This window comes from Falsihalocynthiibacter sp. S25ZX9 (assembly GCF_041205405.1).
Taxonomy (GTDB): Bacteria; Pseudomonadota; Alphaproteobacteria; order Rhodobacterales; family Rhodobacteraceae; genus Falsihalocynthiibacter; species Falsihalocynthiibacter arcticus.
Window position 1 is genome coordinate 1 of record NZ_JBGFCD010000015.1, and the last position, 57671, is coordinate 57671.

Genomic DNA, 57671 nt, shown 5'->3' on the forward strand with positions numbered 1-57671 from the left:
CACGAGACCGGTGCAGCACAAGAACACCCTGCTGCTCCTCGGTCTTCACTGGCACGAAGCGCATGTTCGGTCGCGTGACAGCCTCGCAGATGGCTTCCGCATCCGCTGCATCGTTCTTTTGCCGTTTGACGTACGGCTTTACATAAGCGGGAGGAATCATCCGCACGTCGTGACCAAGCGCCGCGATTTCCCGCGCCCAGTAATGCGATGTGGCACAGGCCTCCATGCCAATCAGGCAGGGTTCCAGTTTCGATAGGAAATTCAGAACAGCGCCACGGCGCAACTTCTTTTGCAAAACCACGACGCCATTCGTGTCAATGCCGTGAAGTTGAAAAACAGACTTGGTGAACCTCTCAGCGATTGCTATGCAATCACCTGCCGGTCAACGGATCAATTCCGAGTGTTGTAATATCCATTGTGGATGGCTCCTTCTCTCTGTTGGGTCGTAACAGCACCAGCATGACACATTGCGATGCCGTTCGGGTGGAGCCGTCCACACCATCAGACAAATTCGAACTCGTCTCTACTAGGACTGTGATTTACCACGCCAAGCAGGCGTTATTCTCTAAGAGCGGCGGTGACGTAGCTTTCTAAAACCTCAGCCTCGTAATCAACGGCGCGCCAAAGATAGGGCCGCGCGCCGATTACCCTTAAAAAAATTCCTTCATGTGCCACTGCCAATTGGAAAAAGCACTTAGTTGTGGTCCGTGCCGTCGGCGGATTTCTGAAGCAAACAATGGGCCAAACTGGTTCCACCAAAAACGCTCAGGTCAGTCTCCTCTGACTCCGCCGTTTTCCCCTATGCCGCGCCGGGAATTTGTACTTGGCGTCCGCCCTCTTGAAAATGGTCAAAGCTTTGTGCCCACGTCGTACCCGGCCAGCGAATTTGCATTTCACCCAATCGAGGTCGATAGACCGCCGTGTAGATTGTGCCAAAACCTGCATCAAATGCGGTAGAATAAAGGGGGGGTCGCAAAAAAGCGCCGACGAATTTTTCTTCGGGGTCGCGGTGCAAGGTGAGACGTTGCAGCAAGTAACGTTCCCTCTCAACCGTCGCCGTAAACCGCGCATGGCTGACCCATTCAACATTCTGCTGATGGTTCGTCGCAACGGCGGCATGTGTGATTATTGCAGGCCGATCAGGGGCCATCATGGCCGTCAAATAGTGGCGTTTGGCATCCAATACCGTAACATTATAACTCATATGGGTCGGAACGCGGGACAACACCGCTCCAGCCTCTTCCGCCGTGGTGCAGGTTTGCAGGACATAGCGCAGGATCAGCGGTACGCCGAAGCCGTTGCCAACGACACGGCGACCGCCAAATGTCAACGAAATGGCAAGACCGGCATCGTTCATCCCGTCAACCAGCCCCCACAACCCGTCTGACGTACCGATCACCTGCCGCCCCTGCCAACCTGTACGCAGAATCAGGCTATCAAAGGCGTTGGGGTCATAGTCGTAGTTGCGCACCAGCACAGGCTCTTCTCCTGGCCAGATCGCTTGACTGCATCCAGACAAATACGGAGGGGGACAGTAGAAACTTAAGAAGCGTGCGGCCTGATCGCCACCGCCTGCCAGATCACACAAATCATCGTAGAGCGGTATAAGCTCTGGCATGTATTCCTTCAGGGCACGCCGACTTTCTAAATAAGTCGCCCGCGCAGAGTCGCCTTCCTTCAGCCACCAGCGTTTATAGCTGGGCCAATATTCGGCGAAAAGCCCGGCCCATTTAGGGCCGGGCAAATCTTCACTAATAGCACGCCAAATCATGGCTGTTCCTTACATGATCTTGAATGCGGGCTCCGCCAACACAGGTCCAGCACTCGCAACTGGGAGCGGCGTTCCCTCAACGGATTTTTTGATGCCGTGAATCCACTTTTTCGCGCGCTCATTCAACTGAAAGCTTTTCGTCATTGAGCGTCCTCGAGTCACAAGGATGCCAATGTCCGCGCCTTCATAGCGATAATCGCCCGGTTGTAGAATTCGCAGGAAAAACGCTTCGTTTTCGCTTTCAACTGCCCGCCTGTGATAGTCGAACCGATCATAAACGACACTCCCATCTTCCAGCATTTTGTAGATACCAGTTTCCGGACTTGCCGTACAGATATCAACACTATCATCCGTGTGCTTAATCACCATCTGAGACCAGCTATCAATCATGTTGGGATTGGCCCAACGATCATTGAGTTCCGTTGTGTCCAGATCGAATTTCTTTTTGGAGAACTCGAGTAAGTGGAACAGGAACAAGGGCGCGTCGGCATGTGCAAACGCCGCATGGTTGGTCATCGAAGACGCCCCCGTGATGCGTGGGTTCAATTCTCCCAGCCAGATATCGCCCGTCTTTTTGTCGATCAAGAAATCAAGCTCGAAGTAGCCGCGATAGCCTTCTTTACGCAACTGTTCGCCGAATTTGAACGTCAACTCGCGCGCTTTCTGGCGGACTTTTGGTGGGAAAGCTGTGGACAGGATTTCGTTGCCACACCAACCACCACGATACGGCGTCAATTCACCAAAGCCGACAAGTTCCGTCATCAACGGGCCAACAATCGTCCCTTCCTTGGTCGCGCAGGCCTCGATCGCCGATCCACGGCAATCAATCCGCTTCATGATTTTGATTTCACCTTCACCGATGATTTCATGTTCATGACGGCGGAAATCGGCCTCGGTCTTGATAAAGAACGTGGTGTGGCCGCTGTCGCCAAAGGCGGATTGCAGCACCAGATCGTGCCCGATCCCGCCTTTTTCACAAACCTCCCGTAACTGTTCGTAGCTGGTGACCTCGGACAGGATATTCGGAACGGACGGAACCCCCGCCTTGTTGCCAATGCGGACGGTTTCGATCTTGTTGTCCATCGCCGTGCGCAGTTTTGCCTTGGGGAACCAGACGTCCGCCCCCAACTCTTTTGACAACCGCTCGGTTTCCTCGTCAAACATCAGGAACACAAACTTGGGCTTGCCACCGCGCCGCTTGATAAAGTCGATGACCTCTTTGTGCTGGAGCAGATAGTTGTTGATATCCTCAATGGATTGGAATTCCGCGTGTGGCTGCTCAGAAGGGCAAAACACATTGGGATGCTTGCCGCCATAACAGTCGATATAGCAGATATACTTGAAGTTTTTTACCCATTCGTCGAGGCCGAGCAGATTGAAATTCGTCGCCGAAATAAAGTAGATTGGGTCTTCGTTACGGTGAAAGAAGCGTCGAATTTCTGAGATATTCTTAAGCACAGTAGGCATAGTGTCGTCCCTTCATTAATTCGGTTATTTCTTGATTTTTTTGGCTTGGGGCAAGGCGGCCAAGGCCTCGGGTGTGAAGACGCGCAGACCGAGATCGGCGCGATACCCGTGTATTTCATTGACATCGAGCGCCAGCATAAACGCGAGGATTTCCTTGCTGATGACCTGCCCCGGCACAAGGATTGGAAACCCTGGGGGATAGGGAATGATGAAACTGGCGGAGACAACCTCTTTCCCTGCCTGAAGCGCATCATTCAGGGAGCCCTCCAGTTCCAGATAGTCACAATTTTTTTCATCGTAGCTGAGGTAATATGCCGTACGAATATCCCCCTCTGGCGTCACATTGTCAGGACGGAAAGAATCGTGGAACCGGCTGAAATCGGGCAATGGCGGATAGTTTTCCGTCAGATTTTTAACACGCCGATCGAACGACAACCGTTCCATTTTCGACGCATCATCCAGCAAGTCATCAAGTTCGTTGGCAATCTCAACCAGCACTTCGATCAGATAGGCAACAGAAGAGCGCGTTGTGCCGATATTGGTCATGAACAACACAGTATTGCGGGAAGTTTTGTTGATTTGGATGCCGTATTTATCCATAAGAACATCGTTCTTGAACGTATCCCCATCCCATCCTGTGCCGCCAACGGCCAAGGTCACACGAGTGGCATCCAGAACAAAATCGTCCTGCTGCCAGCAGTCCCACATGTCGGTCCAGCCTTGCTCATTGTCAAAATAGCTGACCACTCCACTTTGGCGATGGTGCTCGGGGATCATGTCGCCCGCCGTCAGAACCTTGAAGTATTTCTGCAAACGCGGATGCGTGCTGATCGCGCGCCGCATAGACATAGCGGCCTCGATCTGGCGTTGCACAAATTCAAAGCCTTCCAACTCAACCTGACGACGTCCCACATCAAGCGAAGCGATGATCTGGTAGTTGGGTGAGGTGGAAGTGTGGGTCATATACGCTTCGTGGAAGCTCTGCTCGACCTCGCCTTTAAAGTCCTGATCGCTCACGTGGATCATGGACCCCTGTCGCAGCGACGTCAGTGTTTTGTGGGTCGACTGGGTGGCATAAACACGGATGCGCGCAGTGGGCGGCGCAATAAGTCGTGCGTCCAACAGTTCCTCATCTGTGGCATCGCCAAGGACCTTTTGCTGAGCCTCATAGGCTTCCTTGTGTTCGTCCGTCTTTAGGCGCTTGCGCAGATTATTCGCGGTTCGCATGCCCGTACGTTGGCGGTATGTCGGGCTGAATCTCGCGAAAGCAAACCATGCTTCATCCCAAAGGAAGACAAGATCAGGCTTGATCGCCAGACATTCCTCCATGACCCGCTCAACATTATAGACCAGTCCGTCAAAGGTACAGTTGGTCAGCAAAAGCATGCGAACGCGATCAAGCTTGCCGGCGGCTTTTAGCGCTAGCAATTGATGTTTGATTTCACGCAGCGGCACAGCACCATACATGGAATATTCGTTCAGAGGGTAGCTATCGAGATAGACCACTTCAGCCCCTGCAAGGACCATGCCGTAATGGTGCGATTTATGGCAATCCCGATCGACCAGAACGATGTCACCCGGGCGCACCAGCGCTTGCACGACAATTTTGTTACAGGTTGAGGTTCCGTTTGTGGCAAAAAACGTCTGTTTTGACCCAAACGCGCGGCTTGCCAGTTCTTGCGCTTCTTTGATGGGGCCGTGAGGTTCGAGCAAGCTATCAAGCCCGCCAGATGTCGCAGAGGTTTCGGCCAAGAAAATGTTGGGGCCATAGAACGCCCCCATATCCTGAATCCAGTGGCTGCGCGTAATCGATTTACCCCGACTGATCGGCATCGCATGGAACACGCCTGTCGGTTGTTTGGAGTAGTTCACAAGAGCCGTAAAGAACGGTGTTTTGTTGCGTGCTTCAACACCCCGAAGGATATTCAGGTGCAACTCCATAAAGTCTTCTTGGTTATAGAAAACCCGCCGACAAATGCCCAACTCAAGCCCTGCGATATCTTCAACCGAACGGTCGGTGACCAGATAGGCATCCAATTCTGGTCGCACCCGTTCAATGAGACGGCACAGTTCTGGGCCATAGTTTTCCGGCAGCATCGCGTCAATTGCGTCGCTTCCCCCTGCTCGGCTCAGGAAACTATGGAGAATTTCATTGTCGAGCTTTGACTTTAAAACAAGGCCGGGACGCACTACGATGGCCTGAATGTTATGATTAAACAGGACAGCAATGAGGGCGTCTTCTAAACTAGGAACAACAACAGCTTCATAGGTGAATGGGTCTTCTGGACGACGCATGCGCGTGACATTGTTTTTCAGCCAGCGCTCCTGTTGGTCGCTGACATTATCAACGATCAAAACCTCAAAATAGGGTTTGGTCATGGCGCGCGCTTCGGGTGACAGAAGAGACTCGTCGTCGTACTCTTCCTTGTCGATACTGTCGCGTTCCAAGGGAATGGAGCGACGTCGATAAGCGCCCGTTGTCAGAGCCCGCGTCACACGGTGAACTGCAAAGGCCAATTCTTCATAGCTATTGTGTTCAAACAAACGACGAAGATGAATAAAGGCCGCCATGCCTGGAAAGGCCCAGTATGGCTCGATCAATGCGAGGGACTCGAATAATTCCTGCGTTTTCGCGGTGTCTTTGGCCGAGATTTTGCTCGGCATATTTCTGGCGAAGGACCCTGTTATCTCCCTGAGCGCACTCCAGTTATCTGTGCGCAGTTGCGTCGCCGAATAATAGTCGCTGACGGAATTCATCGATCGTTCTCCCAGTTGTAATTCGATGTGCGAAGAAGGGTCCGCCGGCCTCCTGCCAACGGACCTCGCAGATCAGCCGATTATTTTTTTGTCAGTAATGGCCGGTTCGACATATTCCGGTGTGGGCATAGCCAACTCCGGTTCCACGTCGAGAATTGCGGGCTCATCCACATACAAGCCCGAACGAGAGCCTTGGAGTGGCACTTCCAGCGGCCCAAGCGCTTTCAAAAAGTTATCGGTTCCGCTGGTCCGGTCATAGACCGAGAAATCCACCGAACGATCGCGAAAACTTTTCAGCACTTGACCCAGGCCTTTGAAGCCGGTTTCGCGCTGGCGGCGCACCATCGACATATCCACCTCGATTGGGAACATATCTTCTTGGCCGCCGGATTGGTGCAGCACCTGAGACGTAGGATCAACAACGCAGGATTTACCGATACCACCGGCCCCCAAACCATTCACATCAATGACATAGCACTGGAATTGAGCTGCGGTCGCCCGCGCGATCGACAGCTCTGCGTCTCGGTCTGTTGTGCCCGTTAACACTGGATGCAACAGCACCTCAACGCCTTGGCTGGTCAGTTGCCGCGTCGTTTCCGGAAACCACATGTCGTAACAGATCGACAAGCCAAACCGGCCCACATCAGGCACGTCGAAAACGCAAAATTCTGTTCCGGGCGTGACGCCTGCCTCGTAGGGTAAAAACGGGAACATTTTAGCATAACGTCGTACGACAATCCCATTGGGATCAATCACTAGCGACGTGTTATAAACCCCACTGTTTTCGGGGTGAGTCAGGAACATCGACCCCGGGATCAACCATATTTTGTACCGACGGGCCGCCTCACAAAACCGGTCAATAACAGCATTTTCCTGCGGCAGTTTGAATTTTTCCAGCGGGCCAAAAGGCGCAAGTTCACTGAAAAGAACCATCTGTGTCCATGGAAAACGGATCATCAACAAATCCAAACGATGCATCATAGCATCGACATTGGAGTGAAGGGCATTCACATGCATTTGAATGCCAGCAATAGCGAAAGGGGTCATAGGGATAGTACTCCTTGCAGATAGAGCAGCCCAGGATGAGCTATTAAAGCCTCTGCGATTGGCATGTATTTAAGCTCTTACTACCAAGACTGAAATTGGTGATCTGCGCACAACTCTGTCAGCATTTGACCCAATTAGGAATTCCCGCACGCTATCTGGCTTGTGCGACGCCATAACGACCAGATCGCACTGTGTTTCCTCGATCGCCTCCAACACTTTATGGTGGATATTGCCAAAAGCGAGATGCTGTTTGACCGACACGCCCTGAGGGATATTCGCCTTCACAAGCCCGTCCAGCGCTGCACTTGCCGCAGCGATCGCCTTGGATTCAAAGTCGGAGGGAAAGAAGCTTTCAACCATCGGCGTGCCCAAATCCGGAACCACCGACATGACATGCAAAGTGCCTTTTGAAGCCGTCACCAGTTCCAGCGCTTGAGGCAGTGCCTTTTCCCAAGACGCCTTGGTATTCAGATCAAGTGTAAGCAATACGTTTTTAAACATGGTCTGTTTCCTTTAAGCGGTGGCTTGTTTGCGGATCGGGTGCCCAGTGCGGCGGCGTTGCAAGAAGACAACCAAGCCCAAAAGCAGTAAGGCTGGTAAGAACATCAGGTATTTAGAGGGCTGCCCCACGGGCCGCAGCACCTGTAAAACTGTCTGATCCCAGTCTAGACCTGCCGTGGCAGCCGCGCTGCCATACGTCACATCGTCAATCATAAGCGTGTCGCCTTCGTTGCGGAACACAAGTCCCGCATTTTCCAACCGTTCTTCACCCGTTGCCCCGTCTTGAATGGTCAACACGGCAACAAATTCGATCGGATCCCCAAGGTCGTTCACACCAGCAACACGCAGGCGCAAATCATCACCGATCGGCGTGTTCATGGCTGCAGTAGCAATCTCGGACGGTTGCTCATCAACATAGGGGGGAGCGACCATGTCCATCCAGAACCCGGGGCGAAACAGCGTGAACGCGATGAGCAACAAGGCGGCAGTTTCATAGAAGCGGTTCTTCGCCAAGAACCAACCCTGTGTCGCGGCCGCAAACAGCAGCATCGCAAAGGTTGCCACGATAAAGACAAAGACACCTTGGCTCCACGTCACATCAATCAGCAGCAGTTCCGTGTTGAAGATGAACAGGAAGGGCAAAGCGGCCGTCCGCAGGCTATAGAAGAACGCAATCACACCCGTCTTGATCGGATCACCACCAGAAACGGCGGCGGCGGCAAAGCTGGCAAGCCCCACTGGCGGCGTCACATCGGCCATGATGCCAAAGTAGAACACAAAAAGGTGGACCGCGATCAGAGGCACAATCAGCCCGTTTTGCTGGCCCAGCGTTACGATGACAGGGGCCAACAAAGCCGAAACCACGATATAGTTGGCAGTTGTTGGCAGACCCATACCAAGGATGAGCGACAGGATTGCGGTTAGGAACAAGATCGCAAGGATATTGCCGCCCGACAGAACCTCAACCACATCCGCCAAGGCCGAGCCAACGCCCGTCTGGCTAACAGCGCCCACAATGATACCCGCCGTCGCCGTAGCGATACCGATGCCGATCATGTTGCGCGCGCCGGTTTCCAGACCGTCGATCAGGTCGAAAAATCCTTCTTTCACTGCGGCTCCAAGACCACTTTGTTTGCGCATCATCGCCGTGAGTGGCCGCTGGGTTAAAAGGATGAATACCATGTAAGTTGTCGCCCAAAACGCCGACAAACCAGGTGACAAACGATCAACCATAAGCGCCCAAACCAGCACCACAACCGGCAGGATAAAGTGCAGACCGGAGCGGATCGTCGGACCCGGCAACGGCAAGGCTGTGACGGGTGCGTTTGGATCATCCAATTCCAGCGGCTCTTCCTTGGAGGACACATACAGCAGACCAACATAGATCGATGTAATGAATGCAAAGATGATATAGGCCGCCGTTTCAGGGAAGGCAGGACGTATCCACCCCATGCCGTAATAAACCGCAAAGGAAATGGCGCAGATCACGGCAATAGTAAAAGCAATACCAATCAGGCGTTGCACGATGGGTTTTGGCGTATAGGCCCGTGGCAAGCCTTCCATGCCCGCTTTGAGCGCCTCAAGATGCACAATATAAACGAGCGCAATGTACGAAATAACCGCCGGAAGAAAGGCGTGTTTGACCACATCAAAATACGGGATACCGACGTATTCCACCATCAAGAAGGCCGCTGCCCCCATAACGGGCGGCATAATCTGACCGTTCACCGAGGACGCAACTTCAACCGCGCCCGCTTTTTCCGAGGAAAAACCAACCTTCTTCATGAGCGGAATGGTGAATGTGCCCGTGGTGACAACGTTGGCAATCGAAGACCCAGAGATCAAACCCGTCATCGCAGACGAGACAACCGCTGCTTTTGCAGGGCCGCCCTTCATATGCCCCATCAAGCTAAAAGCGACTTGAATGAAATAGTTCCCCGCGCCTGCACGATCCAAAAGCGATCCAAACAAAACGAACAAGAACACAAAGCTAGTCGAAACGCCCAGCGCGATCCCGAACACGCCCTCGGTGGTTATCCACTGGTGGTTCACGATCTCTGACAGGCTGTTGCCTTTATGAGCGATAATGCTGGGCATATTCGGCCCAAGCACAGTGTAGACAAGGAAAACCGTGGCCACGATCATCAGCGCAGGCCCCAAGGCGCGACGGGTCGCCTCTAAGAGCAGCATCAGACCAATCACAGCAACCACGAAGTCTTGCATGATTGGCGCGCCAACGCGGCTGGAAATATCACGGTAATAGACGAACAGATAGAGTGCTGCGAGCGCCCCAATAACGGCCATCGCCCATTCCCAAACCGGTACGCGGTCTTTGGGGGACCCTAGGATAACTGCGGCCACAATGGCCAATGCGATGATGGGTATCCACCACGTCGCTGTGCCGTCTTTGGCCCCTGTCATAAACAGGAACGCGAGAAAAAGGGGAACGGTGATCCCAAGTCCGACTTGGAATTTCGTCCTCGCCGAAGGAAAGGCTGCGTAGGCGAGGAAAAGGGCAAAGGCCAAATGGATTGACCGGCTTTCAGTATCGTTGAAGACACCCCAGCCAACAATAAAAGGAATAGGCGAAGCGATCCAAAGCTGAAACAGCGACCAAGACAGCGCCACACATGTTAAGAAAGTCCCAACAGAACCAGTCGAACCGCGACCACCCGTGTCCGAAGATGCGACCAGCGCGTCCAGTTCGGCTTGGCTAAGTCCACCGCGGCTTTCGGCTTCGGCCTCGACGCGCGCATTTTGCTGCTGGTTTGGGTCATTCGTCATGTCGGTCCCCCGTCACCTGCACACGTCAGGTAAAAAATCTGTTGATTAATTATTATAGGTCTCGTTGTGAGATTCCGTAGCAGCAGCGGCCCTTTCAGGCCGCCGCCATTTTGCGCAAGAGTGGATTACATCCAACCGCGTTCTTTGTAATACCGTTCAGCACCGGGGTGTAGCGGAGCGGACAAACCATCGGCGATCATGCCTTCTTCGGTCAGATTTTCGAAGGCTGGGTGCAGGCGCTTAAACCGGTCAAAATTGTCGAAAACAGCTTTGACAACTTGATACACGACCTCATCATCGACTGTTGCCGACGTTACAAACGTCGCTTTTACACCAAATGTGTTGATGTCATCAGGGGACCCTTCATACATACCGCCGGGGACAGTCGCTGCGGCGTAGAAAGGGTTTTCTGCGATCAACTCGTCGATCTCGGGACCCGTCACAGGGATTAGGACCGCATCAACTGTCGATACTGCTTCTTGGATCGAACCATTCGGATGACCCACCGTATAGATGATCGCATCAACCTTGTTGTCGCCAAGTGCGGCTGCTTGCTCGGCTGGCTTCAACTCAGACGCCAAAGCAAAGTCGTCCATTGTCCAGCCAAGTGCATCCATGACCACTTGCATCGTAGCATATTGGCCCGAACCGGGATTGCCGATATTGACGCGCTTGCCTTTTAGGTCTGCGAAGGTTTTGATACCTGAATCCGCGCGTGCGATCACTGTGAACGGCTCGCCGTGCACAGAGAATACAGCCCGTTCGTCATCGAACTTATTGCCTTCAAACTCGGACGTGCCGTTATAGGCGTGGTATTGCCAATCGGACTGGGCGACGCCCATATCCATATCACCCGCCATAATCGCGTTGATATTGGCAATGGATCCACCTGTTGAGGGGGCTGTGCACTTCAGGTTGTGTTCAGCGGTGCCGCGGTTCACCAGACGACAAATTGATTGGCCTACAACAAAGTAAACGCCAGTTTGGCCGCCGGTACCAATCGTGATGAATTGCTCCTGCGCGGTCGAAGCGGTCCCGGCCATCATGGCTCCGGCAAACGCCACGTACTTTAAAAAACTCATAATTATCTCCCAATTCTAAAGTTGTGTCACGTCCTCCTAGAAAGAGGATCTGATTTTGAACGACGAAACCCGACAACGATTCCGCACCTAATGGGGGCCTAGTAACGGCCCCTAATTCAATTAATTCCCAGTATGTTTGATCACACTAACGAGCGAATATTCCCTGAGACTGACAAAATCGCGCGATTCCTGCAACTGAATTCACAGAAAATCGCCAATTTTGTTTATTATTTTCAACAATCCGATGAATATTGAGCAAAATTCAGGCGCAATCTGTCCGTTCTTTGTCGATATGTTCGTCTGCTATGCCATAGCACTATGCGTCTGGCCAAAATAACACGGAAATGGTGTGAGCTATTCGTAACATACTGACGATAATCAACGAATAGATCGGATGAACAGCCTTTGCGATCCTGCTGATTCTCAAAATCCACAACAAATGATCCGCCAATCCAACCCATAATCGACCACACGCGATGCAACTTTTGCGTGCAATCCTACTGGGACGCGACCCAAAGGGTATCGATGAACACGGTTGTCCATGGCGCCACGAGACAGCTTATCCACATAGCTGATCAATTTAGGCGGGAGCAAAAGCCCGCCTAAATTGAATTCTTTTGAAACGCTTATCCGTGCAATTCAGCCATTGCGTCGGTTAATGCAGCTTCAAAGATTGAAAGACCTTCGTCAATGATCGCGTCCGAGGCGGTCAACGGCACCATAATGCGCAACGCATTGCCGTGCATGCCACAGGACAACAGAATTAGGCCCCGTTTGAGTGCGTGTGCAACCACAGATTTCGTGAGGGCCGCATCGGGCGTTGCCGTTTCGAAATCTGTCACAAATTCGACCGCCAACATTGCGCCAAGACCGCGAATATCCCACATCCGGTAGGGCGAAACACGTGCGCCGATATCCGCAAAGCGTGTCCGGAAGTATTCTCCAAGCGCTGTGGAACGAGCCAAAAGACCTTCTTCCTCAATCGCTTCGATCGCGGCCAAAGCGGCGGCACATGCAACGGGGTTACCGCCATAGGTTCCCCCCAGACCACCTGGAATTACCGCGTCCATCACCTCTGCGCGGCCAATGACACCTGCAATCGGATAGCCACCAGCCATCGATTTAGCGACGGTAATCAAATCGGGTACGACGCCAGAATGCTCAATCGCAAACCAAGTGCCAGTCCGACCAAATCCCGCCTGAATTTCATCCGCAATCAACATAATTCCGTGCTGGTCGCAAATTGCGCGAAGCGCTTGCATCATTTCGAAGGGAACGGGCGTATAGCCACCCTCCCCGAGGACGGGTTCAATGATAATCGCTGCGATCCGCTCGGGTTGCGCGTCAGTCAGGAAGAGGTTTTGCAATCCGGTCAGTGCATCCTGCACAGTGATACCGTCGCGAAGGCTTGGAAAAGGCGCGCGGTAAATATCGGATGGAAATGGACCCACATCCTTTTTGTAAGGTGAAATCTTACCCGTCATCCCGAGCGTCAACAGCGTGCGACCATGATATCCGCCAGTGAAAGCAATCACACCCGGCCGCCCTGTTGCCGCCCGCGCAATTTTGACCGCATTTTCGACGGCCTCGGCACCAGTTGTGACCAACAGCGATTTTTTGGCATGATCGCCCGGAGCAAGTTCATTCAGCTTTTCGGCCAAGGCAATATAGGGCTCATATGGCACAACTTGAAAACTGGTATGCGTATAATGATCTTCTTGCGCTTTGGCCGCAGCAACGACCTTTGGATGACGATGGCCCGTGTTGAGAACGGCAATACCACCCGCAAAATCTACATAGCGATTGCCCTCAACATCCCAAAGTTCCGCGTTTTCCGCATATTTTGCAAAGATCGGTGCCGCAGAAGCCACGCCACGCGCAACGGCGGCCTCTCGTCTGGCAATCAACGACGCATTGGATTGCTTCAGAGGAGCGGCATCCGGTACAATTGCGATAACCGACTTGCGTTTCATTGCCGTTCTGGTCGATTTATTTTTGACTGTATTGGCCATTTAATGACGTCCTTTCCAACGAGTCACCGCTCTCCCAACGAGGGGTGTTTAATATTTCCATACCCTGTTTAATTTAACTGTCAATATCTATTCGCCAAGAAGGAAAGGATCGCCTAGGATCAATTGGGCGCATATCATTTTTTTGACCGCTTGAGTTTGTACGCGCAACCGTTGTAGGAAGTTGATCTTCTTAGATAATTGCGGAAATCTGTATAGGAATAGCAAAATGGACATTGGCGACCGGCTGCAAGAGATTCGAAAAGCACACGGGTTGTCGCAGCGGGAACTTGCCGCGCGTGCGGGTCTAACAAATGGCACCGTCAGCCTGATTGAACAGAACAAAACCAGTCCCTCTGTCGCTTCACTCAAGAGTTTGCTAGATGCGATTCCCATAAGCATTGCAGAGTTTTTCACAACTATTGAAGAACTTAGCGAACCAAAGATTTTTTTCACTTCTGATGAGTTCGTCGAAGTCGCGCCGCAATTCGGGCCCTCAGCCGTGTCGCTTCGACAGATTGGAGATGCCAGCAGGCATACCCTGCAAATGCTGGATGAGACCTATCCAGTAGGTGCCGATACAGGCCCCGAATTTCTGGCGCATGCAGGGGAAGAGGTCGGGGTTGTTATTCAAGGCCAAATCGAAATCACTGTCGGCGATCAGGTTAAAGTCCTTCAAACTGGCGAGGGATACCTATTTGACAGCCGCAAACCACATCGCTTCCGCAATGTTGGAAATGAGACGTGCAGGGTTATCAGCGCCTGCACCCCTCCAACGTTCTAGATTATAGCACTTGGATCCCACGTTCCAAATTAGTTCTATGTTTGAACTCACACAGGGGCTTCAAATGGGCTGGCCGTGTCACGGTTCCCGTCCGGTCTCTTTCGAGCACTGTTAGCTATGAAGGAGATAAGAAATGGCACCGAGATACACAGACGTGTTTCGGCGTGATGCGGTCCGCATCGCAACCACTAGCGGCCCGACGCGGCCACAGGTTGCATCAGATTTAGGCGTGGGTTTGTCGACACTGAACAAGTGGGTTCAGAAGCACCAGCACGATGACCTTATGTTTGGGCCTTATCAAGATATCGACAAAAAGAACAAGCGCCCCCGGAAGGCCGCGGTCAGCAATCGCATGAAACGAGATCTGGCAATGCGCGCGTTGGATATGGCCTGGCATTACGGCGGCCACCCCGTTCATCATACGGCTCGCAATTCCGATCGCATGATTACCAGAAATGCCTGATAAAAAACGGCTTCAAATTATCCATGAGCGGCAAAGGGAATTGCTCCTCCTCTCGGGATCATGCTGCGCATAACCCTGCCGGGCAAGCGACAATTCCATGGTGGAAACATTCTTCAAATCCATCAAGGCAGAAGCCCCTTGGCATTTGAACGAAAGGCCGCATAAATGAGTTGAGAGACCGGAACTGAACAGCGACAAGACCAATATTATTATGATCCGCCTCATTCCTGTCGCGCAGTGCCCCCGGAAAGACAAGTTTACCTGCCTCAAGAAATTCTTTCGACCAGCGGTCATACAGGCTCACAGGAATGCCTTCTCGGCGGCGTCTTTCGATATCTGTGGCGTCTTCGTCATCTCGATCGCCTAATCGATAAGGTAAACCAGAAACTCTCCGTTGTTCATATACTCAAATCTGTTCATTAGGCGCTGACGTCAGACAATTTTGCCTCAAAATCGATTTTTTACAACATGGGCATTCTGCGAAAGGATGTCAGGCAAAATCACTTCAGCTAGAAATCCACCCATCTCAGGTTGATTTGATGTGGGCCGAAGGTTTTGTTCGCTTTTGGGGTACATTGCAAAGGCAATTCCACCTGCTATCAAAATTGCAGCAACGGCTTTACGTGATCTCATTTAAAACCCTTACTTCCTCCTAATTCTGGTACGCTTGCCTCTTCCACCAAGGGGAAGGACACCTTGAACATGACTGCGCCAAATATTGTTTTCAGATGTGCAGGCGCCCTGAAGGTTGCGCGTTTTGAGTTGATGTCAAATCGCGCCCGTTGGCTTATTCCCGCCTGAATAGCCTAGTTTGCGGGACCTCCTCTAGGCAGTTTCGAATTGTCGATATATTCATCCAAAATGGAATTCCGCAAATCAGACACAGTATCCCGTAAACCGCCATTCCACTGGCTCAGGTTATTCTCGTTGATTGCTATCGGATCGTTTTTGCTGGCGTTGCCTCTGCATGCCCAGACAAAAACCACGTCCGAGGATACTACGGCAAACGTTGAAAAAGTTGATGACGTCTATTTGGCACCTGTTGTTATAGAGGGCGATGAGTTGTTTTTCCTGCGCGGTTCAAGCGCGCAGCCCGCGGTTGAACGTGCAGCAATTGTTGAGACGAGAATACTTGACGTCGCAGGATCCAGCGCAATTAAGAATTTAAAAATGGACATCCGCGAGGATGCGCTTGGACATCAAATCTTTGCTGGCGTAAACCTTATTTCGACTGTGACCCAAGCCGATTCAGATATGGAAAAACTGCCGTTGCCCGTGTTGGCGGGGCTGCATGCTGATGCTATTTCTGAGGCAATTTCAAATTACAGGGCAGACCGGACCGACGACGCGCGTGCTGACAGCGCAATTGAAGTCGGGATGTGGACCTTGGTGTTTCTGGTATTTTGTGGAGCCATGCTGTTGCTGCGTAAAAAAGGCAACAAATGGATCAGTATCGTCGTTCAAAGGCAGTTTTCCTCGTTTGAATTGGCAACCAACAAGATGGTTCAGGTTCGCGCCATTGCCGCACTCATCCTCTTTGGTTTTAAGTTTATCCTACTGATCATGTTTGTTCTGGGCTTATATTATTATCTAACTTTCGTACTCTTTGCCGTTGCCGAAACCCGCCCGATGGCGAATCTTTTGCTAACTCATGTCACGGGCCCCGTCCTCAGAATTGCGCTCGGAATTGCTTCGGTCGCGCCGAACATCGTCACGATCTTGTTGATTGCACTATTGGCACGCTTCCTAATTCGCGGGCTTCGGGTGTTTTTCGATGCGGTGGCCGCAGGTAGTATTACGCTCGGGGATTTCGAAAAACACTGGGTCGATCCGACATTTAATATTCTGCGAGTGGCCGTAATCTTGATCGCGATTGTATTTTGTTTTCCTTATGTCCCGGGGTCGGATTCTTCGGCGTTTCGAGGGCTGTCCCTTCTCGTGGGCGCGATGCTGTCCCTAGGCTCCAACTCGGTGATGAGCAACGTGTTGTCCGGTCTGTTCGTGATCTACCGTCGCAGCATGAATATCGGTGACCGGATCAAAGTTGGGGCCCATGTCGGCGACGTGGTCGAAATAAAGTTGATGGAGACACATATCAAGTCCGTCAAAAACGAGTTGATCAGCATTCCAAATGCGAAAATGTTGAATTCTGAAGTGATCAATTATACAAAGCGCGTGCATGGCAGTGGCCTGCTTTTGCACACCACGGTGGGGATCGGCTATGAAGAGACCCCTGAAAAAATCGAGGCGATGCTGATTGAGGCCGCGCAACGAACTGATGGGTTGAAAAGCCGCCCAGAGCCTTTTGTACTTTGGACCGAACTTGCTGACTTCGCTATAAATTATCAGGTCAATGCCTTCACCACACGAGGGTCGAGCATCCCTAAGATTACGTCCGACCTTCACCGGAATATCGTTGCCGTATTCAATGAAAACAAGGTACAGATCATGACCCCGTCATACATCGCCGATCCTATTGATCCAAAAATATCAGCCGAGATTTGGGACGGAAAATTAGCACACGCCAGTTGATACTAAATGGCGGCTAACTAGGCGTTAGAAAGTAGAACAACAATTGGTGCTGCCAGCCTTGAATGTAGATCGATATTTTCAAAGCCACTTCATTTGTTCAGTCTCGCAGTCCGGTTACGGGTCGATAAATTGCGGCGGCGTTTCACGGACATTGTCGTAGGACGCATTCGTTCCATTTGGCGGCGAAACTCTAAACGTCGAAGACGCGATCTAGGATGAGGTGTCACATAACAACACCTCTTTTGTCTTGCTTTTCAGAAGGCTCCATCCGATAGGGTGATATGTTCAAAAACCGTGCCTTAGCCTTCATTCTCATAACGCTGATGATCGACGCCATCGGTATCGGTATAGTATTCCCTATCATGCCGGACTTGATGGAGCGCGTGGGTGCGGGTGACACCGGACAAGGCGCTTTGTGGGGCGGGTTGCTCATGGCAGCCTATGCCGGCGCGTTGTTCCTGAGTGGGCCTATCGTCGGCAGCATTTCGGACGCTGTTGGCCGCAGACCGATATTGATCGCCGCGCTCGTTATGTTGGCACTGGATTACGTGATCATGGCTTTGGCCGATAGTTTCTGGCTGCTCCTTCTCGGACGGTCCCTCGCAGGCCTCGCTGGGGCGACCTACATTACCGCGACGGCCTATATTGCTGACATGTCTTCCCCGCAAGAAAAGGCTGCGAACTTTGGCCTCATCGGCGCTGCATTCGGGATCGGCTTTGTCCTTGGCCCCGCTTTGGGTGGTGTTGCCGCAGAAATCAGCCTCTCTGCTCCGTTCTGGATCGCCGCGGCCTTGGCGGCGGGCAACGCATTGTTTGGGTTTTTTGTGCTGCCAGAAAGCTTGACGCCAGAAAAACGCCGCCCTTTTGGCAAGCGCGACCTCAACCCGTTCAAATCGATTTTCGATGCTTTCCGCTTGCCGGGGCTTGCTGTGCCACTGGTTTGCATTTTCATCTTCGAATTTGCCAACATGGTTTATCCAACGCTTTGGGCTTTCTGGACCCGCGAAGTGTTCGATTGGCCGACACTTTATATTGGGCTTTCGCTCGCGGCCTACGGCGTGCTTTTGGCTTTTGTACAGGGGGGATTGATGCCGATCTTTATCAGGTGGATCGGGGATTTCCGTACCTTGATGCTGGGCATGATTTCGGCGCTGATCGGGATGATTGGATTTGGCTTCACGGGGTCAATTACGGCTCTGGTGGTCTTTCTTATCCTTGCAGCGTTGTCGGATCTTGTGCCTGCATTGATGACAGCCATGGCATCGAACCAGACGGATGACGATCGGCAGGGGGTCGTGCAGGGCGTTATCGCTTCGCTGTCATCCCTTGCCGCAATCCTGTCGCCCCTCGTGATGACGGGACTGTTTCAGGCATCCGTTGACGCCGAGGGCACTTACATGCCGGGTGCACCCTTCTTCTTCGCGGCCGTTCTTGTTCTTGCTATGATGCCGTTGATCTTTCGCCTACGGGGCCACGCCTCCGTCTGAACATCGACGTGGTCCAACAAACCGTTAGCCAACCCAAGCTTCACAGATGAAAATGCTGCGCGTCACACGACGCCCGCTTTTGAAGCAACAGGGTTCACAGGCAGTATCAACTTGCATAGCAACCTTGACTGTAACTGACACTTATTGTCGGAGGTGACCATGATCCAGTCGCGAAGGCGGCGACCTTCACAGATTTTGGGTCCAATGAGGAGGTGGTCGATCTGGATTTCGGTCATTGAATTCAGCAAAAAACGCCTGAAGAAACGAACCAGCCGGTGTTTAAATTGCTGGGGTCCCAGGGTGTGATCTAAGCCCAAAAGGGTTTAAAGAACAAGGAACCCCCTCCGGCGTCGCTGGGGTGATGAACCACCGATGGAGACAAGAATGGTAGATGCAGTTTTTTTCAAAAACCAAGAAGAGTTTACCGATTGGTTGGATGAACATCATGCCCAAGCCAGTGAACTTTGGGTGGGATATTTCAGGAAGAAAACAGGACGCGAAAGCCATACGTGGTCTGAATCCGTTGATGTCGCTCTTTGTTATGGGTGGATCGACGGTATTCGAAAAACCATTGATGAACAAAGTTATAAGATACGCTTTACCCCACGCAAATTAACGAGTGTGTGGAGTGCGGTGAACGTAAAGAAGGTCGAAACACTCCTGCAACTAGGGAAAATGAAACCCGCAGGGCTGCACCTCTTTAACAGCAGAACCGATATGCAAGGCTATTCCAGTGAGCACAGAAACGTTCCGCTTGACCGTGAGTATGAGGTGCAGATCGAAGAAAATCAGTCCGCATGGTCATTTTTCACCAATCTCGCCCCCTCCTACAAAAGAGACTCTATTTGGTGGGTCATGAGCGCCAAGAAAGAGGAAACACGTCTAAAAAGGCTTGGCGTACTAATTTCTTCGTCAGAATCTGGACAAAAAATACCACCCTTGAGAAAGAAGGCATAGTCTCTACAGAATAGTTGCAGTGGTCGCGGGCGCAGCGACCCACGTTGAGCGAAACACAGGCCAACCAACCTGAACGGCCCATTGCTGACCTTGAGCCGTGCGCCATCGTTTCTGCGCGGCACTCACAATGCGGACATTCGCTGGGACCACTTCGATCTTTCAAATTCGGTATTTTACAGCGGACCTTTGTAGCGCCGCGCTTGCGGTCACCCAACCCAAGTTTAAAATTGGCGGTATCAATCAGATCACATATCTTATATCTCAGGCCGAAATCCGGAAAGGATACTCAATGCCTAAACCCAAAAAGCCGAAAGTAAAACGCCCGGGAGCAAATCCTGTCCAGAAACCTGCTTGGTATCAAGCGCTCAAAGGTTCCGGTGCGCAACATGGCGAGCGACCAACCATGACTGGTAAGAAGGCAAAAAATAAATCTGCATAAGCTGGTTACTGTGTTTCAAAAATTTTTGATATCAAAGCGGCATTGGCAGGCCGTGCTGTCGAACAGAAAGTGGCCTAAACGAGCACCTGCGACGGCACATTAACAAAAAAGAGGCTAGAGGATTGCGCCCCTAGCCTCTCCGTAATTCACTGGTGACTGCCTAGCCTAGCAATTATAGACGCCGACTGCGCATCTGCGGACGGTTCTGCGCCCGACACCTGCAATGCTTACTGGGGTCAGGGGACGACCAATTCTGGCTTCCGCTTGGGTTGCAATGCCTTTGACGCCTGGAACATCAAAATGCGCGCCCAGTTCCAATGTTCCAGCAATAAGAACCGCAGAAACGCCAAGTGTTAAAATACGACGACCTAGTTTCATTGTTATTCTCCCATTCTGATGAAGTCTGGCAATTCGCTGACTTGTTCTTTGTAGTCCTCAATGCTGACTTCGGTGGCCCCATCAGGCGCCATGAAAGTAAACGCATCGTCAGCCAAAGTTTCGCCAGTGCGCCAATCGCGGATGTTCAAGCTATATTGCAGCCCTTGTTTTTCACCGCGCGTGGTAATCACATACCGACAAGGATAAGGCTGATCGCCTTGCGCAATCCAAATTTGCAGATCAACTTCATCGGTGCGAAGTCCAAGATGGTCGCACTCTTGGCCAGCAATAACGCCGCTGCCAAAGTCTTTGACATCCGTGACATTCCCCATCAACGCGGCATATGTATCCGTGGTGAGCAAGTCGGCTGCGGGTAATGGCTGACCATAACTTTCTCGCAGGGTATCGACCAATTGATCAATTGACCCTGAAATGGGCAGTTGGGTGTAAACACCCGCATCTTTACCCAAAACGCTGAAATTCGAGCCGTCATAGTTCATGACAATGTTGGTAAACCCACCCACTCTGGTCGCATGAAACTTGTCTGGACGCGCCAAAGCAACCTCGCCAGAGCTGGCAAAGCTGATGATTTGATCCTCGACGGAAACAACATCAAGTGTCGCGTCATAGTCAAAGCTAAACTCTGTGGTCGCGGCAAGATAGTCCGACATCGCCTTGAGAAGGCGATCCGCATCTGCTTCATCCGCCATCGCCGTGGGTGCCAAGAATGCAAACCCCAGCCCCGCTGCGGCAACACCTATGCGCAAGCGTTTAATTTTGTCAGCCATTTATCACTCCTGATTGGTTCGTTAATTCATTGAGCGCGAGTTCAAAAACCGTACGCTCTCCCTTCGTAATTGCTAGGGATTTCCAATTGATTTTCATATCACCTTCGAAACCGCCGATGGCGCCCATTTGCCTGAAATGACATCGGATAAGGGCGCTTATAAACGCATGTTCAATCCATATCCAGCTTTTAGAGAAGGCAACCAGCCTGTTTCTTCCGCAGCTTCGGTGCCTCAGAACGAATGCGAATATCAAGTGACCCGTCAGAATTATACGTTAGCGGCATCCAGCTTGATACTGCGTAGCGGTTCAACGGATTGGCGGTGGGGAAGCCGTCGTTGTCAAAGAGGGAAAGCGACCAAAAAGCTTCGGGGGGGGGTAAGTCTTCCTTATCGACATGAAGGACATGGGCGTTATGTCCGTCCAATGCATTGCCAACTGCGTCGCTACACAGCGAAATGATCTTGCAACGCATGAACGGCGTCAAAATCCTTTTCACCGTTGGTTTGTGCGCGATCCAATCGATGCAAAGACCATACTCCACATGCTCGACAGGTCGCAACGTAGTATCTTTCATCCGTATCGGGCGCTTGAATGAGGACCGGCCACTGTGTCAGATCAAGCCACGCCAGGGAATGCAGCGTGTCAAAATTTGGTCGCTAAAGTGTTTATCGGCGCCGCAAGTCCGTTCGCGGTATCCGCGGAATTGAGCATGTTATTTTCGGGTTCGCCACCCGCTTTGGGAGGCGCAAAACTGATTTCGCCCGCGGCGAGTATATCGCCAAAAGGGTAAATGACTGCCCGCTTGTTTGAGCCATTTTTGTTCACCACGGCAACGCTGGAGGCAGTCTTGGTCGAAACCTATCCACTCGTTTGGACAGCCCCCCAATCGCCCATGATCATGAGGGCAGTTAACGCGACTTGCCCCTCGGCCAAGATACTTGAGGCGTCCCAACTCTCATCTTCACTCAGTTTTTTGGCGGCAGGATCCCAGAACTACCTGAACATTCTTTCACTCGACCCAAAATAAATCGCAATCATATCATTGAGCATCCCAATGGTATGAAGCGACGGAATTGGTGCTGAAATATCCATATCATCGAAAATTTCCGACATGTTTGGATCGACCTCTGTGAGAAGCGAATTTGGCATCGTCATCTCACCGCCACCATCAATTGCCGCCTGCCACTTGAGTTTGGCGCATTCTTCAGGGGTCATGAACGCCCCATGATGGAATGCCCAAAGGTTCAGTATTTTTCCCAATGCCCGTCCAGACGGTCGGTGCGGTGGCTGAATCCAAAGTGGGGTCGTTTTTGGGGGAATTGGCCGTTGCGATCCATAGTTTATCCGTGAGCGGGGTCGCAAGCGCACCCTCAAAAGGACGGGCCAAGGTTTTGATGACATCGTTGTGTTCAAGCTGGGTTCCATTCGCAAGTTCACCCGACAGTTTTGGGAAACCGGTTTGCGCGGAGGACGCATCATTGACGGCCCATCCGGGACCATTTCGGGCAAATAGAGGCGCAGTTTGCCCTGCAATGCAATTAGTGGGAACCACTGTAAATGTACTATTTTTGCCCATCAGCTCGGCTGATCAACGTTCTGTTGCGAGATAAATGATATCCGCACGGCTTTTGAACGGCTTAGCTTTGTACGCCACAATTTAAAAAAGCGGGTTAAAAATTGCGTCCAATTGCACAACCCGCAACCGAAATCCAGACCAACCTCTCGCGCGCAATTTCGCAGGAATTTAATGCGGTCGGTGATTGGGGTCGGATTTTTTGGACAAAACCAATCCCCTAAATTTACGTCATCCAGATATCATAGTCTCCGCGTCTCTGTTTAGTCCGTGCATACTCTAAAAAATGCCGCAGCAGCCAAATAGCAATAAACACCCATAGTTTATGGCAAGGGACGACGTTGCCAATAGCCGCAAACCCCATCTGGTCGAGAAAATCACAGGCTCGAGTTGATTCCTATCAATCGGACGATGTTTTTTCAGGCTAAACCTTTGAAAGGAAGCGAGAGTAAAGATATTCACTGTGACTGATGTGAAAACCGCGGTCTGAGCCTTCGTTTTTGTCAGTCTCCTCGGCCAAAACCCTGCTGACACTACTGACCACATGATCGGCAGTTACATAATGACAGAAAATGTCTCTGGTACTGCGCTTTAAATGCCGTGGCGGTATATAACGTCGGCGTTTCTTGAACCGATGATTGGCCAACCGTAAACGCACGCCCGCAACAGTTAAAACACGCACCAAAAAGGGAGGACACGATGTCGGCTCAAGGACTGGAAGTGATCGACCATACAGTTCAACTCACCCATGAATGGATCAACGAATTGCGCGATAGACTAGCTTGGAGCAGCAGCCGCGATGCCCTGCGTTTGCTGCGCGCAACAATGGCGCAAATTCGCGATCACCTGCAACATGAGGAAGCAGTGCAGCTCTCGGCCCAGATGCCTCTGCTGGTGCGTGGCATGTTTTTTGAGGGGTGGAACCTCGCGCATACCCCCCTACGTGACCGAAAGGCGGAGCATTTTATCGCGGCAATCGAAGCCCAAGTTTCGGAAGTTCAGGATTGGCGTGGCGCGCAAGATATTGTGGCCGTCTTCAGGACGCTGAACAACAGGATTTCCGAAGGCGAGATCAGGGATGTGAAAGCTGGACTGCCAAAATCTATTTGTGAAATGTGGCCAGACTAATGGGGTTTGAAATGGTTAACAATTTGACAATCGCACCGGATTTCTTGCGCCGGCTCCTCTTCAAGATGCGTGCGGAAACGCTGGGCGATGAAGACACGCCGCGTGATGCCCGCGACAATGCACTCCCAGAAGCGCATCATATCACCCTGAACGAAGAAGTTGGTACGGAGCCGTCCCACGAGGAACTTATTGAGGAAATAGACGCAATGATCCCCGATCACCAATACGATTTGGTTGCGTTGATGTGGGTCGGGCGCGGCGATTTCGGAGAAGCGGACTGGGACGAGGCCTTGTCCCTCGCAGCAGAGCGCGCCTTCCGACCAACCTCTCAATATTTATTGTCCCACCCTTTGGCTGCTGACGACATCGCCAACGGCCTTGAGAAATTAGGACATGATCACTTGCTCCAAAATGGGATATATTAGCCCGCAAGCTAGTCGGACTGAGAGGCGTCGGTGAGGGCTTCCATATCCAGAACCACCACGGTTTGCGGCGTGTTAAGGGCAATCGTGCCCTCTTTGCGCAGAAGGCTAAACATCCGACAGACGGTTTCGATGGTCAGACCCAGAAAATCAGCGATATCGGCGCGACACATCGGCAGCGAAAAAACGGTATAATTACTGCTCGGCGTGCCCGTCCGCAGAGACAAGACACAAAGGAACGACGCGACCTTTTCCATCGCTGACTTGCACGCGAGCATCATGACATGGTCTTGCATGCAGCTAATTTCACGCAAGGCCGCCTTCATAAGGCGACGGTGTATTTCTAAATCACCCTTGGCACCCTCAAGCTCACTGAGTCGGTGTGCGATGACCTCCGCTGACGAAACCACGTCGCAGTCCGTATGATAAAAATCACCATTGGGAAATCCAACAATGTCACCCGGCAATCCAAAGGCTATAACTTGTCTGCGGCCGTTCGCAAGCACGCGGGCCAAACGCAAAACCCCAGACTTAACCTCATAAACATGCTCAGCTTTATCCCCTTCCCAAAATAAATTCGCACTTGATGGATATCTTCGATTATTTGGCGCATTCGTAAGAATTTTGCGCGGGACTTTGAAAAACGGTGTATATGAAAACGGGTGTTGTTCCATGGAAAATGTAACGTACATGCTAGTTCCCCCCAAGAGAAATGACTTCCCATTTTCGCAGAATATCGTCGCATCCAATCCCGCGGCTTCGTAACGGTTTGTATCAAATTGTATCAAAACCTCGGAAAAACAACCTATAGCTAGCTATTTTCCAGCGTTTTCAGTATTGTCGGTTAATATTCTCAGTCCGAATTATTATAGGGCGTTCTCTGTGATTTCAAAAAATATCCTCGTTGTTGATGATGACCCTAAAGTTCGTGCACTTCTTCGACGTTGCCTCGAAGAGGGTGGATATTCTGTGCGCGAGGCGAGCGACAGCGACGGCGTTCGGGACGCTTTCTTAAAGAGTACCCCCGATTTAATGACGCTGGATCTGAACCTTGGCGCAGATGACGGGTTGGATATTGCGCGCGACATTCGCCGCTCGCACAACGTTCCAATCATTATGGTGACGGGCAAAGATGATGTGATCGACCGCATTGTCGGGCTAGAGGTTGGCGCCGACGACTACCTGGCTAAACCTTTTCATGTCAGGGAAGTCTTGGCTCGCGTGCGCTCCGTTTTGCGCCGTTCTGATGGGCAGGTTCCAAGTCATTTGACACCAGAACCGGGCGCGTCATCAAGCACCGCGCCGCTCAACCTTGACGGTTTGACCGTTGACCTTGATCATATGATCCTAAAAGACCGAGATGGCGAAATCTGCGATCTAACAACGGCCGATTTCAAACTCCTCGTCGCCTTTTTGAACCACCCAAAACGTCCTCTATCGCGGGATCGCCTGATGGACCTCATTGACGGGCCACAATGGGCGCCCCTTGATCGCACGATTGACAACCAAGTTGCGCGTTTGCGTAAGAAAATCGAGCGCGACCCCGCCACTCCACTCCTCATAAAAACAGTGCGCGGAATTGGCTATACTCTAACGGAAACTCCCACAGGTAAGAGTTAGTCGTTGTCCAGTACCGCCTGAAGTGCTTCGACTAGCTCGGCTTGACGATAGGGTTTGCGTAGAATTTTAAATTCTTCACGAACCCGCCCCCCCAATAACACGCCTTCCGAGAAACCAGACGTTACCATCACATGCACATCAGGCCTGTGTTTTGTGACGTTTTTAGCAAGGTCATATCCCGACAGTTTCCCGGGCATAACAAGGTCTGTAAAAACCAGATCAATATCGTCTCGGGCCTGTAAAATATCCCACGCGATATCACCCGAAGTCGCGGTAATACATTCAAAATCAAGCGCCAAAAGACGTGTTTGGGACAAACGCAGCACACGCGGATCATCCTCAACCACAAGCACACGTCGACCCGCTCCAATATTTTGAAATTTATGATCAACGGTTTCTGTCAGAGTTTTTAGCTCATCCGCCCCAATCAACGCAGGAAAGTAAAGGTTGATTGTCGTGCCTTTTTTGACCTCACTATAGATCGTCAGATGCCCACCCGATTGCTTCACAAAGCCATAAACGAGCGAGAGTCCCATGCCCGTCCCTTTGCCAACGGGCTTAGTCGTAAAGAACGGATCAATAGCATGGCGTTGCGTTTCGCGCGACATACCCTCGCCGTTATCACTGACAGACAAGCGGATGTAGTTGCCAATTTTCACACCGATTTCCTGCGCCAAATAAGTATCGTCCAGCGTAACATTCCGCGTGTCGATATGAATCCGCCCCCCCTCGGACAGCGCGTCGCGCGCATTGAGGGCCAAATTCAAAATCGCAGTCTGAAATTGTGTCTTATCGGCGACCGTGGGCCATAGATTTTCTGCCAAATCTGCTTGGATATTGATGCGGGCAGTGATGGTCCTTTTCAGGATTGCCATGGAGTGTTTGACGACATCGTTCATCGCGATCACTTCGCAGGTCAGGGCACTTTTGCGCGAAACCACCATCAACCGAGACGTAAGGTCCGCCCCCAGTTCAGCGGCCTCTAGTGCATCCGAAATCAACGCCAAGCCTTCCTCATTTTCTGACTTCATTTGGAGCAGTTCAAGATTGCCGATCACGACCGTAAGAAGGTTGTTGAAATCATGCGCAATACCTCCCGTCATTTGGCCGATGGCTTCCATGCGTTGCGACCGCGCCAAGGCCTCTTCGGTCGCCTTTCGGCGGGTCAAATCATGCACGATTGCAACGAAAGCGACATCACCTTGGATATCGGCCTTTCCAATGGAAACATGTAGTGGGAAAACGGTTCCGTTCGCGCGCAGCCCTTCAACGTCGCGGCCAGAGCCAGTGATCTCCTTTTTGGCAGTCTGGAGATAGGTGGTAATAAAATCTTCATGCCGTGCCGCCGTGCCGCCGGGAACAAGGATGCGGGCGTTTTGGCCGATCAGTTTGTCTATAGGCCAGCCGAACATTTCTGCCGCTGCTTTGTTGAGGCGCAAAATGACACCTTTGCGGTCGGATACAATGATTGCATCAACCGCTGCGTCCAGCGTCGCAAGCAGCAAGGCGTGGTCATCTATTGTCAAACTGGGGTACCCCCGACAAGCTTACTGTTAATAAACCAATGAATAAGCATTTAACAAATCTGCCACGAGACCACCTAGCTTACTAGCCAATTTCTTGCGAAACACGCAAATAAGCGAGTAAATCGGAAAGCGTAATCACACCAACAAGGCCATATTCGCCTGCAACAAGGAATTTGCGGCGACCCGTTTTCAGGATCCGCTCCATTAAGTCGCGCCCCTGCATCTCGGGTAAAACGGTGTTTTCTTCTCTGGTACTTTCGATCACATCTTCCACCGTTGTGTTGGCCCAGTTTTCGCGATCAATACGCTGAACCAACTGAAGATCTACATAACCAAGAAGGGTGTTGTTCTCGATAACGGGCGCAAAGATGATTCCGTGTTCCAAAAAGACGCTATCCACCACCTCCGACAATGTTTGATAGGGCCGCGCCGTCCAAGGGGCGCGGGTCATCAAATCTTCGACCGTCCGCGCGCCCAGTGCAATCTCGGTTTCAAGCCGCGCAAGGGCCGCGCGCGATGTTGCCAGCAAGAAAAGCCCGATCAGGATCGGCCAGAGACCCACAGCCAAATCACCTGAGAAAGCCGCATAAAAACCAAGCATCATAAACATATAGGCAAAAACGGCCGAAACCGTTGTGGCATATCGGGTCGCCGCCAACAGATTGCCTGAGCGTGTCCAAAGCCAAGCGCGGTACACACGTCCGCCATCCATCGGAAATGCGGGCAGTAAGTTAAAGATCGCGAGGACGAGGTTGACGGTCGCCAGATACTGGAAAACCAACTGCGCCGCCTCAGGAAATCCAACAACAGTCAAAAATTGAGCGCCTCCCCAGAACCCCAAGGCGATACACAGACTCGCGATGGGACCAGCAATCGCGATCCAAAATTCACTCCGACCATCCGTTGGCTCGGTTTGCAATTCGGCGACCCCTCCGAACAAAAAAAGCGTAATCCCGTGTATATTAAGGCCAAAGCGTCTTGCGACAACCGCGTGAGCGAGTTCATGAAGGATCAAGGAGCCAAACAGCCCCAGCATTGCGATCACTGCCAGACCCACAAGTGTTGATGGGTCCGCCAAGGGAAGTTTGCTTGGAAAATAGCCAGTCGCAAGGCTCCAAACGATCAATGTCGCAATAAGAAGCCAGCTTGCATCCACTTTGATATCAAAGCCATCGATGCTTGTAATCTTAACACCCTTACCCCACATGCGCGCGCCCTCTCGACCTCGATCGCACAATGGATCTCAACCAATTGGCCATCGTTTTTCGGGCGCATGCGTTCAGTGGCGAGCCTGAAAGCGCGCTAAATCCGACGAGAACACTCATCGACGTTTTCTGGCCCTGCAGAGTTCTCAATCCGTTTTGCATCTGTTTTCTTCCCCGCCCATTGTCCACATGAGCGCGCTGATTTTCGCCTCGCAGTTTGCGCAGGTTTTTCAGTGCCGCAATTGAGCGAGATCAAAACTTTGAACTTTCTGCACCAATACGCGCGAGGAATGAACTGATACAAGAGATTTGAAAAAACAGGTTTCTTTTGAACTGCGCCCAAATTTGGCGGGCAGTCCTTAAACCAAACCCATAGGTTTTTGCAGGAGATTTGACACTGATCAAGACGAAAACCCAATATCGCTATATTCTGCATTTGCTCGCAACAAAACCCGAAGGAGACCAAAATGGACCGCAAGACCGAAACCTCGAAAAAAACACCAGACGCCTTCGATCCGCTTGCTGCCTTTAGGCCGCTGACCCCCATCAGCTGGATGGGAACGGCATGGTTCGAAAACCTCGCCAGTTTAGGGAATGAGATCACTTCTTTTGTGGCCGAACGCATCAAAGAGGATGTGCAAACGCAGCATGCTTTGTTGCACTGCAAATCAATTTCCGAAGCCCAGCGCTTACAGGCGCAATTTATGCAAAAAGCTTTTGACCAATATCAAGTCGAGACTGGGAAACTGATCGAAATGAGCGGAGAGATGGCCGTAAAGGCGCGCCCCAACAGTACGTCTAAAGACTAGGACCATCGCCGCCACTCCACGCCCCAGATCGAAACGACGGTTGATCCATGTCATAAACGGAAACCTCCGCAGCGATATGGTGAAAGGGAAATGAGGAGTAGGAGACCTGCCATGAAACCCGTCGTGACTTGGGCCGTTCTTGCAAATGCTGAGATCGCGCATGTTATGAAAAACAACGGCCCGGGAAAAGGGTTTGTCAGTGAGGCTGGCAAGACATGGCACGCCGATCCGCCCCTAGAATATAGTGACGCAGCGGGTATGGGCCACAGCAGCCACGGGCATGCTAATGCGGCAAAAACCCGTCGCGATCCTGCGGCCTTGGCGCAGGCCAAATTTGCAACCTTCATTGCCGCCCAACTGGCCCATGGGTATCGCGACCGGAGTTTTGATCGGCTGATCCTTGTAGCAGCGCCGCATATGCTCGGGTTATTACGTGCAGCCTTGCCAGACACCATCAAAGAAACGGTAATGGGGGCGGTGGACAAAGACCTTACAAAAGTCGCGCCCAAAGACCTATCCAAACATCTTGAAAATATCATTGCCGCATAAAGCGAAAGGGCGGCCATTTTCCAAGTATGATCAAGCCTGTAACAGTTGATTTAGATCAACGCCTCAATCCTGTGAAGCGGCATGATAAAAGCAATCCGAATATAAGGAATGCCACCATGAAAAACGCCACACTCCTCGTGGTGGTTGGTAGGTCGGCCTCGTCTGTCGATCTCAAACCGCTCACCGACCCCGCAAGGGAGCATAACCTGCATCTGAGTGTGTTGGTGTTGGGAGCGGTTCCGCCAATTCCCCTTTATACCTATGAGGTTGGAGCGTTTAGCGGACAATCCATCGCCTATGATTGGCATGGCGAAGTCGACAAAACGAATGCCGAACTGGACCAAACGCGCCTACAGATTGAAGAGTACCTCGCGACACAAGGGGTGAGTGCGGATGTGAGTATAGTGAGCGGCGAAGCGGTCACATTGCCCGACACCGTAGCCCGTCGGGCGATGGCTTGCGACCTGATGGTTTTTGCCAATGAATTACGACAGGACAGCGATCTCTTTAAGGGGTTGCTCCGTGTTACCCTTTTTCAAGCGCCAACGGGTGTATTGCTCAATGGGACAGGGAAAGCGTCCTCCTTGCAACCCGAAACAGTTTTCGTCGCGTGGAAAGTTGGGCTTCCCGCTGCGCGCGCCATTCGGACTGCCCTCCCGATCCTGCGGGCAGCCAAGAACGTGACCGTCGCGATTTTCGATCCGATGACTAATCAGTTGCGCGACGGTGAAAACCCCGGCTCTGACGTCGCGCGTTGGCTCAGCCACCAAGGGTGCAATATTACCATCATGCAATATCCAAGCGGCGGGGAACCCGTCGGAACCGTTCTTCTCAAACGGGCCAAAGAAGCAGGGGCAGACCTGATTGTCATGGGGGCCTACGACCATTCGCGCCTGCGCGAGGAGATTTTGGGCGGTACGACGAAAACCCTAATTGAACAACAAGATTGTGCCGTCCTCCTGAGCCATTGATGCAACCCGCGCACGAAAGGCGATCCACCGATGAAAGACCCTGAATTAGACATTCTCATCAAGGAACTTGAGACGCAAACCGATCTCACCGTAGCCGATTTCGATGGTGTGGCGCATGGGATGGCCTATCTTTTACCGGACGCCGTTGACACGGATATTAGGCTAGCAGAACGCATTGGAACCACGGACGAGGCGATGCGTATCGCGGATGACGCCTTTCCCGACTGGTCCATAAACTTCCAGGGACCAACGAATGACAAAGACGGCCATTGGACCTGCACATTGCGCGAAAATGATCCGCAGGGCGAGGCACCGATGACCACGGGCCGATCCCCCATTTTGGCGCAGGCGGTCCTTGCCGCGACAATGCGACTGGCAATGACCCTCAAAAAGGGATGACCCCTCGAAAAACCCAATTCATATTCTGAGCACCAATCGCCGTGAAAAGACCTGCACTCATTGCGCAAATCTTGGGTGAACCCCAATGTTGGGTCTTTGACATACACGCTCGCAAGAGGCCTGCCTCCTTAATTGGCCGTTCAGTAGGGGAGCGGCGGCGCGTTCGCAGATATGTCACAAGGCCTAAGCCAGTGTGAAGCGCGGTCAAAGTCGTTTAGCTTATTTGCTTCGGGCTTCCTCCCCAACCTCCCAATCACACTCTTTCCTGCCATCAGCACTTCCATCATCTCCGTTTCATCTTTGGACCAACGGAACGGGTTTTTCCGTTGGCTGTCTATGACCATCCCCGGTGAGTAATCCCAATCAGAGGCGCAGAGGGTCGGTAGTCATCCTTGAAGGCACTGGGATATGATTCTTACAAAGGGCCAGTTTCGAACCCGGTAGTTTTGTCGCTCCCTTGCTAGAGGGTTTTTACGCGCGTGGTTCGGGTCATTTCGAACGAAAAACCCAGTACGTTTATACTAGCTGATGGGTACAAAAATCCAATTTTGCCCCAAAATGCTGACCGCGCGGTAGACACGTAAGTTTTGTGGACCGTTTGCTTGTTTGACCAGCCGTTTTCGCCATTTCCTCCGCAATTGGTTCCAAGCAGGGACAATTGGCTAAGTCGAAGTATAGGCATTTGAATTATATAGAAAAAATGTAGATTTTCGCGGCACTTTCCAACGGGATTCCCGCCGTTTTTCAAGCTAAATTTATGAGGCAGATCGGGGAGGAACCCGCAACGCATACCAAGTTCAACACCTTAATTATCAACTCTATGGAGGAAATTATGAAAAAGATTTTTGCAACCGTCGCTGTTTCCGCACTTCTGTCAGGCGCAGCTTACGCCCAAAACGTGTCAATCGTCGATCAGGGCGGTTGGTTCAACAGCCAAACCACAATGCAGGCTGGGTCTAACCTCGCGATGACAGGTCAGTACGGTCTCGCCAATGGCAGCTTCACTGGTCAAAACGGTTCCGGAAACTTTTCTGGCACATTGCAAGACGGTGCATTCAACGGCTCGGTTACGACTCAAGCTGGTCACCTAAATGCTGCGGGAACCGGCCAGTTTGGCACGGGCCACTATTCCAACACCAATCAAGTTGGTGTCGGCAACGGCTCCCTGACTGTTCAAGTGGACGGCGTTTCGCCACACTAACCGTTAAAATGCAGGGGCGGCATTAAAAATGCCGCCCCGTGTGACCCTATACAAACACGTTTGCCATGCCGAATCGGATCTCTTTGAAATTTTTTTCTTAGGTAGCCAGGCTTTCTAAAGAGAACTGTTCAAGTCAGGCTAACCACAAATTTTATTTCTTTGAAAAAAAGGGAGGATTGACGATGCTCAGGATCTTTATCACTGCGGCGCTGATAAGCGCCCCACTCTCCGTATTTGGACAAAACACGTCAGACACAAATCAGACCGGAGACAACAACGAAGCCACAACAACGCAAACTGGTGACAATGACGCTCACACAACTCAGGTTGGAAATAATAACAGTGCGGCCATTGGTCAGAACGGACGCTGGAACACAGCATCTATCGCCCAAGTTGGGAATGATTTTAGCAGAAGCGTAGACCAGACTGGGAATTATCAGGGGTACGGAAGTTTTCAATTCTCCGCACCACAATATTCCGGTTCGTTTTCTACGTACTCTCAAACATGGGGGAGTGGTGGCGCAACGACGACGCTAGAATTCGGAATCAACAACTAGCGGGTCAATTTGATCATTTCTCTAGGCATTTGGTGCATTCAAACGAGGTGATCGGTAGGCCGCGTCGGTAAAACTTCAACCGGCGGACAAGTTATGAGTTACCTGGGCGAGCGAATTACAGTGCACAAATCGTTGCGCCTCGTTAACCCAGGAACCAAATTATCCCGCAAAAAGGGGAGCAGAGAAGATGCCCGTATCAGTTTTGGATATTAACGGCGCTCGTCACCCTTCGTGGCACAAGGCGCTGGTTCTTTTTTTGGTTATCGGCGTATCGACACTTTGCATGATACAAAGGGCAAACGCCATGAGCCAAACAGAAAAATCGGCCTTGGGAGAGGTACAGACAGAGAGTTCCTCTGGGAAACTCCACTGTGAGATAACTACCAAAACGGTGTCGCAGAATCTTCAACTCCGTGGCGTGGTTTGGTCGGGGGACAAGGCCGCGGGGAGTTACAGTTTTGTCGTTACAAAACAGGGAGTAAGTGGCCGCTCCAACATCGCGCAAAGTGGCTTGTTTGACGTCGCACCGGACGAGCGAAAGATTGTCGGAATGGTCATCGTCAATGCCTTGGCCGGAGATCGCTATCTGGCGCGACTATCGGTTCGCTCAGGCGGAAACGAGGCCGCCTGCGACACCGCGCTAGACTAGCCCGGACTGTGATAATCAGGACGGGCTTTCAGCGTTTTAAGGGACGTTAAAAGAGAAAAACAAAACTCAGATTGAGACCCGAACCGATCATCTTCTTTTTTTGGATGGAATGTGTGCGATAGGTATCGCCGTTCCCTGACAAGCCAACGGATGATCCCGCCGTGGTTATGTTGGGACTGCCAACCGTTTCAAATTGTAAATACGGTACATCCGACATGTAATCCAAATAACCACCAAAAACGATAATCGCGCCGTTCTCGGCAACATGGGTTAATGCGCCCGTAATCCGACCAACGCGTGCGGTGCCATTCAAGGATTTGCGCTCGCCGGGAATGGCCGAAGCAGACCCCGCGAAATTCACCAGCTCCATCGTTTCAGATTTGGCATTGAACTTTGTCAGTCCGGCTTCCGCCCCAAAATTGATGCTCCAAGCGTCGTTTATTTTTCGCGTGAGGCCCGCCCCCAAAACGGCACCATAGTATTTCCCGTTTAGCTTCCAGTTATCTTCCATTGTTACCGTCGGAATGGAGGAATCCGATCCGCGATTTCCGTCAATATTAATGGTCGTGCGCGTTGTATTGCTGCGATCAAAACTACGATAGTTCGGCCCGATTTTGGGCGACAAAATCCAGTTCTCATCCAGTGAAAAACGCTTACTCAGGTAAAGCACCTGATTGGAAAATTTGATATTGTCTTCAACCGTGGTTGTGATGGTCGTGGTGTTGCTTTCATTGCCCGACCCCATGAACGAAACGCCCGTCGAGTCAAACATTCCCCCATAGGACGTGGCGGTAATCGCCTCGCCGTCTGTGGTTAATGCCGCATAAATACCGCCCGCATCCGTCATCGTTGTGGCAAACTGCGCCACTGAGTTTCCGGTTCCGAAAGGCGAAAATGCAGAACTGAAAATGGACGCCGTATCCCCTGAATTATCTGTGATTTGCACCGTCGCCGCCGCGGTGGGGCCAGTGGCACTGATCTCGGTGGAGAGGTCGATTGTGCCCACGGGGCTTCTTCTGGGCGCGTAAACGTAGGCATCGGATCCCTGCATTTCGGTGCTAGACGTGAAATTCGACCCCCACGCCCACGATCCACTCCACTCCAAATAAAACGGAGCAACGTCGTCACTGTCGATTTTAGCAGCAAGTCCGAACCCTACACTGGGGCCCGTCACGTTGAATTCGTCCGATTGGGACATATCCGCAAACCCAAACGTCACGCCGCTTCCAAGGGCTGAAAAGGGACTCAGGAGGTCTTGATCAAAGGTTTGAGAATGGGCCGTGGAGCCAAAACACATCATCGCGAGGACGAAAAATTGGGATTTCAACGATCACTCCTACAGTATCAGGTCACATGCCATCACCAAGGCCCCCCGTAATGCGATGGACCCAAAGTGACGCCTGCGAGAGGCTATCTACCTCTAGAGTGTCGTCGTGAGTGCCAATCGAGTCAATAACGCAACGAGTTGTGGTTGCCGGTTCGTCTTGGTTTTCTTCATTATAGAACCGAGGTGATTGCGCAGCGTTTGTTTCGCCAAACTCTGCTTTTGCGCACAGTCCCCGATTGTGCACCCCTCCAACAACAGCGAGGCCAATTCGGCTTCGGCATTGGTCAGTTTGAATGCATTCCAAAGTGCGCTGTGACTTAGTTTAAGCGCCTCCGTTGTGTCCTGAATAATCAGAGCCAAGCGAGCACCTTGCTTTTCATACACGTTACGCGAGTTTAGGCGCTGCGTCGAGTTCGCTCCGAGTTTGGTCAACGAAAGAAAGATCTGTTGTGACTTTTCGGCATTGGGCAGGGAAAACAGTTCGGTGCTGTGCTGAACCCCAGCTCCCATCCGGTTCACCATGGCTCGAAACTCCAACTCGGCGTCCAAATTGGTGGCATGAAAGATGCTGTCGGCACTAATGAAAAATGTATCCATCCTGTTGGCCAAAAGTTCGGCGCGCTCATTCATGCTGCGAACACGGCATTCCGTGTCAACAATCAGAACCGGAAAAGGAAACAGCTCAAGTACATCATTGGCCATTTGTGTGCTCAACGGAAAGCGGCTTTTGAGGTACATAATTTTTGCCGCCCGCACGAGATGCGGACCTAAAGCTTCCAGCAGGACCGTCGCGTCGCGCCGTGATTTCGCGTCTGTTGTTTCTGGAAACCGAATTTCCAAAACCAGTTGTCGGGTGCGCTGTCGATGAAGAACGATCCCTGACGCGTGGACCATTGCCCCCATTGTCGCATTCCATATGGTCAATCCACGTGAAGCGATTTGCTCCTCTCGCGACATGAGTTCACCGTCTTGGTATATCTCTCCGAGCCGTTGGTGCCACTGGCGCTCAAACCACGGATTATCAACCGCCAAGTTCGCCATCGACGCCACGACAGCATTCGTCGCCAGCCCCTTGTGCAACATGAAATTTCCCGGCAGGCGCACAGTATCCTGTCCGAACAACACAACCGCCGTCCCTGGCAAGAAATGAGAAACGACTTCCAAAATCGTTTCTAAGAGCGTGTTTCGAAGCGCCGAATCGTAAATACGTTCGAGTGTATCAGACGTGTTTAGAACTAATTTTTTCACAATACATTCCACTTTTTGAACATTTAGAAATGTCGCTCGACACGCAAAAAATAATATTTCTGAAAACATTGCTATCGATCGTACGCGAGATTTCCCCCAGACTTGCGCGTAAAGCCGCAAGCTCCTACATCTGTCAAATTGTTGGATTCATGGGCACATATCAAAACCACCAACGTGCAAACAATGGAAAACGCCGCAGGTTTTCTGTGTGGTTACTGTATGAAAAGTTGATTTCGGTTCGAACGTCCCTTGGCCCGAAACACGTTTTCCCTAATCCCGCTTTCCCGATCACCCCAGTTCAATCCAAATCCCCTTCAAACCAAAATGGATTCCCCTCCCTTGATTGAAGCACCTTATTTAACTGCCCTATTTTGACGCGGTCGAATTGATTTGAGTCAACCAAATCGTCTAGATGCCTGCACACGCACCACTCTTTTTTTGAATCTCGACGCGCCAAGGCGATACGCGCGCTTTTCCGCGGGAATCAAAGACAGGGGCACTCAATCGATTCTGAGGCAATTCCAAGCCCGAGAATTAATCGCCCCGGTTGAGACATATCAATCGGCATTCTGATCCTTTCGTTACTCTTAAACCCACAACAATTTGAACGTACCCGCCCATACGCCACACCGCGCCTAATGGTATCATCGGCAAAAGAGAGGCCGCCTAAATGTCTGCATTCATCCAACGACAGGATCACTTAAGCGAGACTTTGAACAAAAATCGTTTTGTTGCCGCGCGGCTCAACGAGGTCGCCGATTTGCTGGATCAACAATGCGCATCGCTGTTTCGCGTGCGGGCCTATCGCGAGGCCGCACATTATGTCGCGGACTTAGCGCAACCTCTTCAATCTATTATGGAGAGGGCTAGTCCGGATCGGCTTCCCAACATTGCTCCTCCCGTCGCAAAAGCGATTGCCGAGCTGCACGAAACTGGAAATCTTAACTTAATAGATAGGTTGCGCGGGAACCATGGCCCAGAAAAGCTCTTTCAAACGATCCCTTTGATTGGCCGACGACTTGCGAAATCCATCCATTCCCAACTGAACATTGATACGCTTGAGGATCTGGAAAAGGCCACTATTGACGGTCGCCTCTTGGCGCTTAAAGGCGTAGGCGAGCGGCGGGTAAATGCCATTTCACATGCGTTAACTGAAATCCTCTCTCGGCGTCGGCCGACGCTGCACAAGGCGCTTGAAAAACAGCCCTCCGTTGTTGATATCTTTGAGATTGATCGCGCCTACAGAGCGGCTATCGACCAAATGCCGACGCTTTCGTCACGTCGGATTCACGCTTCGGGGTCGTTAAACCTCCCAATTCTCCATACTGAGCGCAACAAATGGCATTTGACCGCCATCTTTTCCAACACACCAGCGGCACAAAATTTCCAACGGACGCGCGATTGGGTTGTGGTTTATTTCGAACAAGAAAAACGCGCCCAAGGGCAATGTACTGTGGTCACCGAGCATCGCGGCCCTCTAAAAGGAAAGCGCGTCATTCGAGGGCGGGAGGCTGCCTGCGACGCGTTTTATCTTTGTGAAGCGGAATCCAGATGACGCACAGAGATTGATGCAAATCAATCGCTTCTCCCGCCTTTGTGCCATTATCTCCCTAATTACACGCTAGTTAAAAACAAACTGTTTTTACGCCGACTGAATAAACAACAACTTGGACGTTATGACCACAGCCATTTTTCAAGGGCACGTCAAGGCGTGGTCTGTCCCCAAAGCGACCCGTATTTCGAACCAGTTCCGGATTAATCAACACCCCAGTTAGACCATGGAGGCCGCCCCCCCGTCCCTGCCCTGACACCGCGCCCTTCATCGGTCTTTACTGGCGGCCTAGAAAGTCTATTCTGGGCCGCCACGTTATTTAGGGGCCCCTGAAAATCGACAAGAAAACACGGATGCGCTCCCTTGGGGGCTTTATTTCATGGTATTGACAACTTTTCGTGTTTGTCCCTTTCCCGGATAGGTCACCGTCGAGTATATCGTGTCGCTGCCGTCTACACAGAGCAACCCTTGACCATGGGCGAGGTGATCGGGATTCTCGATGACCACTTCAAGGCGGCCATTTCCGCAGTCGAGCACGACTTCGGCGTGCGCCCATGCCGTCGGCAGACAAGGGTCCATTCTCACAGCCCCCCGTTCAGGTCGCATGCCCAAAATACCTTCGACCCCAAGTTGGAATGTCCACCCCGCGGCGCCCGTGTACCAAGACCAACCTCCCTGCCCAGTTTGAGCGCCCACGCCCGACACATCCCCCGCCAGCACATAGGGCTCGCGCTGATAGAGGTCTGCCGCTTGCTGGTTTGTGGCGCGTCGAATGGGGTTGATAATGTCAAAAACCTGATGTGCGAGGTCGCCCTCGTTGATCGCTACATAGGCCACGCCAAGCCAGACTGCCGCATGCGTGTATTGCCCCCCGTTCTCACGAATACCCGGTGGATAGGCGCGAATATATCCCGGATCACGGTCGGTTTTGTCAAAGGGTGGGGTAAGCAGGCGGATAAGCCGGTTTTGGACATCGACAAGGTTCTCACCTGCCGAAGTCAACGCCTTGAGCGCTCGCGCATCCGCAGGGAGACCTGATAAAACCGACCACGCTTGAGCAATCAAATCAATCCGACATTCCTCATTTTCGGACGCCCCCCAAGGCAAACCCTCATCATCAAAAGCGCGTCGATACCAATCTCCATCCCATGCCTGCGTGGACAGCGCGTTTTCCAAATGGCTGGTATGCACACGCCAGCGAGCAACGTCCTCTTCCCGCCCTGTTTTCTGGGCCACAGGAGCAAACGCGGTCACGGTGGCGATTTGAAACCACGCCAACCAAACACTTTCGCCACGCCCCTCGTCGCCAATCCGGTCCATGCCATCATTCCAGTCGCCCGTTCCCATTAACGGCAAGCCATGGGCTCCTGTCTCCATCATCCGGTCCAGTGCGCGGGCGCAATGCTCATACAACGTTCCTATCTCGCCGTGCTCAAACAGGGCATAGCGATCATGCTCTTCGGATCTCAACTCCGGCGCGCTCAAAAACGGAATTTTGACATCCAAAATGGCCATATCCCCTGTCGCGGCAACATAACGCGCGGTGACATAGACCAACCAGAGATAGTCGTCCGAACAATGTGTCCGCACCCCCCGCCCCTCGGGTGGGTGCCACCAATGCAAGACATCGCCCTCTTCAAACTGGTAGCGTGCCGCCAATAAAATATGCTGACGCACGCGTTGGGGTTCGCTGAGTAACAGGGCGAGTACGTCCTGCAATTGATCGCGGAAACCGTAGGCTCCGCCAGCTTGATAGAACCCCGCGCGCGCCATAATTCGACAGCTTCGGTTTTGATAAGGCAACCACCTGTTCACCATCAAATCAAACGCGGGATCAGGGGTTTTCACCTGAACACTCCCCAACCTTTTAACCCAAGTGTCTTGTAATGCGCGCCACGCGTTTTCGACCTCGGTTGGGTCTTGCCAGCGCTCCACCGCTTGGGCCAAGGCGGCTTGATTGGCGACCTCCCCCAAGGCAAAAACAACCTCGGCCTGCGCCCCTGCGGGGATATCAAGATGCACCTGATACGCGCCACAGGCGTCACCTCCGTGTACAAAACGCCCGCCTAAATCCCAGCGCCGCAAACCGTCTGGGTTAAACACATCGCCTTCGTGGCCCAGAAAATCACTGCGTGACCCCGTCACACTGTGGGGGCCTAACGAAGCCGTCAGGAATGCAACACGTGCGCCGAATTCCGCATTCCATCGATTACGCCCGATAATGGCCTTTAGGGCTGGATCGTACCGGCTGGAGACATGCGGGCGCGCAACGCTGTCGAGGGCGCCGAGCAACCATTCCGCGTAATAGGTCGCCGAGATACGGCGCGCTTGGCCGGACTTGTTGTTAAGGTGCAATCGCACAAGCTTGACCGAACCGTCGACCGGCACAAAAACCGACACCTTTTGCGCCAACCCGTGACTGTTTTGGCGCCACTGCGTAAACCCTGCGCCATGTCGAATTTGACACGTCGCATCCATCCCCATCGGCATGGGCGTCGTGGTCCAAACATCACTGTTTGCCTCATCTCGAAGGTAAACCACTTCACACGGGACATCCGCCACTGGATCGTTGGACCAAGGCGTGAGGCGATGCTCGCCGCTGTTAATGGCCCAAGTTGCGCCCAGTCCTGCTTCGCTCGTAAGGCAGCCAAAATCGTCGTTAGCCAAAACGTTACACCAAGGCGCTGGAGTGTGCATTTCGGGGGAAAGATGGATCACGTAGTCACTGTTATCGGGATCAAACCCACCATATGTGTTGTCAAACAACAGGTTTTTCGGCCTAGGGATCGCGGATACGGGTTTGTATTCTGGGGCTGGAACGGGTTCGAAAGGCGGCGAAGGATTTCCAACGTTCAAGGCGCGATCCAGCAACTCACCGAGAGATTTGTTTTGATCGCGCAGCACCACATGCGCAGCCGCTTCCATGCCGCGTCGAAGCCCAGCTTCCAGTTGGTCCGCCGCAAGCAAATGAACTCCGCCGCGCATCCCCAACAGGCTCGTCGCATTGGTATCGCTCAGGATCGACAAAACCTTCTCCCGCAGCGGCTCTTCGTAACTCGTTGTCGCGTCGCGCAGAATTACGAAATCAACGTGCAACCCAAGATCGTGCCAAAGGCGATGCCCCCGTAATAAAACATCCAAAAGCGCTGACTCTTCGGGGTGTGAAATCTCAAGGAGAAGGATCGGAAGATCACCCGAAATCGCAAACCGCCAAAGGTCTGATTGCCCCTTCCAAACCTCTGTGTCCTGCGGCGGTGGTGCGCGGAATGTCTGGTGGGCATGCACCAGCAACGAGGACAGCAATTGCAACTCCGGCAAATGCGCAGGTTCAATCCCCAGCTTGTGAACCGCGCGCGCCGTTTCAAACAAAGCGTCGCGGAACGTGCGTTCAATCGCGATCACGGGATAGCGTTTCGCCACTTGCACCACATCCTTACGGGACGTCCCTGCGACGGTGAGGAAGGTCAACTCCTTTGTCTCCATGGGCTTCAGGCGCACACGCACTTGAAGGGCCAATACCGGATCAAGCGTCCACCCTGTGGTTCCACTTAATCCCTCGCGCAACCCTTGCGGCGTCTGTTCCCTCTGATTGCGGCCCAGAAATCGGCGGCGGTCGGTTTCCCATGCCGCGACTTTGAGGTCAGGATCGGTGCTAATCAACTTGTGCAGCAAGGCGGGGGGGCGGGCTTCGGGGCGGCGCGGACGGCGTTTGAAAAACAAGGCCTGCTCCTTTGGAAAATAGGTGCTTTTTACAAAGAGTTTGCTGAAAGCTGGGTGGCGCTCGTCTTCCAGTGGGGGCGCCAAAACCACCTCAGCGTAGGTTGTCAGGTTGATCGTTCGATCCTTGTCCCCCTCATTCACCAACGTCACACGCCGAATTTCCACGTCATCATATGGCGCAACGGTCACGTCCATACGCGCAACGATACCCGCGTGCCGGCGCAGGAATTCAACCATGTGCTGGTGGAAAACAACTTTGGTTTCCGCTGTGGTATGGCCCGACGGGGCGGCGCCAAGCGACCAGATTTCTGCGCGATCGGCATCCTCAAGGTAACACCACATTCCGGTTGCTGTGCGGGTAGAATCCGCGCGCCAGCGTGTCAGGGCAGTTTCGCCCCAGCTAAGCCCTCCTCCCCCTTTATCAGTGATCAACGACGCCATGCGCCCGTTGCCCAATAGATGCACCTGCGGAACAACAAAGTCCGGCGACGGCAGCCATGGGGCAAGGTCTGGTGCAGACGGCACATCGGCTTTATGAGTCCAACCTTCATCCGCGCGGCCACGTTCCAAGGGTTCATCCCATGGCACGCGTTCCTGCAGGAGAAGATCCATGGATTTAACCGCTTTTTCCTGCAGGAACCGTTTCACCATAATATCGTCCCGCAGCGCATTGACGATAGCCACCTGTACCATCCCCTGATGGTGCGCCATAAAGGTTTCCACGGGTACAAAATCGGCATTTCGAGGGGCGCGATCCGGTGTGTAATCCAAAGCTTCGATGAAGCCATATCGGGTTAGCACCCCGAGTTTTGAAAGCGCGCGCAAGTTTTCAGCCGCCGCTTGCGGCCATCCACACAACGCTAAAGCCGAGCCGTATGGTGCCACCACAAGGTCCTCGGTCAGACCCCTGCGAATACCCAATCCCGGAACCCCGAACGCACGATATTGGTACGTGCCCTGTGCATCAGTGATACCAAAAGCGGATTCCGATATCCCCCACGGCACGCCGCGCGCCCGCGCATACTCCCGCTGAAATTCAACGGCCGTCAACTCGCTTTCTCCCAATAGAGTATCGCGGTAGCTGGGCAAAAAAAGCGGCGGCATGAGGTATTCAAACATCGACCCGTTCCACGACAGAATGGACGGTTTTCCCTGAAGGCGGGTGATGGGCCGCGTGAACGCAAACCAATGCTCAATAGGGGCATCATGTTTGGCAATGGCGAAATAACTGGCCAAGCGGGCTTCGGTCGCCAAAAGGTCGTAGTGGCTGCTGTCCATTTTTCCGAGACTGTGATTGTAGCCAATGAAAAAAAGGCGCGACGCAGAGTCATACAGAAATGTGAAATCCATGCCGTAGGCCATCTCGCCAGCCTTTTGGGCCAAATCCCCCAACGCGGCGTGCAACGCGTTTTCCTGCGCAAGCCCCGCGTGAATAGCCTGCTGCATCTGATCGAGCCACGCTTGGGTCTTGGGGTCAACATTCGGGTGCGCCGATCGCCACGCCTCCAAGAGATCGGACAGGGCCTTTGGTGCATGCGGTTTCCCATTTTGCCCTTTTGAGGGGTACATCATCTCCGCCACTTCCTGTGCACTGGGTCTAATTTTCGCGGGCACTTCGGCAAGCAACGAAAGCCACGGCAGGAAGGTGTCGATATCGCGCGCAATCGCGTGCAAGTCGTGGTGGAACCGTTCGAGCCACGTCGTAATTTCGCTCACTTGCGTTTGGGGCAAATCAGTCGCGTCCTCGATCGTATCGCGCACAGTCGTTTCCAATTCCTGCCAGAGCGGGTCACCGAGCGTGTCGAGGATGGTTTTCCAAACCAGCGGAGATGAAGCGGTCTGGGCTATCAGGCGCCGGATGGCCCGCTCAGTATCGCGCAGCGCGCGCTCATTTACGTCTGGCACCTCGCGGAGGGCCCCGCACAAAAGGTCGAGGGTTGTTTCAAGAGAGCCAAAACTACTGCTCTCAAATGCTGGGCGCGCCACAAGGTCCAGACAGCCTTGTTTCAGGGCGATTAACGCAACCGCAAGATTTCCGCTATCGACGGTCGAAACATATTGCGGCTCAAGGGGGGCAAGGGTTTGGGTGTTGTACCAATTCAGCAGATGCCCGCGATACCGCGTCATCCGCTCCAGCGTGTCGAGGGTGTTGCGACTGCGGGCCACGAAATCGCTGACGGTGATAAAATTTAGATCACGTGCCGCCAAAGCGGAGGTCAGAAACATGCCGATATTGGTGGGCGAGGTGCGATGCGCGATCTCTTCTTTGTCGCCAAATTGATAGTTATCAGGGGGCAACCAATTGTCGTCTGGCCCAACAAAGGTCTCAAAGAAATGCCATGTGCGCCGTGCGACCAACGTCAGGAAGGCACGTTGGGTGGCCTTTAGGGACTGGGTGCGGAAATACCGCGGGCGTGCGGTCCACACAGAGATTTCTGGTGCAAGTAACCATAGGATCAGAACCGGTATCGCAGACCAGAAACCACTAGGATTATTGAGGGCTAGATGTCCCGCCAAAACCGCCGCAAGCGCCGAAGAGGGCCACATCAGGTTCCAAGAGGCCCGCCGAATACTTTGGCCATAAAGCCTGCTGGACACATGCGCCGCCGAGGTCCATTCAAGCCGTTTTTTGCCCGTCACATAGAGCCGCCAAAGAGTGCGAAAAATTGCATCAAGCGAGATCAAGGTGTCGCTGACCAGAAACGTGATCGTAAAAAACCAGCGCCCACCCGTGGTCTTGATTTTATGGATCGCGGTGCCCAGCGCCCCCCGCCGGATTCCCCCTGTTGCGATGGCGAATAATTCTCCGGCCAGATAGCTACCCGGGGCCGCAATAACCAAAACGGTCCAAACCAACGCACTACCCGGCAAGACCAGCCACGCCCCCAAAAAGAGCAACAACAACGCGGGCGACGTCAGACTTCGGCGTAAATTATCAACCATTTTCCAACGATCCAGCGCCGTCAACGTCGTGCGCATACGTCCTCCCTGCGCATCAGGTACGCGGCGCCCGAGCCAAGGGACAAGCTGCCAATCCCCCCGCATCCAACGGTGCTGACGCTGCGCAAATTCCGGATAAGTCGCGGGCATGTCTTCATACAAAACCAAATTACTCACCAACGCCGCGCGCGCGTGCAGCCCCTCAAAAAGGTCGTGACTGAGAATGGAATTTTGAGGAATCCGCCCCGCTGTGCTGCGATGCAGGACCGCAATGTCATAAATCCCTTTGCCGACGTAAATGCCGGTTCCAAACAGGTCTTGATACACATTCGACACCGCACGGCTATAAATATCAACGGCGGTATCTCCACCATAAAGGTGACTAAAATGCGTGTTTTTCTCAAGTTTAGGGAGGATTTCGATCCGAGGTTGCAAGATGGCATAGCCTTTGGTCACGCGCCCGCTTTGCGGATCAATGACGGCTCGGTTGAGGGGGTGGGCAATAATTCCAATGAGACGCGATGTGGTGCCTGGTGGTAATTGGGTGTCTGCGTCCAGCGTGATCGCATAGCGCAGACCGCGCAGGCTTTCGACGGGACCGGCAACCACGTTGAAAGCATCAACACCCTCCCCCAACACGAAGCGGTTAAACTCCTCAAGCTTGCCGCGCTTGCGTTCCCACGCCATCCAGCAGCCTTCGGATGGATTGTGCTGACGTGCCCTGTGCAGCAAAATGAAAGGGGCTTTGCCCTGTTTTCCATACCGAAGATTGAGCGCCGCGATCCGGCTTTGAAATGCGATTTCGATCAGGGGGTCGTCGGGCATTGTTTGTGTCGGCGCGTCGACCGGATCGGACAGCACCACAAAGGTGAGGGCCGGATCGGGATTGGCGAGGCGCAATATCTCCAGCTTTTCGGCAATCCCCTCGACCTCGGCCTCAGACGCGACAATTACAGGAAGCACGATGGCCGTGGAAAATTCTGAGGGAATGGCTTTTGAAAAATCCAGTTCAGGGAGCGGCTTGGGGCGGCTCAGACGGGTGATAAGCCAATGCCCGACCCACACGCTTGGGATTGTGGCGGGCAACAACGTTGCCGCGACACCGATAATCCATTGACCCCACGTTGCATCATTGACCCACAAATAGACGACGGACACCATTAAGGCGGCCACCACAAGCAGCGAGAGCCCCAAAGCATAGAGCGCGCCCCTAAATCCGGACAATTGGCGCTGAAATGCAGAAATGAGGGGCGGGCGATACTCAACTGCAGCTTCCAACGCGTGCAACCCGTCCCCTATGAGCCAATAGCCAACATGATGCCGCAGCGAGTCTTGGCTTTCTTTCTGGGACAACACCACCGCCTTGCGCGCGATTTCGGACTCGGAGGCGTTGGTGCGCCTCCCCAACCGCTCAACGGTTTTGCGATAACTATCGCGGGTTTCGAAGGTCATTTGCGCATAAATATGCGCGGGGTCCTTGGACAGTTCCGCCTCGATACAACTCACCTCATCAACGAAATCCGCCCACTTGATCGTGTCGATGGTAACCAGATTGGCAATCACCCGTGCTATCTGATCAACGGGTCGCGCCACGGGCGTGGCCAATGTTTGCTCGCTTAGGTCGACGCCCAGCAACAACTCAGCGTTCATCGCACCGATCGCATGGATCAACCGTTCAATACACACAAGGCGAAGCATCGACGGTATCGCCCACACCTCAGCATTGGTGAGCGGCGTCGTCATTTGAAAAGCATCAATATAGCGCACCAGATCTGTAAAAATAATTTGGGGGGTCAGCTCGTCATAAACCGCATTTGATACCGCAAAAACGCGCGGAATCCTTGCGCCGTTTGTGCCATCCATTGCGGGGAGTCTGAGGTAAAAATCGGGGGGCATACCCTCTTGCAACCGCAGCAACGCCCGCTTGACCTGATAGTCATTATCCAAAAGCCATTCGGCCGCCCGTTCATGATTGGCGGCAGGATCGGCGCAATACGTTCGGACCTGCTCAAACCAGTCAGACAGACGGGGCAACGCCCGATAACTATCGAGCAGCACCGGAGGCCCCGCATCAATCGCATAGTTTATCGGGGGGCGATTAATACCAGGTGACGCTTTTTCGGCGGCATTCATCCGTCCGTACCCACAGGTTGCCGCACCCCCTTGGACGACACCGTGTTGAACGCATGGACATTATCTCGACTGTGTTTGTGGCGCACCATCAACACCGGAATTTCCGCTCTGTCCAAAATGAAACGGGCGACATCTCCGGTGGCAACATCGCCGTGTCCGCTTTGTCCGTGCGTCGCCATGACCAGAAAATCAACGGCCTTCTCGGACACAAAACTCAGGATGGCGCGCCGTACATCACCGACGTGAACAATGCTTGTGGATACTTTCAGACCGTTGTGTGCGAGGCTTTTCTTGATGCTACCTAGGTGTCTTTTACCTGCCTGCTCATTCTTGATTGCCACCATTTCATGCAATTTTTCAGACTTTTTATCTTTGACGCCAAACGCGGTCAAACCCACGCTCGGGACGACATAACACAACAAAAGTTCGGCGTTTTCCGCTTTAGCCAACAAAACAGCCTTCGGGAGGGCGGCCTCTGCGCGGACCGATCCATCTAGGGGCACCAGAATTCGGCGATAGCGCCTGTCTTGCCCCCCTTTCGCGCGGGCAGGGATCATAAGAATTGCCGCACTTTGCGACAGCAAAACACCACAAGCGGTATCACTCGATTGCCAGCCAAGACCATCCGTTGACCGCAGTGCGGCGGCGATGCCCCCCTGCCGATGGTCCACAAAATCGGAAACTTGGCCGATACACTGCCCTTCGAGCAGTTTTACTTCGCATTCTGGCCCATCCTCCCCTGCAAAGGGGCGGGCGCGTTCAGCAAGATCCTTCATGATTTTTTGCTTTTTGATATTCCAATCCACGGGGTCAATCGGGCCCTTCCCGTCGTGAGGATCCGCCATAATATGCACAAGTACGACTTTGCCAGAAAACGCATTCGCGACCTTTTGGGCATGGAACAGCGCGGAGGTCTCCACGTGTGCATCCTCCAGAAAAATCATGACGTCACACCCTTTGTGGCTATCGGGTACCTGTAAAGGAGAAGGGGTGAAGTGTGGATTCGTGGCCATTTTCGCGATTTCCTTTGGATACAGGTTTTCTGACATCGAGACAGAAGTAATTCTTGAGGAGGATCAGCGGGCCTATCGGCGGTGCGATTATGGCGCAATCCAGATGAATCCCTCCGGCGCACGGCACCTTTCTCCTCCGTTGTCGGCGAAAAAATGGTGCCACAGTTGAGGCAAATCAATCTGGCGCTGGATCAGCATTTATTAGCCGAGGCAAAACTTTGGGGTTCAATGAACTTAGCTATGCTCCCCGTTTTGCGATTTGGCAGCCTAGCCCGAAGAGCGAGTCCGTTTTTACGACTGCCAGAGTTGATTTGTATCAATTCTGACGGTGGCGCGGATGCTACATTTTGGAAAGGCCTTCGTATACTCAAACCGCCAAGCGGGGAGCAAAGCCTACCATGCGATCTGCCTTTCAAGTCGTTGATTTTTTAACAAAGGTGCCCCGAAATGGATTGGTTTTGGAAACATTCATTTGACCAGATGCTGCAACCATTGTTGCAGAATGGATCGCTACATATTGTGATGCCCGATGGCGAGAAACGCATCTATGGCGATGCGACTGGCAAACCCATTTTGGTGTGCATTCACAGCATGGCCACGGTCCGCAAGTTGGCCCTCAGCCCTGAATTGGCCCTTGGGGAAGCTTATACGAATGGGTCGCTAACAATTGATGGCGACGACTTACAATCCTTTTTGGCGATGCTTGTTCTTAACGTCGATCCCGCTGGGGCGAATCGCGTTTGGTGGCAAAAGCCTGTGATAAAAATGCGGGCAATTTTGCGTGGTTTGAAACAGAATAATATGGTGCCACAGGCGCGCCGCAATGTAGCGCACCACTATGACCTTTCAGGGCAACTTTATGATCTCTTTCTCGACGAAAGCCGCCAGTATTCCTGCGCCTATTTCAAGGATCCCTCCGACACATTGGAGCAAGCGCAAGCGCAAAAAATTAACCACATCGCCCGCAAGTTACTGATCGAACCGGGCATGCGCGTTTTGGATATCGGTTGTGGCTGGGGTGGGATGGCGATGACCTTGGCGCAGGATTATGGCGCAAATGTTGTTGGCATCACACTGTCCAAAGAACAGCACGCCTTTGCAACGGAGCGCGCAAAACAGGCAGGGCTTTCGGATCGCGTTGATATCCGCCTGTGCGACTATCGCAATATCGATGAGTATTTTGACAGGATCGTCTCTGTTGGAATGTTTGAGCACGTTGGTTTGCGCCACTTCGACGAGTATTTCACCACTCTTCGCAACCTCCTATCCCCAGAGGGGATCGCCTTGGTACACACAATCGGTTGGTCCCGCGCGTCAAAGGACACAAACCCCTGGATTGCCAAACATATTTTCCCCGGCGGCTATGTTCCTTCGGTCTCGGAGACAATGGCGGCAGTCGAAAAGGCACAGCTATGGGCCACAGACATTGAGTGCTGGCGCCTGCACTATGCCTATACTTTGCGCCAATGGTACGACCGTTTCATCCAAAACCAAGACGTGGCTCGCAACATTTATGATGACCAATTTGTGCGGATGTGGCGCTTCTACCTCGCCGCCAGCGAACAGACATTTCGGCATGGGTATCAAGCGGTATATCAGTTTCAACTGTCCCGTAAAATTGACGCGGTCCCACTTACCCGCGACTATCTTTATTTGCGCCCAGACCAAACGCTTTCGCCCCTTGTCAGAAAAAAACGAAAACCTGATCTCGTCACCCTATCGGGCATTCCGGTACCGCCAAATCGTAAGCGCAGACCCGCGATCACACCGCATAAAGGAGCTGCACCATGAATTACCAGGCCGCGCACTGTACTGCGTGGCCGCTATTAGGTCGGCAATTAGGCGTGACCGTGAATATGCCAGATTGTGCGAAGCTCCGAAACACAGCGCCGAGGGATCATGTGGTAACGCGCGATCTCGGCGTCAGACAACCCGAGGTCGGTTAGGGCCTCAAGGCTTTGCTTTGGGAAAGGCCCAAGGATATCAACATATTCGCTAAGCTGGCTTGGCAACTCGGGCGCGAGGTCCCTCGCCAATGGATGAGGATCCCTGTTGCCCGATTGTAGCTTTTGGATGTGTGGTTGAATATATTTGTAGTCCATCGGTTTCACCTCTCGCTTACCAAAAGAACGTGACAGAAACGTTAGGTAAGATTTCACGGAACACCAAAGTTCGATTGACGCAGATCAATTGCCTTTGGAGAAGCGTGTCCAACGGCTAAAAATTGCCGACATTGCGTCCCTATTATAAAGGAGCGGTCATAGTATCCGGCATAAATCTCGGTGGTAAAAGGGGTATTCAATCAAATTGGCGTTCGCTGGCGCGAAGCACGGCAACCCCCTAGCCGCTCACCACGACCAACGGTATCTTATGCTAAATCAACAGACGGGCGCTAGAAAATATTGGGCACAACGAGGTCCGGTGGGCGATGACCGTCGGCAAATGTTTTGATATTAATCATAACTTTCTCGCCCATTTCGATCCGCCCCTCCCGCGTCGCCGATCCAACATGCGGCAACAAAGCGACGTTATCGAGGGCGCGCAAACGAGGGTTAATGTTCGCTCCGTCCTCAAACACATCAAGGCCCGCCCCCGCAATCTCGCCCGCACGCAACATCCGCGTCAAAGCGTTCTCGTCGATCACTTCACCACGGGACGTATTGACGATCACCGCCGTCGGTTTCATTAATTTCAACCGCCGCGCATTCATCAAATGAAACGTGCTGGGCGTATGCGGACAATTGATCGAAAGGACATCAACGCGCGCAACCATCTGGTCCAAACTCTCCCACCATGTCGCGCCAAGCTCGGCTTCGACCTCGGGATGCAACCGTTTGCGATTGTTGTAATGTATCTCCATTCCAAAGGCTGCCGCACGCCGCGCAACCGCACGGCCATTTTGCCCCATGCCCAATATCCCCAGCTTCTTGCCCGCAATCCGTCCGCCCAACATCGCCGTCGGTGTCCATCCGCGCCAACCGCCTTCCTGCATCACACGAAGCCCCTCGGGGATTCGGCGCGTAACGGCAAGAATGAGCATCATCGCAATGTCGGCAGTGTCTTCGGAAACCACACCGGGCGTGTTGGAAACAAGGATTCCGCGCTGACGCGCCGTAGCGACATCAATATGATCAACCCCTGCGCCGTAGTTCGCAATGAGGCGCAACTGCGCGCCAGCCGTTGCCAGCATCGCGGCGTCAATCTTGTCGGTAACCGTGGGCACCAAAACATCCGCATGCTGCATCGCCGCCAAGAGTTCCTCGCGACTCATCGGGGTATCATCGACCCGCAATGTTGTCTCAAAAAGCTCCTTGAGGCGTGCTTCGACAACTGCAGGCAACCGTCGCGTTACGACAACACTTAGACGTTTAGCGGGCATGGTGCGCTCCCTTTTCTTTTCTTTTCCAGCTCTCAAGACTATGGTGGCCGAGTTGACGATCGGGCACAAGAACTCGACGCACAGAAGCAGAAAATAAGTCAGGCAATCGCAAAATGCGTTCCAAAAACTTTGTTCGGGCCCTCCTGTCGGTGCTCCTTTTTGCGTCCATGACGCCGTCGTCTTTTGCCGAAACACGCGGGGCCGTCACAAATCTACCAATTCCGCGATTCGTATCGATGAAAGCCTTGGAGGCCAATGTGCGCCGTGGGCCCAGCCTGACTCACCGAATTGACTGGGTTTATAAGCACCGCAACATGCCGCTGGAAATTACCGCCGAATTCGGACATTGGCGCCGCGTGCGGGACATGGACGGCGTTGGGGGCTGGGTGCATTTCACCCTGCTTTCGGGGGTGCGCACCGTGGTGATCACCAAAGACCTGACCAAACTTCTCAGCCATCCCAAAGACAACGCCCTTCCGACGGCGGAATTAAAAGCGGGCGTAATTGCCCGCCTTCAAGACTGTAATCCCGACTGGTGCGAACTCAATGCAGATGGCTACAAAGGGTGGGCTCCAAAGTCGAATTATTGGGGCGTCGGAGTGGGTGAAATTCGCGATTAAACGGACTGTTTTCAGACTAATCCACGCCCCTTCAAAAGGGCATCGACCTTTGGCATCCGGCCCCTGAATTGAAGATACAACTCTTCTGAATCCTGCGACCCACCTGTGGAAAGAATGAATTTCTCCAACCGCTTAGCTGTTTCTGAATCAAAGGGGTCTCCCGCTTCCTCAAAGGCCAAAAACGCATCCGCATCCATAACTTCGGACCACATGTAACTGTAATAGGCACTAGAATATCCGTCACCGGAAAACACATGCGCAAACCCGGGCGTCGCATGGCGCATTCGAATGGCATGCGGCATGCCAATACTGGCCAAAATCTCATCCTGACGCGCCATTGTGTCCACCGGAGCATCCCCGTTGTGGAAGTCCAAATCTACGAGGGCCGATGCCACATATTCCACGGTCGAGAACCCCATATTGTAGGTCTGTGCCGCCAACAGTCGGTCAAGTAACGCACGCGGAATGGGCGCGCCCGTCACCGCATGAAGCGCGTGTTTTTCCAAAACTTCGGGTACTTCAAGCCAATGCTCGAACAACTGGCTCGGCAACTCAACAAAGTCGCGCGAAACGGAGGTTCCCGAAACGCTTTCGTAGGTCACATCCGATAACATTTGGTGCAGCGCGTGGCCAAATTCATGGAAAAGAGTCCGCGCATCATCATAGGACAAAAGCGCAGGCTCGCCCGCCGAAGGTTTGGCAAAATTACACACATTCACCACAATCGGGCGTACTTCCCCGCCCAGTTTTTTCTGACTGCGCATCGCCGAACACCACGCGCCGGACCGTTTAGAACCTCGAGCAAAATAATCCCCAATGAACACCGCCACATGCACGCCATTCCGGCTTATTTCCCACGCACGGCAATCGGGATGATAGAGTGGAACGTTCAATGGTTTAGCCTCAAGCCCAAACAGTCGATACGCGCAATCAAACGACGCCTCAATCATCCGGTCCAGTTGGAAATAGGGTTTTAATTCCGCCTCATCCAAATCATGCTCCGCCAAACGACGTTTTTCCGAATAATAGCGCCAATCCCAAGCCTCAAGCGGGCCATTCACGCCATCCTTAAGCATCATGCTCTCAAGAATAGCCGCGTCTGCCTCTGCGGCGGGTTTGGCCTTATCCCAGACCGACATCAATAATTCTCGCACGGCTTCTGGTATTTTCGCCATTTCCGTTTCAAGCTTATAGGCTGCGAAATTGTCATAACCCAACAATTGTGCCCGCGTTTCGCGCAGTTTGAGCGTCTCGCTTGTGATTTTACGATTATCCGTCTTTCCGCCATTCGCGCCCCGCGCAACCCAAGCTTCATAGGCGAGTTGGCGCAAATCTCGACGTTCCGAGAACTGCAGGAAAGGCACGATCAGCGAGCGTGAAAGGGTTACGACAGGTCCGTTGGCCTTTTTTTCAACGCCTGCGGCCCGCGCTGTGGCGACCACAAATTCGGGCAATCCCGCCAAATCATCGTCTGATAGCGGCAGAAACCAGTCGCGCTCGTCGGCCAAAAGGTTCTGTGAAAACTCCGTCCCCAAAACCGCAAGGCGCGCCTTCACTGCGCGATGTTGGTCGCGTGCGTCGCCCGATAGCTGTGCGCCAGACCGTACAAATCCACGGCGAGTAAGTTCCAAAACACGCAACTGCTCGTCAGTTAAATCAAAGGATTTACGATTATTCCACACGGAGTCTATCCGCGCGAACAAGGCCGCGTTCATACTGATATCGCTGGAATACTCTGCCAATAGCGGGGAAAATACGCGCTGTAATTTTTCGCGTGTTTCAGAACTATCAGCCCCCGCGAGGTTATAGAAAACACTTAAAACACGGCCAAGGTTTTCATCCGCCTGCTCAAGCGTATCTATCGTGTTGGCGAAAGTCGGCGCGTCTGAATTCTCAGAAATCGCCGCAATCGCGGCCCGCGCTTGCGCCATGGCCTCCCGAACCGCTGGCTCAAAATCGTCATCAGATATTTCAGCAAAAGGTGGAAGCTTGAAGGGTGTGTCCCAAGCAGCGAGTAACGGGTTGGTCATAGAATGTCTCCTTTGACCATAAGCTAGTCACGAAGGCCGCGGATCACCACCCTTTCAATGTGAATTTTCACCGCAAATCGGACAATCTTCGCGTCGTTTTACAGAAATTTTGCGCGCTTGCGCATAAAGCCCATCATACATCAACAACTGCCCTCGCAACCCCTCGCCGGCACCAGTAATTTCCTTTACGGCTTCTAGCGCCATCAGGGAACCAATGATGCCCGGCAACGGTCCTACGACTCCTGCCTCTGCACAGTTGGGGACCAAACCCGGCGCCGGGATTTCGGGAAAAACGCATTGATAGCAAGGGCCACCACGCGCAGGATCATAGATTGAAATCTGGCCTTCCCATTGCGTCATAGCCGCCGAAATAAGGGGCTTCCGAAGAAGAACTGCGACCTCATTCACCATATACCGAGTCTCAAAATTGTCCGTGCCGTCCATAATCACATCGTATTCCGCAAATAATTCGACAGCGCCTTCTCGATCTAAACGTCTGAAATATGGTCGAATTTCCACGAAAGGGTTTTGCGCACGAAGCTCTTGCTCAGCGGAAAAGACCTTGGGCATATCAATGCTGGCGTCTTTGTGGATCACTTGGCGTTGAAGGTTTGAATTATCCACAACGTCATCGTCGACAATTCCAATTGTCCCCACCCCAGCCGCCGCCAAATATTGCAAAACAGGCGCTCCCAATCCGCCAGCGCCAATAACCAAAACCTTCGCGTCTCTTAGGCGTTTTTGCCCAGCGCCGCCGATCTCGCGCAGAAAGATGTGGCGGGAATATCGATCAATTTCAACATCCCGAAATATCGCGTTAGGGCCCAAGGTTTCCGCATTTTCCGCCACTTTGTGCCGCAACCAGAGAATCCACCTTTGAAAACCAAAAACACTACCGATGAGCATTCCAACAAGCGCCCATTCCCCCCAAACCTGGCCAAAATATCCGCGCATTGCATTTCCTTCCGGCAAGGCAAAATGGGCCAGTAAGCCGACCACGTATATACAGAATATCAACAATCCACGTAGGCTGCGCGGTGCCTTCAAATAGCCACCCCCGAACCAAATTGCCGCCATTAGAAAGAGCGGAAAGATCATCCGTCACGCTTTCCCGTTGAGCCGAAACCACCAGCCCCACGCTTGGTTTTCGAAAGGGTTTCTGTTAGGGAAAACGACGCTTGAATCACGGGAGCCACAACCATTTGAGCAATCCGGTCTCCGTGAGAAATAAGGTAATCCGTGTCGCCAAAGTTTACGACAATCAGGCCTAACGGACCGCGATAATCCGAATCAATCGTCCCCGGAGTGTTTAAAAGCGTGATCCCGTGTTTGAGCGCAAGTCCTGAGCGTGGCCTAATTTGAACTTCAAAACCCTCAGGAATCTCCATGGAAAAACCTGCCGGTATCAGAGCCCGTTGATTAGGGCGCAGCACAAGCCCGTCACGCTGTTCGGCAGGGAAATTAGCCCGCACATCCGCCCCAGCAGAACCGCTGGTTTCATAACTTGGTAAAGCTATGGCCTGATCCGCGCCCTCGACAAATTTCAGGGAAATTCTGGTCTGTTCCATTTTCAAAACACTCGCATTTTATGAATTTAATGTCTGTGCGATCAATCCAGCCAGTTTCTTGGCGACTTCGGTTTTGCTCATACGCGGCCAAGCCTGCGCGCCCTCCTCCGTCACAAAGGTTACTGCATTTTCACTGCCACCCATAATGCCCGTTTCGGGCGAAACATCGTTGGCGAGTATCCAATCACATCCCTTGCGCAAACGTTTGGCCGTAGCGTTTGCGACAACGTCATCGGTTTCTGCGGCGAAGCCAACGACCAATCGGGGTCGCTTAACGCTCGCACAAACCGTCGCCAAAATATCGGGATTTTCCGCAAATTTGAGGTCAGGCATTCCATCTTTGGTTTTCTTCATTTTGGAGTGGCGCGCGTTTTCAACATGCCAATCCGCAACCGCCGCCGCAAAGACCGCAGCATCCACGGGAAGGACGCGCTGAACCGCGGCCATCATCTCGCGAGCGGATTGCACTTTTACAACTTCCACGCCCGCAGGAGGCGCTATATCCCCTGGACCTGTCACAAATACAACATCGGCCCCCAGTTGGAGCAACGCTGCGGCAATTGCCGTTCCTTGCGCACCGGACGAGCGGTTGGCAATATAGCGCACAGGATCAATGGGCTCATGCGTGGGCCCCGAAGTCACAAGAATACGCTTCCCCTTTAGGGGGCCAACGGCCAATTTTGCTTCGATAGCAGCGACAATTTCAAGTGGCTCTGCCATACGGCCAAACCCAAATTCTCCGCACGCCATATCGCCCTCGTTGGGGCCAACCACAGTGCCGCCATCCGCAATAACTTGCGCAATATTGCGCTGAGTGGCGGGATGATCCCACATCCGAACGTTCATTGAGGGCGCGTATAGAACATCTGTATCCGTCGCCAAAAGGAGCGTGCTCGCGAGATCATTGGCAATTCCTGTCGCGGTTTTGGCCATCAAGTCCGCTGTGGCTGGTGCGACAACAATCAAATCTGACGCACGGGAAAGCTCAATGTGTCCCATTTCCGCTTCATCGGTAAGGTTAAACAAATCTTGATAAACCTTATTACCCGACAAGGCGGATATGGAAAGTGGCGTCACAAATTCCGCGGCCGACTTGGTGAGGACAGCGGTCACCGACGCTCCGCGCTCACGGAGCTTTCGGATTAAATCCAAAGACTTATAAGCCGCAATACCGCCGCCAATAATTAAGAGAACCCGTTTTTGTGCAAGCATGATCGGCCCTTTTACTCAACTTACCTTATTGCTATTGCGCAAACGCTCCAATTGCCACCCTTAACCTACGCCAATTAGTTTGCTAGACCCATTCTAGGAATAGGGGAAATTGTTATGCTGCCTAAATTGAGCTTTATTTTGGGAGGGGCTGCCTCAGGGAAGTCGGCCTATGCCGAAAGTCTTTTCGCTGTGCACGCGGGCACACGAACCTATCTCGCGACGGCGCAATCCTTTGATTCCGAAATGGAAAACAAGATATCGCGCCATCAAATCATGCGAGGCGAGGGCTGGGACACCATAGAGCGGCCGATGGATATTGCGCCCGTTTTCTTGGAGGCGCAGCCAGAGTCGGCAATCCTTTTCGACTGCGCGACTCTTTGGCTTTCTAACCTGCTTCTAGCGGACAGAAACGTAGAGGAAGCACTGGATAACCTCCTCTTTGCGCTCAAATCTTGTGCCGTTCCTGTTGTTATTGTCAGCAACGAGGTCGGCGCAGGAATCGTGCCCGCTGAGGCACTTTCGAGGAGATTTCGCGAGGCCCAAGGGCGTTTAAATCAACAGCTTGCGGCGCAGTCAGATTACGCGGCTTTGGTCGTCGCGGGCCTGCCACTCACACTTAAAGGCACCATGCCGGAGGTCACATGAAGCGTCTTTGGTGGGTGCGTCACGCGCCGACGCATGCAAAATCGATGGTTGGCTGGAGCGACATTCCAGCGGACCTGTCAGACCAAGCAGCCTTCGCGCGCCTTTCCATGACTCTTCCCACACAAGCACCAATTATTTCATCCACGTTGCAGCGCGCAATTGGCACAGCCAAGATGCTTTCACAGACGCGGCCGCTCCTTGAGCCCGATCCAGACCTGCGCGAAATTCATTTCGGAGACTGGGAAAACCTCACGTTTGATCAGGCCAACGCGCGAGATCCTGACGCGCTCAAACTCTTTTGGGACCACCCCGGTGAAAGTACCGCCCCTGCGGGAGAAAGCTGGAATGATTTACGCCAACGTGTCGATGCTGCCGCAGACCGGCTTCTGGCGCGTCCAGAACCCGACATCATCATCGTCGCCCATTTT

Annotated in this window: 48 protein-coding genes and 3 pseudogenes (1 of these 51 running past the window's edge); 22 read left to right on the forward strand and 29 right to left on the reverse strand. The window is 52.7% G+C overall.

Translation table 11 applies throughout. The features are described from left to right. The 10 genes and pseudogenes from AB9F29_RS16015 to gabT form a co-directional block, all read right to left on the reverse strand. Positions 1 to 367 (reverse strand): transposase (locus AB9F29_RS16015; protein ID WP_369756452.1); only part of this gene is annotated, 367 nt, incomplete at its 3' end. A gap of 209 nt (positions 368 to 576) precedes the next feature. Then, positions 577 to 764, reverse strand: a pseudogene (locus AB9F29_RS16020) (DDE-type integrase/transposase/recombinase); the annotation flags it as partial. 35 nt (positions 765 to 799) lie between these two features. Beyond that, positions 800 to 1771 carry a C45 family autoproteolytic acyltransferase/hydolase gene (locus AB9F29_RS16025; protein WP_369756388.1) on the reverse strand — a complete coding sequence of 324 codons (972 nt, stop codon included), beginning with the start codon at positions 1769 to 1771 and terminating at the stop codon, positions 800 to 802. Between the two features lie 9 nt (positions 1772 to 1780). Next, positions 1781 to 3238, reverse strand: coding sequence for a biotin carboxylase (locus AB9F29_RS16030; protein ID WP_335586564.1), 1458 nt, complete (start codon positions 3236 to 3238; stop codon positions 1781 to 1783). A gap of 24 nt (positions 3239 to 3262) precedes the next feature. Beyond that, positions 3263 to 5995, reverse strand: a complete 2733-nt coding sequence (locus tag AB9F29_RS16035) for an aminotransferase class I/II-fold pyridoxal phosphate-dependent enzyme (RefSeq protein ID WP_369756389.1) — start codon at positions 5993 to 5995, stop codon at positions 3263 to 3265. A 72-nt stretch (positions 5996 to 6067) separates the two neighbouring features. After that, on the reverse strand, positions 6068 to 7042 hold the full coding sequence (locus AB9F29_RS16040; protein ID WP_082802238.1) for a carbon-nitrogen hydrolase family protein: 975 nt from the start codon (positions 7040 to 7042) through the stop codon (positions 6068 to 6070). A 69-nt stretch (positions 7043 to 7111) separates the two neighbouring features. After that, positions 7112 to 7543, reverse strand: a complete 432-nt coding sequence (locus tag AB9F29_RS16045; protein ID WP_369756390.1) for a universal stress protein — start codon at positions 7541 to 7543, stop codon at positions 7112 to 7114. A 12-nt stretch (positions 7544 to 7555) separates the two neighbouring features. After that, positions 7556 to 10327: a TRAP transporter permease gene (locus AB9F29_RS16050; RefSeq protein ID WP_335586562.1), complete on the reverse strand. Its 2772-nt coding sequence runs from the start codon at positions 10325 to 10327 to the stop codon at positions 7556 to 7558. 125 nt (positions 10328 to 10452) lie between these two features. After that, positions 10453 to 11409, reverse strand: a complete 957-nt coding sequence (locus tag AB9F29_RS16055) for a TAXI family TRAP transporter solute-binding subunit (RefSeq protein ID WP_039001560.1) — start codon at positions 11407 to 11409, stop codon at positions 10453 to 10455. A gap of 626 nt (positions 11410 to 12035) precedes the next feature. Further along, positions 12036 to 13382, reverse strand: coding sequence for a 4-aminobutyrate--2-oxoglutarate transaminase (gene gabT, locus AB9F29_RS16060; RefSeq protein WP_052274754.1), 1347 nt, complete (start codon positions 13380 to 13382; stop codon positions 12036 to 12038). 265 nt (positions 13383 to 13647) lie between these two features. Between gabT and AB9F29_RS16065 the strand changes: the two genes are divergently transcribed. The 3 genes and pseudogenes from AB9F29_RS16065 to AB9F29_RS16075 form a co-directional block, all read left to right on the forward strand. Next, complete coding sequence (locus AB9F29_RS16065; RefSeq protein WP_039001558.1) at positions 13648 to 14202, forward strand: cupin domain-containing protein; 555 nt, start codon at positions 13648 to 13650, stop codon at positions 14200 to 14202. Between the two features lie 133 nt (positions 14203 to 14335). Further along, positions 14336 to 14465: pseudogene (locus AB9F29_RS16070) on the forward strand (transposase); the annotation flags it as partial. Between the two features lie 41 nt (positions 14466 to 14506). Continuing rightward, positions 14507 to 14807 (forward strand): annotated as a pseudogene (locus AB9F29_RS16075) (hypothetical protein); the annotation flags it as partial. A 305-nt stretch (positions 14808 to 15112) separates the two neighbouring features. Here AB9F29_RS16075 and AB9F29_RS16080 read toward each other — a convergent pair. After that, positions 15113 to 15298, reverse strand: coding sequence for a hypothetical protein (locus tag AB9F29_RS16080; protein WP_369756391.1), 186 nt, complete (start codon positions 15296 to 15298; stop codon positions 15113 to 15115). Between the two features lie 207 nt (positions 15299 to 15505). Here AB9F29_RS16080 and AB9F29_RS16085 point away from each other — a divergent pair, with 207 nt between their 5' ends. The 4 genes from AB9F29_RS16085 (at position 15506) to AB9F29_RS16100 (ending at position 20080) form a co-directional block, all read left to right on the forward strand. Next, entirely contained in the window at positions 15506 to 17197 is a 1692-nt protein-coding gene (locus AB9F29_RS16085; RefSeq protein ID WP_369756392.1) for a mechanosensitive ion channel family protein, read from the forward strand. 281 nt (positions 17198 to 17478) lie between these two features. Next, positions 17479 to 18684: an MFS transporter gene (locus AB9F29_RS16090; protein ID WP_369756393.1), complete on the forward strand. Its 1206-nt coding sequence runs from the start codon at positions 17479 to 17481 to the stop codon at positions 18682 to 18684. Between the two features lie 384 nt (positions 18685 to 19068). Beyond that, the gene (locus tag AB9F29_RS16095) at positions 19069 to 19641 is read left to right on the forward strand and encodes a YdeI family protein (RefSeq protein WP_369756394.1); all 573 of its coding nucleotides are present in this window, start codon (positions 19069 to 19071) and stop codon (positions 19639 to 19641) included. A 289-nt stretch (positions 19642 to 19930) separates the two neighbouring features. Continuing rightward, positions 19931 to 20080 (forward strand): hypothetical protein, encoded by a 150-nt coding sequence (locus tag AB9F29_RS16100; protein WP_156477440.1) that lies wholly within the window; start codon positions 19931 to 19933, stop codon positions 20078 to 20080. Between the two features lie 165 nt (positions 20081 to 20245). Here AB9F29_RS16100 and AB9F29_RS16105 read toward each other — a convergent pair whose 3' ends face one another. The 5 genes from AB9F29_RS16105 to AB9F29_RS16125 all read right to left on the reverse strand — a co-directional run bounded on the left by AB9F29_RS16105 (position 20246) and on the right by AB9F29_RS16125 (position 22823). Beyond that, a complete protein-coding gene (locus AB9F29_RS16105; protein WP_335586555.1) occupies positions 20246 to 20458 on the reverse strand; it encodes a hypothetical protein in 213 nt (70 codons plus the stop codon). A 2-nt stretch (positions 20459 to 20460) separates the two neighbouring features. Further along, entirely contained in the window at positions 20461 to 21246 is a 786-nt protein-coding gene (locus tag AB9F29_RS16110; RefSeq protein ID WP_156477439.1) for a DUF2092 domain-containing protein, read from the reverse strand. A gap of 188 nt (positions 21247 to 21434) precedes the next feature. Then, positions 21435 to 21821: a DUF1214 domain-containing protein gene (locus AB9F29_RS16115; RefSeq protein ID WP_369756395.1), complete on the reverse strand. Its 387-nt coding sequence runs from the start codon at positions 21819 to 21821 to the stop codon at positions 21435 to 21437. A gap of 419 nt (positions 21822 to 22240) precedes the next feature. Next, positions 22241 to 22462: a hypothetical protein gene (locus tag AB9F29_RS16120; protein WP_369756396.1), complete on the reverse strand. Its 222-nt coding sequence runs from the start codon at positions 22460 to 22462 to the stop codon at positions 22241 to 22243. Then, positions 22452 to 22823, reverse strand: coding sequence for a hypothetical protein (locus AB9F29_RS16125; RefSeq protein WP_335584059.1), 372 nt, complete (start codon positions 22821 to 22823; stop codon positions 22452 to 22454). The genes AB9F29_RS16120 and AB9F29_RS16125 overlap by 11 nt, the downstream gene beginning before the upstream one ends. A 696-nt stretch (positions 22824 to 23519) precedes the next feature. Here AB9F29_RS16125 and AB9F29_RS16130 point away from each other — a divergent pair. Together AB9F29_RS16130 and AB9F29_RS16135 are read left to right on the forward strand one after the other, a co-directional pair. Continuing rightward, on the forward strand, positions 23520 to 23948 hold the full coding sequence (locus tag AB9F29_RS16130; RefSeq protein ID WP_369756397.1) for a DUF2267 domain-containing protein: 429 nt from the start codon (positions 23520 to 23522) through the stop codon (positions 23946 to 23948). Between the two features lie 11 nt (positions 23949 to 23959). Then, positions 23960 to 24373, forward strand: a complete 414-nt coding sequence (locus tag AB9F29_RS16135; RefSeq protein ID WP_369756398.1) for a DUF3775 domain-containing protein — start codon at positions 23960 to 23962, stop codon at positions 24371 to 24373. Positions 24374 to 24381: 8 nt separating this feature from the next. Here AB9F29_RS16135 and AB9F29_RS16140 read toward each other — a convergent pair whose 3' ends face one another. After that, positions 24382 to 25062, reverse strand: a complete 681-nt coding sequence (locus AB9F29_RS16140; RefSeq protein WP_369756399.1) for a helix-turn-helix domain-containing protein — start codon at positions 25060 to 25062, stop codon at positions 24382 to 24384. Positions 25063 to 25252: 190 nt separating this feature from the next. Between AB9F29_RS16140 and AB9F29_RS16145 the strand changes: the two genes are divergently transcribed. After that, a complete protein-coding gene (locus AB9F29_RS16145; protein ID WP_335584063.1) occupies positions 25253 to 25990 on the forward strand; it encodes a response regulator in 738 nt (245 codons plus the stop codon). On the opposite strand, the gene AB9F29_RS16150 is transcribed toward AB9F29_RS16145, so the two are convergent. After that, complete coding sequence (locus AB9F29_RS16150; protein ID WP_369756400.1) at positions 25987 to 27516, reverse strand: PAS domain S-box protein; 1530 nt, start codon at positions 27514 to 27516, stop codon at positions 25987 to 25989. The genes AB9F29_RS16145 and AB9F29_RS16150 overlap by 4 nt on opposite strands. Before the next feature lie 82 nt (positions 27517 to 27598). Then, positions 27599 to 28723 (reverse strand): site-2 protease family protein, encoded by a 1125-nt coding sequence (locus AB9F29_RS16155; RefSeq protein ID WP_335584065.1) that lies wholly within the window; start codon positions 28721 to 28723, stop codon positions 27599 to 27601. 465 nt (positions 28724 to 29188) lie between these two features. Here AB9F29_RS16155 and AB9F29_RS16160 point away from each other — a divergent pair, with 465 nt between their 5' ends. The 7 genes from AB9F29_RS16160 (at position 29189) to csgH (ending at position 33856) form a co-directional block, all read left to right on the forward strand. Beyond that, positions 29189 to 29530 carry a phasin family protein gene (locus tag AB9F29_RS16160; RefSeq protein WP_369756401.1) on the forward strand — a complete coding sequence of 114 codons (342 nt, stop codon included), beginning with the start codon at positions 29189 to 29191 and terminating at the stop codon, positions 29528 to 29530. A gap of 111 nt (positions 29531 to 29641) precedes the next feature. After that, on the forward strand, positions 29642 to 30079 hold the full coding sequence (locus AB9F29_RS16165) for a host attachment protein (protein ID WP_335584067.1): 438 nt from the start codon (positions 29642 to 29644) through the stop codon (positions 30077 to 30079). 116 nt (positions 30080 to 30195) lie between these two features. Continuing rightward, a complete protein-coding gene (locus tag AB9F29_RS16170; protein ID WP_369756402.1) occupies positions 30196 to 31050 on the forward strand; it encodes a universal stress protein in 855 nt (284 codons plus the stop codon). 30 nt (positions 31051 to 31080) lie between these two features. Then, positions 31081 to 31449 (forward strand): hypothetical protein, encoded by a 369-nt coding sequence (locus tag AB9F29_RS16175; protein WP_335584069.1) that lies wholly within the window; start codon positions 31081 to 31083, stop codon positions 31447 to 31449. Positions 31450 to 32281: 832 nt separating this feature from the next. Beyond that, complete coding sequence (locus AB9F29_RS16180; protein ID WP_335584070.1) at positions 32282 to 32650, forward strand: hypothetical protein; 369 nt, start codon at positions 32282 to 32284, stop codon at positions 32648 to 32650. A gap of 182 nt (positions 32651 to 32832) precedes the next feature. Continuing rightward, entirely contained in the window at positions 32833 to 33207 is a 375-nt protein-coding gene (locus AB9F29_RS16185) for a curlin repeat-containing protein (RefSeq protein ID WP_369756403.1), read from the forward strand. Between the two features lie 304 nt (positions 33208 to 33511). Beyond that, on the forward strand, positions 33512 to 33856 hold the full coding sequence (csgH, locus tag AB9F29_RS16190; protein ID WP_335584072.1) for a curli-like amyloid fiber formation chaperone CsgH: 345 nt from the start codon (positions 33512 to 33514) through the stop codon (positions 33854 to 33856). A gap of 46 nt (positions 33857 to 33902) precedes the next feature. On the opposite strand, the gene AB9F29_RS16195 is transcribed toward csgH, so the two are convergent. Both AB9F29_RS16195 and AB9F29_RS16200 read right to left on the reverse strand, forming a co-directional pair. Then, positions 33903 to 35183, reverse strand: a complete 1281-nt coding sequence (locus AB9F29_RS16195) for a hypothetical protein (protein WP_369756404.1) — start codon at positions 35181 to 35183, stop codon at positions 33903 to 33905. Between the two features lie 93 nt (positions 35184 to 35276). Further along, positions 35277 to 36431, reverse strand: a complete 1155-nt coding sequence (locus tag AB9F29_RS16200) for a helix-turn-helix transcriptional regulator (protein ID WP_369756405.1) — start codon at positions 36429 to 36431, stop codon at positions 35277 to 35279. A 670-nt stretch (positions 36432 to 37101) separates the two neighbouring features. Here AB9F29_RS16200 and AB9F29_RS16205 point away from each other — a divergent pair. Then, positions 37102 to 37986, forward strand: a complete 885-nt coding sequence (locus tag AB9F29_RS16205) for a helix-hairpin-helix domain-containing protein (protein ID WP_369756406.1) — start codon at positions 37102 to 37104, stop codon at positions 37984 to 37986. A 369-nt stretch (positions 37987 to 38355) separates the two neighbouring features. Here AB9F29_RS16205 and AB9F29_RS16210 read toward each other — a convergent pair whose 3' ends face one another. Continuing rightward, complete coding sequence (locus tag AB9F29_RS16210) at positions 38356 to 46776, reverse strand: GH36-type glycosyl hydrolase domain-containing protein (RefSeq protein ID WP_369756407.1); 8421 nt, start codon at positions 46774 to 46776, stop codon at positions 38356 to 38358. Further along, positions 46773 to 47789 (reverse strand): universal stress protein, encoded by a 1017-nt coding sequence (locus AB9F29_RS16215; RefSeq protein WP_369756408.1) that lies wholly within the window; start codon positions 47787 to 47789, stop codon positions 46773 to 46775. Before AB9F29_RS16215 ends, AB9F29_RS16210 begins: the two co-directional genes overlap by 4 nt. 447 nt (positions 47790 to 48236) lie before the next feature. Here AB9F29_RS16215 and AB9F29_RS16220 point away from each other — a divergent pair, with 447 nt between their 5' ends. Further along, complete coding sequence (locus AB9F29_RS16220; protein ID WP_369756409.1) at positions 48237 to 49580, forward strand: class I SAM-dependent methyltransferase; 1344 nt, start codon at positions 48237 to 48239, stop codon at positions 49578 to 49580. Between the two features lie 47 nt (positions 49581 to 49627). Here the strand turns inward: AB9F29_RS16220 and AB9F29_RS16225 are convergent, their stop codons facing one another. Next, entirely contained in the window at positions 49628 to 49891 is a 264-nt protein-coding gene (locus tag AB9F29_RS16225) for a hypothetical protein (protein WP_335584079.1), read from the reverse strand. A 290-nt stretch (positions 49892 to 50181) separates the two neighbouring features. Beyond that, a complete protein-coding gene (locus AB9F29_RS16230; RefSeq protein ID WP_039001371.1) occupies positions 50182 to 51168 on the reverse strand; it encodes a D-glycerate dehydrogenase in 987 nt (328 codons plus the stop codon). A 113-nt stretch (positions 51169 to 51281) separates the two neighbouring features. Between AB9F29_RS16230 and AB9F29_RS16235 the strand changes: the two genes are divergently transcribed. Further along, complete coding sequence (locus AB9F29_RS16235) at positions 51282 to 51788, forward strand: SH3 domain-containing protein (protein WP_369756410.1); 507 nt, start codon at positions 51282 to 51284, stop codon at positions 51786 to 51788. 11 nt (positions 51789 to 51799) lie between these two features. On the opposite strand, the gene AB9F29_RS16240 is transcribed toward AB9F29_RS16235, so the two are convergent. From AB9F29_RS16240 to coaBC, 4 genes are read right to left on the reverse strand one after another with little or no spacing between them, the layout of a single operon-like run. After that, complete coding sequence (locus tag AB9F29_RS16240; RefSeq protein ID WP_369756411.1) at positions 51800 to 53818, reverse strand: M3 family metallopeptidase; 2019 nt, start codon at positions 53816 to 53818, stop codon at positions 51800 to 51802. Positions 53819 to 53872: 54 nt separating this feature from the next. Then, the gene (locus AB9F29_RS16245; RefSeq protein ID WP_369756412.1) at positions 53873 to 54916 is read right to left on the reverse strand and encodes a ThiF family adenylyltransferase; all 1044 of its coding nucleotides are present in this window, start codon (positions 54914 to 54916) and stop codon (positions 53873 to 53875) included. Next, positions 54913 to 55386, reverse strand: a complete 474-nt coding sequence (dut, locus tag AB9F29_RS16250; RefSeq protein WP_369756413.1) for a dUTP diphosphatase — start codon at positions 55384 to 55386, stop codon at positions 54913 to 54915. The genes AB9F29_RS16245 and dut overlap by 4 nt, the downstream gene beginning before the upstream one ends. An 18-nt stretch (positions 55387 to 55404) precedes the next feature. Then, complete coding sequence (coaBC, locus tag AB9F29_RS16255; RefSeq protein WP_369756414.1) at positions 55405 to 56598, reverse strand: bifunctional phosphopantothenoylcysteine decarboxylase/phosphopantothenate--cysteine ligase CoaBC; 1194 nt, start codon at positions 56596 to 56598, stop codon at positions 55405 to 55407. 114 nt (positions 56599 to 56712) lie between these two features. Between coaBC and cobU the strand changes: the two genes are divergently transcribed. Then, on the forward strand, positions 56713 to 57243 hold the full coding sequence (gene cobU / locus AB9F29_RS16260) for a bifunctional adenosylcobinamide kinase/adenosylcobinamide-phosphate guanylyltransferase (RefSeq protein WP_369756415.1): 531 nt from the start codon (positions 56713 to 56715) through the stop codon (positions 57241 to 57243). Then, positions 57240 to 57671 carry the 5' portion of a histidine phosphatase family protein gene (locus AB9F29_RS16265; RefSeq protein ID WP_369756416.1) on the forward strand. It continues 141 nt past the right edge of the window, so 432 of the gene's 573 nt are visible here — the first part of the coding sequence; its start codon is at positions 57240 to 57242; its stop codon lies off the right edge, out of view. The genes cobU and AB9F29_RS16265 overlap by 4 nt, the downstream gene beginning before the upstream one ends.

Bases quoted from the DNA above. Each gene is read 5' to 3' on its own strand.
- AB9F29_RS16025 (WP_369756388.1), bottom strand. From the start codon at position 1,771: ATGATTTGGCGTGCTATTAGTGAAGATTTGCCCGGCCCTAAATGGGCC.
- AB9F29_RS16030 (WP_335586564.1), bottom strand. From the start codon at position 3,238: ATGCCTACTGTGCTTAAGAATATCTCAGAAATTCGACGCTTCTTTCAC.
- AB9F29_RS16035 (WP_369756389.1), bottom strand. From the start codon at position 5,995: ATGAATTCCGTCAGCGACTATTATTCGGCGACGCAACTGCGCACAGAT.
- AB9F29_RS16040 (WP_082802238.1), bottom strand. From the start codon at position 7,042: ATGACCCCTTTCGCTATTGCTGGCATTCAAATGCATGTGAATGCCCTT.
- AB9F29_RS16045 (WP_369756390.1), bottom strand. From the start codon at position 7,543: ATGTTTAAAAACGTATTGCTTACACTTGATCTGAATACCAAGGCGTCT.
- AB9F29_RS16050 (WP_335586562.1), bottom strand. From the start codon at position 10,327: ATGACGAATGACCCAAACCAGCAGCAAAATGCGCGCGTCGAGGCCGAA.
- AB9F29_RS16055 (WP_039001560.1), bottom strand. From the start codon at position 11,409: ATGAGTTTTTTAAAGTACGTGGCGTTTGCCGGAGCCATGATGGCCGGG.
- gabT (WP_052274754.1), bottom strand. From the start codon at position 13,382: ATGAAACGCAAGTCGGTTATCGCAATTGTACCGGATGCCGCTCCTCTG.
- AB9F29_RS16065 (WP_039001558.1), top strand. From the start codon at position 13,648: ATGGACATTGGCGACCGGCTGCAAGAGATTCGAAAAGCACACGGGTTG.
- AB9F29_RS16080 (WP_369756391.1), bottom strand. From the start codon at position 15,298: ATGAGATCACGTAAAGCCGTTGCTGCAATTTTGATAGCAGGTGGAATT.
- AB9F29_RS16090 (WP_369756393.1), top strand. From the start codon at position 17,479: ATGTTCAAAAACCGTGCCTTAGCCTTCATTCTCATAACGCTGATGATC.
- AB9F29_RS16095 (WP_369756394.1), top strand. From the start codon at position 19,069: ATGGTAGATGCAGTTTTTTTCAAAAACCAAGAAGAGTTTACCGATTGG.
- AB9F29_RS16100 (WP_156477440.1), top strand. From the start codon at position 19,931: ATGCCTAAACCCAAAAAGCCGAAAGTAAAACGCCCGGGAGCAAATCCT.
- AB9F29_RS16105 (WP_335586555.1), bottom strand. From the start codon at position 20,458: ATGAAACTAGGTCGTCGTATTTTAACACTTGGCGTTTCTGCGGTTCTT.
- AB9F29_RS16110 (WP_156477439.1), bottom strand. From the start codon at position 21,246: ATGGCTGACAAAATTAAACGCTTGCGCATAGGTGTTGCCGCAGCGGGG.
- AB9F29_RS16115 (WP_369756395.1), bottom strand. From the start codon at position 21,821: ATGAAAGATACTACGTTGCGACCTGTCGAGCATGTGGAGTATGGTCTT.
- AB9F29_RS16120 (WP_369756396.1), bottom strand. From the start codon at position 22,462: ATGACCCCTGAAGAATGCGCCAAACTCAAGTGGCAGGCGGCAATTGAT.
- AB9F29_RS16125 (WP_335584059.1), bottom strand. From the start codon at position 22,823: ATGGGCAAAAATAGTACATTTACAGTGGTTCCCACTAATTGCATTGCA.
- AB9F29_RS16130 (WP_369756397.1), top strand. From the start codon at position 23,520: ATGTCGGCTCAAGGACTGGAAGTGATCGACCATACAGTTCAACTCACC.
- AB9F29_RS16135 (WP_369756398.1), top strand. From the start codon at position 23,960: ATGGTTAACAATTTGACAATCGCACCGGATTTCTTGCGCCGGCTCCTC.
- AB9F29_RS16140 (WP_369756399.1), bottom strand. From the start codon at position 25,062: ATGTACGTTACATTTTCCATGGAACAACACCCGTTTTCATATACACCG.
- AB9F29_RS16155 (WP_335584065.1), bottom strand. From the start codon at position 28,723: ATGTGGGGTAAGGGTGTTAAGATTACAAGCATCGATGGCTTTGATATC.
- AB9F29_RS16160 (WP_369756401.1), top strand. From the start codon at position 29,189: ATGGACCGCAAGACCGAAACCTCGAAAAAAACACCAGACGCCTTCGAT.
- AB9F29_RS16165 (WP_335584067.1), top strand. From the start codon at position 29,642: ATGAAACCCGTCGTGACTTGGGCCGTTCTTGCAAATGCTGAGATCGCG.
- AB9F29_RS16170 (WP_369756402.1), top strand. From the start codon at position 30,196: ATGAAAAACGCCACACTCCTCGTGGTGGTTGGTAGGTCGGCCTCGTCT.
- AB9F29_RS16175 (WP_335584069.1), top strand. From the start codon at position 31,081: ATGAAAGACCCTGAATTAGACATTCTCATCAAGGAACTTGAGACGCAA.
- AB9F29_RS16180 (WP_335584070.1), top strand. From the start codon at position 32,282: ATGAAAAAGATTTTTGCAACCGTCGCTGTTTCCGCACTTCTGTCAGGC.
- AB9F29_RS16185 (WP_369756403.1), top strand. From the start codon at position 32,833: ATGCTCAGGATCTTTATCACTGCGGCGCTGATAAGCGCCCCACTCTCC.
- csgH (WP_335584072.1), top strand. From the start codon at position 33,512: ATGAGCCAAACAGAAAAATCGGCCTTGGGAGAGGTACAGACAGAGAGT.
- AB9F29_RS16205 (WP_369756406.1), top strand. From the start codon at position 37,102: ATGTCTGCATTCATCCAACGACAGGATCACTTAAGCGAGACTTTGAAC.
- AB9F29_RS16210 (WP_369756407.1), bottom strand. From the start codon at position 46,776: ATGAATGCCGCCGAAAAAGCGTCACCTGGTATTAATCGCCCCCCGATA.
- AB9F29_RS16215 (WP_369756408.1), bottom strand. From the start codon at position 47,789: ATGGCCACGAATCCACACTTCACCCCTTCTCCTTTACAGGTACCCGAT.
- AB9F29_RS16220 (WP_369756409.1), top strand. From the start codon at position 48,237: ATGGATTGGTTTTGGAAACATTCATTTGACCAGATGCTGCAACCATTG.
- AB9F29_RS16225 (WP_335584079.1), bottom strand. From the start codon at position 49,891: ATGGACTACAAATATATTCAACCACACATCCAAAAGCTACAATCGGGC.
- AB9F29_RS16230 (WP_039001371.1), bottom strand. From the start codon at position 51,168: ATGCCCGCTAAACGTCTAAGTGTTGTCGTAACGCGACGGTTGCCTGCA.
- AB9F29_RS16235 (WP_369756410.1), top strand. From the start codon at position 51,282: ATGCGTTCCAAAAACTTTGTTCGGGCCCTCCTGTCGGTGCTCCTTTTT.
- AB9F29_RS16240 (WP_369756411.1), bottom strand. From the start codon at position 53,818: ATGACCAACCCGTTACTCGCTGCTTGGGACACACCCTTCAAGCTTCCA.
- AB9F29_RS16245 (WP_369756412.1), bottom strand. From the start codon at position 54,916: ATGATCTTTCCGCTCTTTCTAATGGCGGCAATTTGGTTCGGGGGTGGC.
- dut (WP_369756413.1), bottom strand. From the start codon at position 55,386: ATGGAACAGACCAGAATTTCCCTGAAATTTGTCGAGGGCGCGGATCAG.
- coaBC (WP_369756414.1), bottom strand. From the start codon at position 56,598: ATGCTTGCACAAAAACGGGTTCTCTTAATTATTGGCGGCGGTATTGCG.
- cobU (WP_369756415.1), top strand. From the start codon at position 56,713: ATGCTGCCTAAATTGAGCTTTATTTTGGGAGGGGCTGCCTCAGGGAAG.